The organism is Streptomyces sp. NBC_00237 (assembly GCF_026342435.1).
Lineage (GTDB): Bacteria > Actinomycetota > Actinomycetes > Streptomycetales > Streptomycetaceae > Streptomyces.
Genome location: NZ_JAPEMT010000001.1, coordinates 3107097 through 3164767, shown reverse-complemented (window position 1 = coordinate 3164767; position 57671 = coordinate 3107097). Strand labels below are relative to the sequence as shown.

Genomic DNA, 57671 nt, shown 5'->3' with positions numbered 1-57671 from the left:
GGACGTGATGGACTTCGGCACGCAGGGCTCGCACGCCCCGGCCGACCTCGCCTGGCTGCGCGGCGTGGACGCCTACACCATGGGGGCGTACCCGCAGGCGGAGGAGGAATTCCGGGCGGCGGTACGACTGGATCCCGGCATGGCGGACGGCTGGCTCGGCCTGCACGCCCTGCGCATCGACACGACGACGGCGCTCTTACGCATGTACCGCCACCGGGAGCGGTTCGGCGAGCAGCGCAGCAGGCACCGGCGGAGGCTCAACTCCTGGTACTGGCTGGGCTGGTGGGTGCAGCCGGTGCTGGAGAGCCCGCGCGACCTGCTCCTCGCGCACGCCTCGCACTGGCTCGACGGGCGTCATGTGCCCGAGCTGGACCGGGCGCTGGCGGGGCTGCCGCCGGTGGACACCGACCATCAGGTGCGGTTCCTGCACGCCTGCCGGGCGTATCTGGTCAAGGACTGGGAGCAGTTGGTCCGGCACACGGATTCGCTGGTCGACGACGCGCTGCTGGGGATCGAAGCCGGGCTGTTCGGCGGGATGGCGCGGGTGCGGCTGGAGATGTTCGGGCAGGCGGAACCGCTGCTGGCCGCCTCCCTGATGCGCTGCCGCAGCGAGCAGCCGCAGCGCAAGGAGCTGCGGTACTGGCTGGCGCGGGCGCACGAGGGCACCGGGCGTTCGGCCGCCGCGCTCCCGCTGTACCGGGCGGTGCACCGGGTGGACCCGGCGTTCATGGACACCGCCGCTCGACTGGCGGCGATCTCCGAGGGCGACGGCCTTGACGGGTACGACGAAACGGCGGCGGGGCTGGCGACGGTGTCGCTGGCCAGTCAGGACTCCGTGGAGTCGCAGGGCGAGCTGGACGCCCTGGAGGGCGGCGGTGAGCTGCGGCTGGGTGGCGACGGGCAGTTGCCGTTCGGGGGTGCGGTGCCGCCCGGTCCGCGCGGTGGCGTACGGGAGAAGGCCGGACCGCCCCGGCCCGCCGGGCTGCCGCCGTTCCCGGCCGGGCCCTCCGATCCGGCGCTCCTGGAACAGGCGCTCGGGGAGCTGGACCGGATGGTGGGGATGGAACCGGTCAAGCGTCAGGTGCGGGCGCTGTCGGCCCAGCTGAACATGGCGCGGCTGCGGGCCGGGCAGGGGCTGCCCGTCCAGCCGCCGAAACGTCACTTTGTCTTCTCCGGCCCCTCGGGTACCGGGAAGACCACCGTGGCACGGATCCTGGGGCGGGTCTTCTACGCGCTCGGGCTGTTGGGCGGGGACCACCTGGTCGAGGCTCAGCGGGCCGATCTGGTCGGGGAGTTCCTCGGGCAGACGGCCGTCAAGGCGAACGAGCTGATCGACTCGGCGATGGGGGGCGTGCTGTTCGTGGACGAGGCGTACAGCCTCGCCAACTCCGGTTACAGCAAGGGCGATGCGTACGGGGACGAGGCGCTTCAGGTGCTGCTGAAGCGGGCGGAGGACAACCGGGACCATCTGGTGGTGATCCTGGCGGGGTATCCGGAGGGGATGGACCGGCTCCTCGCGGCGAACCCGGGACTGTCCTCGCGGTTCACGACGCGGGTCGACTTTCCGAGCTACCGGCCCCTGGAGCTGACGAGCATCGGGGAGGTGCTGGCCGGGGACAACGGGGACCTGTGGGACGAGGAGGCGCTGGAGGAGCTGCGGAGCATCAGCGGACACGTGGTCGACCAGGGGTGGATCGACGAGCTGGGCAACGGGCGGTTCCTGCGGACGCTGTACGAGAAGAGCTGCGCGTATCGGGACCTTCGGCTGTCGGGGTACGCGTCGACGCCGACGCGGGACGATTTGTCGACGTTGAGGTTGCCGGATCTGATGCAGGCGTACGGAGAGGTGCTTTCGGGGCGGGGGCCGAGGCCGGTCGATCCGCCGACCGGCCTCTAGCTCCCGGGCCTCCGGCGGGCGGGGGCCCTGACGGGGCTGGGGTCAAGGAGGGGGCTGCGCCCCTCGCCCCCTGCACGGCTGCGCCGCGCGTCCTCACACGCCGGACGGGCTGAAGAGCCTCGGGCGTGGGACCTGCTGGGTCAGGGGAGCGGTGCGGTGCGCGGGGTCGCGTACCTCTCCGACCAGCTTCTCCAGTACGTCCTCCAGGGCGACCAGCCCGAGCACCCGCCCCGAAGCGTCCGCCACCTGCGCCAGGTGTGTCGCGGCCCGGCGCATCACCGAGAGGGCGTCGTCGAGCGGGAGTTCGGACCGGAGCGTGGGCAGGGGCCGCCACACCTGCTGCGGCACCGCCCGCTCCGTCTCGTCCAGGTCGAGGACGTCCTTGACGTGGACGTACCCCATGAAGGCCCCCTGGGGCCCAGGGGCGCAGACCGGGAAGCGCGAGTAACCCGTCCGGACCGTCAGCTCCTCGATCTCGCGCGGGGTGACGGACGGATCGACCGTCACCAGCGAGGGCCGTCGCAGCAGGACGTCCGTGATCGGGCGGCTGCCCAGCTCCAGCGCGTCCTCCAGGCGCTCCTGCGCGCCGGGGTCCAGCAGACCGGCCTGGCCCGAGTCCTCCACCAGGCGGTTGAGCTGTTCACTGGTGAAGACGGACTCGACCTCCTCCTTGGGCTCGACCCTGAAGAGGCGGAGAATCCCCCGCGCGCACCAGCCCAGCGCCGCCGTCACCGGCCGGCAGAGGCGGGCGAAGGCAACGAGTCCCGGGCTGAACCACAGCGCGGTCTTCTCCGGGGCCGCCATCGCCAGGTTCTTCGGCACCATCTCGCCGATGACGAGGTGGAGCGCGACGACGACCGCGAGGGCGATCGCGTAGCCGAGAGGGTGGATCAGACCGTGCGGCACGTGCACCGCCTGGAAGACCGGCTCCAGCAGGTGCGCCACCGTGGGCTCCGCGACCGCGCCCAGCGTCAACGAGCAGACGGTGATGCCGAACTGGGCGGCCGCCATCATCTGCGGGAGATGCTCCAGGCCGTACATGACCTGCTTGGCGCGGGCCGAACCCTCCGCCGCGAGCGGTTCGATCTGGCTGCGGCGCACCGAGACGAGCGCGAACTCCGCGCCGACGAAGAAGCCGTTGGCGAGGACCAGGAGAAGGGCGAAGAGGAGTTGCAGGGCGCTCATCGGACCGCCTCCGTGAGCTGCTGGGAACCTGGAACGGAGACCGTGCGGACCAGCCGGACCCGTTCCGCGCGGTAGCGGTCCACCTGGCGGACCGAGAGCTTCCAGCCGGGCAGTTCGGCCCGGTCGCCCGGGGCGGGGATGCGGCCGAGCAGATCGGCGACCAGGCCCGCGACCGTCTCGTACGGGCCGTCGGGGACGTCGAGTCCTATCCGGCGGAGGGTGAGGACGCGGCAGCTGCCGTCGGCCTCCCAGGACGGGCTGCCGTCCTCCGCGGGGGCCGTCGCGGCGAGTTCCGGCCGGTCGGCGCCCTCGGCGTCGTGCTCGTCGCGGACCTCGCCGACGAGCTCCTCGACGATGTCTTCGAGAGTGACGACGCCCGCCGTGCCGCCGTACTCGTCGACGACGACCGCTATCGGCTGCTCGCTGCGCAGCCGCTCCAGGAGCCGCTGTACGGGGAGGGTTTCGGGGACGAGGAGCGGCGGGACCGCGATCCGGCCGACCGGGACGCGGATGCGCTCGTGGGCCGGGACGGCGAGCGCGTCCTTGAGGTGCACCATGCCGATGATCTCGTCGATGCGCTCCCGGTAGACGGGGAAGCGCGAAAGCCCGGTGGCCCGGGTGAGGTTGAGGACGTCGGCCGCCGTCGCGGACGACTGGAGGGAGGCGACCTTCACGCGCGGCGTCATCACGTGCTGCGCGGTGAGGTGGCCCAGGGAGAGGGTGCGGACGAACAGGTCGGCCGTGTCCTGCTCCAGCATCCCGGCCCGCGCCGAGTGCCGGGCCAGGGAGACCAGTTCGCCGGGGGTGCGGGCGGAGGCCAGCTCGTCCGTCGGCTCGACGCCCAGCATCCGTACGAGACGGTTGGCGGTGGCGTTGAGGAGGGTGATGACCGGACGGAAGAGCGTGGAGAAGCGGTGCTGGGGGCCCGCGACGAAGCGGGCGACCTGGAGCGGCTTGGACACCGCCCAGTTCTTCGGCACGAGTTCGCCGATCACCATCTGCACGGCGGAGGCCAGCAGCATGCCGATGACGACGCTCACTCCGGAGACGGCGCCCGCCGGCAGGCCGGTGGCGGTCAGCGGGCCGTGCAGCAGCTGGGCGAGGGCGGGCTCGGCGAGCATGCCCACGACGAGCGAGGTGAGGGTGATGCCGAGTTGGGTGCCGGAGAGCTGGAAGGACAGCTCGCGCAGGGAGTTCACTACCGTGCGGGCGCGTTTGTCGCCCTCGGCGGCTGCCCGCTCGGCGTCGGGCCGCTCCACCGTGACGAGGCCGAACTCGGCAGCCACGAAGAAGCCGTTGGCGAGGATCAGGAGGAACGCTGCTGCGAGCAGCAGGAGCGGGATGGTCATGCCGCCGCCTCACAGGAAGAAGAGGGGGCGGCGCAGGTACTACCGGACGATCCGTCCATTGCTGGAGGGAGTCACTCCTCGGGTCGAAGGTGCGACCCCGCAGGCCCCGGAGGACCGTGAGAGGCGGGGTGGCACGCACTTGGCGCACCACCCCACAGGGTAGTCAACAAGGCCCCCGCATGGGCAGGTGCCCAGGCCGTACGCGCGGGACCGGCCGCGCGCGGGGAGGCTCAGTTCTCGTGCGTGCCGTGCGCCTCGACGAGGTCGCGCAGCGCGCGGGCGTCACGGATGGCCTTCTCCTTGGCGACGCCCGGCTGGATGCCGAGCGCGGGCAGGCTGGTGCCGTCGCTCAGGTCGAGGAAGACCCAGGCGTCACCGGGGCGCAGATTGACCTTGAGGATCTCCGCCCAGGCGAGCCGCCGCTTGGTGGTGAGGTTCACGACGGTGACGCCGCCCTCGTCCGCGACCACCTTGGGGCGGCTGAGCAGCAGCAGTACGCCGAAGAACAGCGCACCGGTGAACACGAAGGTGATCCGCTCGCCGGGGCCGAGCCCCTCCAGCAGGAAGCCGACCGCCGAGACCACGACGAACATCGCGGTGCCCACGGTCAGCAGCACCGCCCTGGTCCGGTTCGGCCGGAAGGTGACCGGGAGGGCGGGAAGCTGGGGCTGCGACACGGCGGACGGCATCCTTCGTACGGGAGGAAAAGGGCAGACGGGTCAGAGGCGGCAGGCGTGGATGGCCGTGGTGAGGATGGCGCGCGCACCCAGCTCGTAGAGGTCGTCCATGATCCGCTGGGCCTCCTTGGCGGCGACCATGGAGCGGACCGCGACCCAGCCCTCGTGGTGGAGGGGGGAGATCGTCGGGGACTCCAGACCGGGGGTCAGCGCGACGGCCTTCTCCAGGTGCTCGACCCGGCAGTCGTAGTCCATCATCACGTACGAACGGGCCACCAGGACGCCCTGGAGGCGGCGCAGGAACTGCTGGACCTTGGGGTCGTCCGCGTCGGCCCCGGTGCGCCGGATGACGACGGCCTCGGAGGTCATGATCGGCTCGCCGAAGACCTCAAGCCCTGCGTTGCGCAGCGAGGTGCCGGTCTCCACGACGTCCGCGATGACCTGGGCGACGCCCAGCTCGATGGCGGTCTCGACGGCGCCGTCCAGGTGGACCACGGCCGCCTCGATGCCGCGCTCGGCGAGGAACTTCGCGACGATGCCCTCGTACGAGGTGGCGATCGTCTTGCCCGCCAGGTCCTCCAGGGAGGTGGCGGTACCCGGCTTGGCGGCGAAGCGGAAGGTGGAGCGGGCGAAGCCGAGCGGGAGGATCGGCTCGGCGCCGGCCCCGGAGTCGATCAGCAGGTCCTCGCCGGTGATGCCGATGTCGAGGCGGCCGGCCGAGACGTAGATCGCGATGTCCTTGGGGCGGAGGTAGAAGAACTCCACCTCGTTGGCCGGGTCGACGAGGACGAGTTCCTTGGACTCCTTGCGCTGCTGGTAGCCGGCCTCATGGAGCATCGCCGACGCAGGTCCGGAGAGGGAGCCCTTGTTCGGGATGGCGATGCGCAGCATGAGGTCAGCTTCCTTTGATGCGAAGGGGACAGCAGAGGGGGAGAGAGGTGTGCTCAGAGGTGGGCGTAGACGTCGTCGAGCGAGATCCCGCGCGCGACCATCATCACCTGGACGTGATAGAGCAGCTGCGAGATCTCCTCGGCGGCGGCTTCCTTGCCCTCGTACTCGGCGGCCATCCAGACTTCGGCGGCCTCCTCGACGACCTTCTTGCCGATGGCATGGACGCCCTTGTCCACCAGCTCGGCGGTGCGGGAGGTGGTGGGGTCGCCGTTGGCGGCCTTCTGCTGGAGCTCGGTGAAGAGCTCTTCGAAAGTCTTGTTGGCCATGATGGTCCTTAGAGTACGGGGTCCGTCTGAGGCACTCAGCGCCAGGGTTCGGCGACCGTGCGCAGCGTGGTGGCGGTGGCGACGGCGGCGGTGACGGCCTCGTGGCCCTTGTCCTCGGTGGAGCCGAGGAGCCCGGCGCGGTCGAGGGCCTGCTCCTCGGTGTCGCAGGTCAGCACGCCGAAGCCGATCGGGACGCCGGTGTCGACGGAGACCTGGGTGAGGCCGTGGGTGACGCCCTGGCACACGTACTCGAAGTGGGGAGTGCCGCCTCGGATGACGACGCCGAGGGCGACGATCGCGTCGTAGCCCCGGCCTGCGAGGACCTTGGCGACGACGGGGAGTTCGAAGCTGCCGGGGACCCGGAGCAGGGTGGGCTCGTCGATGCCCAGCTCGTGCAGGGCGCGCAGGGCGCCGTCGACGAGGCCGTCCATGATCTTCTCGTGCCACTGGGCCGCGATCACCGCCACCCGCAGGTCGTTGCAGTTCTTGACGCTCAGTTCGGGTGCACCCTTGCCGCTCACGCTGTTTCTCTCTTCTTGAGTGCTTCTTGAGTGGGGTTACTGGTTGCCGCAGGTGGGGGCGGCCGCGCCGTCCAGCCAGGGCAGGTCGTGGCCCATGCGGTCCCGCTTGGTGCGCAGGTAGCGCAGGTTGTGCTCGCCCGCCGTGACGGGCATCGCTTCGCGCGCGCTCACGGTGAGTCCGTTGCGTACCAGCGCGGTGATCTTGTCCGGGTTGTTCGTCATCAGACGCAGGCTGCGCACGCCGAGGTCGGCGAGGATCTGCGCGCCCGCCGCGTAGTCGCGGGCGTCGGCGGGCAGGCCGAGTTCGAGGTTGGCGTCGAGGGTGTCGACGCCGCGCTCCTGGAGTTCGTACGCACGGAGCTTGGACAGCAGTCCGATGCCTCGGCCCTCGTGGCCGCGGAGGTAGACGACGACGCCCCGCCCGGCCTCGGTGACCTTGCGCAGCGAGGCGTCGAGCTGGGGGCCGCAGTCGCAGCGCAGCGAGTGGAAGATGTCGCCGGTCAGACACTCGGAGTGGAGCCGGACCAGGACGTCCTCGCCGTCGCCGATCTCGCCGTGGACGAGGGCGACGTGCTCGACGCCGTCGGGGGCGCGGTAGCCGTACGCGGTGAACTCGCCGGCGGAGGTCGGGAGGTGGACCTCGGCCTCGCGCAGGACGACGGGGGCGGGGGCCTCGGCGGGGGCGGGGGCCTCGGTGGCGCGGCGGTATGCGATCAGGTCCTCGATGGAGATGATCGTCAGGCCGTGCTTGCGGGCGAAGGGGATCAGCTCGGGGAGGCGGAGCATCACGCCGTTCTCGTCGGCGATCTCCACGATGGCTCCGGCGGGGCGCAGTCCGGCGAGACGGGCCAGGTCCACGGCGGCCTCGGTGTGGCCGTCGCGGACCAGGACGCCGCCGGGCCGGGCGCGCAGCGGGAAGATATGTCCCGGGCGGACGAAGTCGCCGGGGATGCTGTCGCCCGAGGCCAGCAGGCGGAGGGTCGCGGCGCGGTCGGAGGCGGAGATTCCGGTGGTCACGCCGTGCTCGGCACAGGCGTCGACGGAGACGGTGAAGGCCGTCCGCATCGACTCGGTGTTGTGCTCGACCATCTGGGGAAGGGCGAGGCGCTCCAGCTCCGGGCCCTCCATGGGGGCGCAGATCAGGCCGCGGCACTCGCTCATCATGAACGCGACGATCTCGGGCGTGATCAGCTCGGCGGCGACGATCAGGTCGCCCTCGTTCTCGCGGTCCTCGTCGTCGACCACGACGATCGGGCGGCCGGCTCCGATGTCACGGATCGCCTGCTCGACGGGGTCGAGGGCGAATTCCTCGTGGAGGTCCATGAGTGCCTCCCGGCTGTCGTACGGGGCGGGCGTCAGAGCGGGCTTCAGGGCGGTGGTCATGCCGTGGCTCCTTCCAGTGCGGGCGCGGCGGCGGCGCGGGAGCGCAGCCACCAGTCCCGCATCCCCCACAGGACGAGGGCGAGGTAGATGACGTAGACGAAACCGGAGAAGGCGAGTCCGCTGGTGAAGGCGAGCGGGACGCCGACGAGGTCGACGAGCAGCCAGGCGAACCAGAACTCGACCAGGCCACGGGCTTGGGCCACCATCGCGACGAGGGTGCCGACGAAGATGTACGCGTCGGCCCACGGGCTCCAGGACAGCGTCGGGAAGAGCGTGAAGAGGCCGCCGACGGCGAGGGTGCCCAGCGCCGCGCCGCCGAACAGCAGGCCGCGCTCGCGCCAGGTGGCGAAGCGGACGGCGATCGTCCCGTCCTGCGCCTGCTGCTTGCCGCGCTGCCACTGCCGCCAGCCCCACAGGGCGACGCCGATGACCAGGAGCTGCTTGCCGACACCGCCGCTGAGGTGCACGGACGCGTAGGCGGCGACGAGGATGACGCCGGAGGCGAGCTGGGCGGGCCAGGTCCATATGGAGCGCCGCCAGCCCAGCGCGAGGGCGAGCAGGCCGACACTGTTGCCGATCATGTCGGACCACAGGATGTGCTGGCCGAAGGCCGTGAAGGCTTCGGAGTTGAGCCAGGACAGGGCGCTCACTTCACGGTCTCCTTGGAGGTGGTTCGGGTGCCGAGCAGCCGCTCGACGTACTTGGCGAGGACGTCCACTTCGAGGTTGACCGGGTCTCCGGCCTGCTTGATGCCGAGCGTGGTCAGCGCGAGGGTGGTGGGGATGAGGCTGATGGTGAAGTAGTCGTCGCCCGCGTCGACCACGGTGAGGCTGACGCCGTCGACCGTGATGGAGCCCTTCTCCACGACGTACCGGGCGAGCCCGTCCGGGAGGGCGACCTTGACGATCTCCCAGTGCTCGGAGGGCTCGCGGTCGACGATGGTGCCGGTGCCGTCGACGTGGCCCTGGACGAGGTGGCCGCCGAGGCGTCCGCCGAGCGCCATGGGGCGCTCCAGGTTGACGCGGGAGCCGACGGTGAGGGCGCCGAGGCTGGAGCGGTTGAGGGTCTCGGCCATGACGTCGGCGGTGAACTCGCCGTCGGCGGTGTCGACGACGGTGAGGCAGACGCCGTTGACGGCGATGGAGTCGCCGTGTTTCGCGTCCTCGGTGACCAGGGGGCCGCGCAGGCGGAAGCGGGAGGAGTCGCCGAGGTTCTCGACGGCGGTGATCTCACCCAGTTCTTCGACGATTCCGGTGAACACGCTCAGCGCTCCTTAGAAGCAGTGGGGACGGCGGTGATGCGGAGGTCGGGGCCGATGCGGACCGTGTCGGTCACCTGGAGGCGCAACGCGTCCGCGATCGTGGTGATTCCTGCGTCGGCGAGGGCGGCGGGGCCCGCGCCGAGGAGTACGGGGGCGAGGTAGCCGACGACCTTGTCTACGGCTCCGGCGGCGACGAACGCGCCCGCGAGGGTGGGTCCGCCTTCGAGGAGCACGGACCGCGCTCCTCGCTCGTACAACTCGCTGAGCAGGGCCTTCACGTCGAGTCCTGTCCCCGTGCGGGGCAGCCGTACGACGTCGGGGAGGTCGGTCTTCGCGTCCTCGGCGACCGCGATCAGGGTGGGCGCGGCGTCGTCGAGGACGCGGGCGCCCGGGGTGATCGTGGCGTTCGTGTCGAGGACGACGCGCAGCGGCTGGACCGCGCCGTCGATGCCCCGGACGGCGAGGTGCGGGTCGTCGGCGTGCAGCGTTCCGGAGCCGACGACGACCGCGTCGGCCTCGGCGCGCAGGCGGTGCACGTCGGCGCGGGACTCGGCACCGGAGATCCAGCGGCTGGTGCCGTCGGCGGCGGCGATGCGCCCGTCGAGGGTGGCGGCGTACTTCCACAGGACGTACGGACGACGCAGGCGTACGGAGGTGAGCCAGGCGGTGTTCCCGGCGGCGGCCTCCGCTTCGAGGAGGCCCTGCTCGACCTGGAGACCGGCGGCGCGCAGGGTGTCAGCTCCACCGGTGGCCTGCGGGTTCGGGTCGCCGACCGCGTAGACGACGCGGGCGATCCCGGCGTCGATGAGGGCCTGCGCGCAGGGACCGGTGCGGCCGGTGTGGTTGCAGGGCTCCAGGGTGACGTAGGCGGTGCCGCCACGGGCCGCCCGGCCCGCGTCGCGGAGGGCGTGCACCTCGGCGTGCGGGCCTCCCGCACGCTGGTGGTAGCCCTCGCCGACGGGGGTGCCCGAGGCGTCGGTGATGACGCATCCGACGACGGGATTGGGGCTGGTGGCGCCGAGGGCGCGGGCGGCGAGCGCGATCGCTCGGCGCATGGCCTTCTCGCCGGTCCGGTCGCTGTGACCGGGCTGCTCGGCTGCGGCGGTTGCCACCGGGTCCTCCTGCCTCTTCGGGCACGGACTCCGGGGCCTGTCGATGTCGACAGAGAAAACGGGTGCGTCACGGGGTACGACAACGGCCACGCCGAGCCGGAAGAGAGGGCTCCGCCCGGGAGAAAACCGGGTCCGAACCCGCCGACGGCGGCGTACCGAAAAGACCTGTGACGGCCCGCCGCGCACTGCCTCCCATCCGGACTTTCACCGTCGGTCCAGGAATTACACCTGGTCAACCGGTCACTGGAGGTGACCGGGTCGCGGACTATAACCGCCGGTTCGGAATTACACCGACCCCGGAGTGCGCTGCTGCTGGTACAGGGCCAGTGTGCCACGACTGATCGGCGGCCATACCAGGAGTTGCCTGTGGGCTGACTCACAGCGGTGTGGGCGGGGTCACATTCGGCGCACGTGGGGACGGGTCGGCCTTTAACTGGTCCAGACCTATTGACGCCTTGGTCTAGTCCTTTTAACGTCTGCGTCACCTCCCAGGAGACAGCCCGCCGGTGTGCGCACACCCCGGGCACGCATCACGGACCATCCCCGTACCGTCGCCGTGTGACGCCGAGCCTCCCCAGGAGGACCTGACGTGCTGTCCCCCACAAGACCCACGCGTACCCGTTCATCGGGCACCCGGGCTTCCCTCCTCGCCGCCGGAACCGCGGCCACCGCTCTCGCCGCGCTCCTCGTCGGCACCCTCTCCGCCACCGCCGCCCCGGCGGACGCCCCCGCCGCCGTGGACAACGAGTCCTGTCGACCGGACGGGCTCTACAAGACACCGGGCGTGGACGTCCCGTACTGCTCGGTCTACGACACCGAGGGCCGCGAGAAGATGGGCGCCGACCACCAGCGCCGGATCATCGGCTACTTCACCGGCTGGCGGACCGGCAAGGACGGTCTGCCCTCCTACCTGGCGTCCGACATCCCCTGGGACAAGGTCACCCACCTCAACTACGCCTTCGCGCACATCGGCGGCGACAACAAGATCTCGGTCGGCACGGACGGCGAGAAGAACGCCGCCACCGGCATGACCTGGCCGGGCGTGGCGGGCGCGGAGATGGACCCCGCGCTCCCGTACAAGGGCCACTTCAACCAGCTGACGAAGTTCAAGAAGCAGCACCCGAACGTCAAGACCCTGGTCTCGGTGGGCGGCTGGGCCGAGACCGGCGGCTACTTCGGCGACGACGGCAAGCGCGTGAACTCCGGTGGCTTCTACTCCATGGCCACCAACGCCGACGGCTCGGTCAACCAGGCGGGCATCGACACCTTCGCCGCCTCGACCGTCGACTTCATCAAGAAGTACGGGTTCAACGGCGTCGACATCGACTACGAGTACCCGACCACGATGAAGGACGCGGGCAACCCGCTCGACTGGTCCCTCTCCAACGCCCGCCGCGCCGGTCTCGTCAAGGGCTACGCGGTCCTGATGAAGACCCTGCGCGAGAAGCTGGACCGTGCGGGCGCCGCCGACGGCAAGCACTACCTGCTCACCGTCGCCGCCCCCTCCTCCGGCTACCTGCTGCGCGGCATGGAGACCTTCCAGGTCCAGAAGTACCTGGACTACGTCAACATCATGTCGTACGACCTGCACGGCGCCTGGAACGAGCACGTCGGCCCGAACGCCGCGCTCTTCGACAACGGCAAGGACGGCGAGCTGGCCGCCGCCAACGTCTACGGCAGCGCGCAGTACGGCGGCATCGGCTACCTGAACACGGACTGGGCGTACCACTACTTCCGCGGCTCGATGCCGTCGGGACGCATCAACGTGGGCCTGCCTTACTACACGCGCGGCCACAAGAACGTGCAGGGCGGCACCGACGGACTGTGGGGCAAGGCCGCGGCCACCACCTGCCCGGCCGGGTCCGGTCTGACCAAGTGCGGCGACGGCGCGGTCGGCATCGACAACCTGTGGCACGACAAGGACGACAACGGCAAGGAGTCCCCGGCGGGCTCCAACCCGATGTGGCACGCGAAGAACCTGGAGAAGGGGATCGTCGGCGACTACGTCGGGAAGTACGGCTTCCCCACCGGCACCAAGCTGACCGGCACCTACGTCCGCAAGTACGACGCCTCGCTGGTCGCGCCGTGGCTGTGGAACGCCGAGAAGAAGGTCTTCCTGTCGACCGAGGACGACCAGTCCATCGGCGCCAAGGCCGACTACGTGGTGGACCGGGGCATCGGCGGCACGATGATCTGGGAGCTGGCGGGCGACTACGGCTGGAACGCGGCCAAGGGCCAGTACGAGACGGGCTCCACGCTGACCTCGCTGATGTACGACAAGTTCAAGGCGGCGAAGCCGTACGGCGCGGCCGTGTCGAACAAGGCGCTGCCGAAGAAGGCCGTGAACATCGGCGTGGAGTTCGGCGACTTCAAGCTGGGCGACTCCAACTACCCGATCACGCCGAAGCTGAAGATCACCAACAACACGAAGACGGCACTGCCCGGCGGTACGGAGTTCCAGTTCGACTACGCGACGGCGGCTCCGAACAACGCGTCCGACCAGTCGGGCTTCGGCACCAAGGTGATCAGCAGCGACCACACCGGCAGCAACGTCGGCGGTCTGAAGGGCGACTTCCACCGGGCTTCGCTGAAGCTCCCGGCGTGGCAGTCGCTGGCCCCCGGCGCCTCGGTGGACCTCTCCTTCAACTACTACCTGCCGGTCTCCACCCCGTGGAACTGGACGGTGAACATCGGCGGCACCTCGTACGCGCTCGCCGGGGACCTGGCACGCGGCACGGAGACCGTCGAGCCGGGTACGGGCGGCCCCGGGCCGACGCCGACACCGACCCCCACCCCGGGCGCGTGCACCGCGCCCGCGTACGTCGCGGACACCCCGTACAGCGGCGGGGCGACCGTGTCGCACAAGGGCCGCCAGTGGAAGGCCAAGTGGTGGACGCAGGGCGCGGAGCCCGGCACCACCGGCGAATGGGGCGTGTGGCAGGACCTGGGCGCCTGCTGAGGCAGCCGCCGAGGGCCCGCTGACCCGGACCACGCCCCACACTTCGCCCCGGCTCCCTCCCTGTACTGGGGGGCCGGGGCGAAGTGCTGTCGTTCACGGAGCCGGGCGAAGTACCGTCGTTTGCGGAGCCGGGGTGACGTACCGCCGTTTACGGAGCCGGGGCGAAGAGGTCGTCCTGCGCGGCCTCGCGGGCGATGAGCAGCGCGCCGCTCAGCACCGCACCGCCGCCGAGCTCCCCGGCCCGCACCTCCGTGCGCAGCGGCGAGAGTCCGGCGAGCCGGGCCTCGACGCGGGCGGCCAGGGCCTTGCCGCCCGCGAGGCCCATGTCGCCGCCGAGGACGACGCAGCCCGGGTCGAGGACGGCCACGACGGCCGCGGCCCCGAGGGCGAGGCGTTCGGCGAGGGCGTCGAGGAAGGGTTCGGCGCGCTCCCCCGCCTCCAGTGCCGCCGCGATGACCGCCGGCCCTTCGGGGCCGCCGGGCAGGCCGTGCGCCTCGGCCAGTTCGCAGACCGCGGCACCGCCCACCAGGGAGTGGAAGCCGCCGTCGCAGTCGGTGGCGGAGGGCAGCCCTGCCGTACCGGGAACGGGCAGGAAGCCCACCTCGCCCGCACCGCCCGAGGCGCCCCTGCGCACCTTCCCGTCCAGCACGACGGCCGCGCCCACGCCCTCCCCCAGCCACAGGAAGACGAAGGTGTCGTGCCCGCGCGCGGCGCCGAGGCGCTGCTCGGCGACGGCGGCGAGGTTGGTCTCGTTCTCCACGAGGACGGTGGCGGGCAGCCGCTTCTGGAGGGCGGCGACCAGTCTTCGGTGCCAGGCGGGCAGTCCTGAGGTGTCGCGCAGTTCGCCGGAGGCCGGGTCGATGAGGCCGGGGGCGCCGACGGCGACGGTGTGCAGGCCGTCGGCGCCCGCCTCGCGGGCGGTGCGCTCCAGGAGGGCGACGGCCGCCTCCACCGCCTGTTCGGTGGGGGTGTCCCCGGCGACGGCGAGGGTGGCTTCGGCGAGCGGGTTGCCGAGGAGGTCCGCGACCCCGACGCCGACGCTGTCGGTCCGTACGTCGAGGGCGGCCAGGTGGGCGCGGTCGGCGACGATCCCGTACACCCGGGCGTTGGGGCCGCGCCGCTCGGCGCCGCTCTCGCCGACGACGGCGATGAGGCCCGCACTCTGGAGCCGCTCGACGAGGTCGGCGACGGAGGGCCGGGAGAGTCCGGTGAGCTCCTTCAGCCGTCCCGCCGTGAGCGGGCCCTCCTCCTGGAGCAGGTGCAGGGCGCGCCGGTCGTTGATGGCGCGGGCGGTGCTCGGAGAGGCGGGCATGGCGCTGATCCTTTCAGATCGCGAGCGTCTTTCCGCCCTATTTATCAGGCAGGCTTCCTGATAGTTTACGGCGCGATACGGAGACAGCGGCTGTCCGGGGCCGCACGACGACCGCCCCGGGGCGAAGGGGAGTCATGGAATTCGGTACGGAACGGGTGAAGCGGGCGAGGTACGCCATCGCCGCCGTCTTCTGTGTGCACGGGGCGGTGACCGGCAGCTTCGCCACCCGCATCCCGTGGATCCAGGACCACGCCTCGATCAGCGCGGGCCAGCTCGGTCTCGCCCTGGCCTTCCCGGCGATCGGCGCTTCGGTGGCGATGCCGGTGGCGGGGGCGATCACGCACCGGCTCGGCGCGCGCAACGCGCTGCGCGGGCTACTGGCCCTCTGGACGCTGGCGCTGACCCTGCCCTCGCTCGCACCGAACGTCTGGACGTTGTGCGCGGTGCTCTTCGTGTACGGAGCCACGGCGGGCATGTCGGACGTGGCCATGAACGCGCTGGGCGTGGAGGTGGAGAACCGGCTCGGGAAGTCGATCATGTCGGGGCTGCACGGGATGTGGAGCCTGGGCGCGCTGATCGGCTCGGCGGGCGGCACGCTGGCCGCGCACCTGGGCAGTGACGCGCGGGTGCACCACCTGATCGCCGCCGTGGTCCTCACCGCCCTCGGGCTCGCCGCCTGCCAGGGCGTACTGGACCTGCGCAGTGCGCCGGAGGAGGAGGCGCCGCCGCACTTCACGCTGCCGCCGAGGTCGGCGCTGATCATCGGTGCGGTGGGTTTCTGCGCGGTGTTCGCGGAAGGGGCGAGCCTGGACTGGTCGGCGGTGTACCTGCGGGACGTCCTGTCGACGGACCCGGGCATCGCGGCGGCTTCGACGACGGCGTTCGCCCTGACGATGGCGATCGCGCGGCTGGCGGGCGACAAGGTGGTGGACCGGTTCGGCCCGGTGCCGACGGTGCGGGTCGGCGGAGTGGCGGCCACGGTCGGCGGGCTGCTGGTCGTCTTCGCCCCCAACGTCCCGCTGGCACTGACCGGGTTCGCCCTGATCGGGCTCGGGGTGGCGGTCGTCGTACCGCTGGCGTTCGCGGCGGCGGGCCGCAGCGGACCCAACCCCAGCCAGGCCATCGCGGGCGTCGCCACGATCACGTACACCTCGGGCCTGATCGCCCCGTCGGCGATCGGGGCGGTCGCGGACGCGACGTCGCTGGTGGTGTCGTTCGGGCTGGTGACGGTGCTGGCGTTCGGGCTGGTGGTGGGTGCTCAGGTGCTGCGCGGGGCGGGACGGGAGGCGGCTCCGCTGGAACCCGCCGGAAAGTAGGGACTTCCCTCCCGGAGACGCGGGCCCCTCTCCGGGGAGTGAGTGCCCCTTTTCAGCCATAGCATTTGATCCTGCTCGATCGATCTTGACCGGGCGGGATCACTTGCAGAGCAGTACAGAGCTGAACGGGAGCACATCCATGGGCCTCGGCGTCCGCTGGACCTTGCACGGCGACGGGCGCAATCCCGCGCCCGGAGCCGTCGTCCGACCCGACGAACGGCTGTCGTGGCCGAGGACGGCGGGGTTGGGTGCGCAGCATGTGGTCGCCATGTTCGGGGCGAGTTTCGTAGCCCCGGTGCTCATGGGCCTCGACCCGAACCTCGCCATCATGATGTCGGGTGTCGCGACGGCCATCTTCCTGCTCGCGACGAAGGGGAAGGTCCCCTCCTACCTGGGCTGTTCGCTGTCCTTCGTGGGTGTGGCGGCGGCGATCCGGGCGACGGGCGGCGACAGCGCCACGGTGACCGGTGCGGTGTTCGTGGTCGGCGCGGCGCTCTTCCTGGCGGGCCTGGCGGTGCAGCGGTTCGGGGCGCGGATCATCCATGCGGCGATGCCGCCGGTGGTGACGGGCGCGGTCGTGATGCTGATCGGCTTCAATCTCGCGCCGGTGACCGCTTCGACGTACTGGCCGCAGGACCAGTGGACGGCGCTGCTGGTGATGCTGTTCACCGGTTTGGCGGTGGTGGCGCTGCGAGGTTTCCTGTCGCGGATCGCGATCTTTCTCGGGTTGATTTTCGGCTACGGAATCTCGTGGGTCTTCGACCAGGTCTTCGGGAAGATCAATTCGCCGGTGGGCGGGGGTGCCGCCACCGACCACTGGCGGCTGGACCTTTCGGGGGTGGGCACGGCTGACTGGATCGGCTTGCCGTCCTTCCACGGGCCGAGTTTCGAGTGGTCGGCGATCCTGGTCGCCCTGCCGGTCGTGATCGCGTTGATCGCGGAGAACGCGGGACACGTGAAGGCCGTCGGGGAGATGACCGGCGACAACCTCGACGACAAGCTGGGCACGGCGATCGCGGCGGACGGTGCGGCGTCGATGCTGTCGACGGCGGTGGGCGGACCGCCGAACACGACGTACTCCGAGAACATCGGGGTGATGGCGGCCACCCGGGTGTACTCGACGGCGGCCTACTGGGCCGCGGCCTTCTTCGCGCTGCTGTTCGGGCTGTGTCCGAAGTTCGGGGCGATCGTGGCGGCGATTCCCGGGGGCGTGCTGGGGGGAATCACGGTGATCCTGTACGGGATGATCGGGCTGTTGGGCGCTCAGATCTGGATCAACGCGAAGGTGGACCTGCGGAATCCGCTGAATCTGGTGCCGGCGGCGGCGGGGATCATCATCGGGGTCGGCGGGGTGAGCCTGAAGTTCTCGGACAGCTTCGAGCTGAGCGGGATCGCGCTGGGGACGATTGTGGTGATCACGGGGTACCACGTGCTGAGGGCCTTGGCGCCGGCGCACATGAAGGAGTCCGCCGGGGAGCGGGAGCCGCTGCTGGACGCGGGGACGTCGTCGTACGACGAGGGGTCTTCGGGCAAGGGGTGATCCGGGGGCAAAACCAGCCCGTCCGGCGTTTGAGGACGCGCGGCGAAGCCGTGCAGGGGGCGAGGGGCGCAGCCCCCCTCCGAAACCCCAGCCCCGTCAGGGTTCAGGTGAAGGGGCGGGGTTGGGGTGGCCCGCCGCAGGCGCAGACCGCTACCGCCCGCCGGAGCGGTGGAGCGGGGCTCCGGACCAGAAGGCTCCGGGCCCCGCTCGGGGCGGGTCAGCCCCGCGCCAGTTCCACGGCGTAGTCGGGGGTGAAGCTGCCCGCCGCCCCCTTGCAACCGTCCGACTCCCCCGGAAGTTTGACCCAGAGGTACGCGTCGATCCGCGACTCCCCCGTCTTCGTCGTCGGCGGACGCCCCAACGCGCGCCCCGAGGGGTCGCACCACTGGCCCGCCGCCGGGGCCCCGTTGCCGTTGCGGCTGGTGTCGATCACCGCGCCCAGGGAGGACGGGCCGCCGAGGGCCGAGAGGACCCGGCGGGCGTAGGAGACCTCGTCGGCGGTGCGGTGGAAGTTGGAGACGTTGGTGAAGATGCCGTCGCTGCTGGTCGCGGCGTCGGCCTGGCGCAGGAAGCCCGCCATCTTGGAGGCCGCGTGCCAGCCGGAGTGGCCCGCGTCGAAGTAGACGCGGGCGTTCGGGTTGGCGGCGTGGATGGCCTTGCCCGCCCGGGAGAGCGCCCCGAAGCGGTTGGCGCGCTGCCCCGCGTCCAGGCAGTCGGTCTGGGCGATGGAGTCGGGTTCGAGGATGACGATCACGTCGCCCTTGCCGAGCCCGGCGGCGAACTTGCCGATCCAGGAGTCGTACGCGTCGAAGCTCGGCGCACCGCCCTGCGAGGCGCCGCCGCAGTCCCGCTCGGGGATCGCGTACGGGACGACCACGGGAACGCGCCCGGCCTGCGCCGCGCCGGACGTGACCGCGCGGACCCTGCTCGTGATGGTGCTCGGGTTGTACTCGGCGAACCAGACGGCGGCCGGCTGCGCGGCGATCTTCGACTGGATGAGGGAGTGCCGCGGGTCGCCCCGGTTGGCCCGTACCCAGTCCAGTACCTGGGACTCCTGGTGCAGGTAGAGGCTGCCGGAGACGGGCGCGCTCTGGTTCTGCGGCGGCTTCGCCTTCTTCGGCGGCTTCTTCTTCTCCGCCTTCTTCGTCGCGGTGGCGCTGGGCGACGGAGAGGGGGAGGTGGCCGAAGGGCTGGGGACCGCGGGCAGGGGCGGCACCACGGGCGTCTTCGTCACCTCGGGTATCGCGGTGGAGCGCTCCGTGTCGCCCGAGGTCGCGGAGACGACTCCGGTGACGCCGCCGACGGCGACCACGGCGGAGGCGACCACGGCCATCGCGCCGCGCAGCGCGGCAGCGTTCACCCGCGTTCCGGCCCGCGCACCCGCCCGCGAATTCACACGCTGTTCCTTGCCGCCGGTCCCTCGGGCACCGCTCCTGGCGCCCCTGCGGCCGGTTCTGTCCGCCCGTCGGCCCCCTTCGGGGGAGCCCGTACGGTCGGCGGCGGCCCCTTGGTCCTTGCCCCCGGCCTCGTCTGCGGGCGCTTCGCCCGCCGGGCTGCTCGTACCGCTTCCGGTACCGCTGCCGCTCACTCTGCCGTGGCCCCCGCGCCGTCCTTCGGCACGGTCCTTCCGGCGTTGGCCCGGTATGCCTGACACCGTGACCCTCCCCCCTTTCCCCCGGCACCGGGGGCGTTCCGTTCCCTCGTTCTGGGGAAGCCCCGGCCGGGCTGCATCGTGCCGAGCCCGGGACTGGGACGCTGCCCCCATGTCACCGATCGAGCACTACTCGCGCTTCACAGTTGAGAGGGACCGTACACGTCTCGCGCACCCGCGCGAGACGCGGTCCGCCGTGAAATCCCCGGGATTTCCGCACTCCCTGCACTCCGTGATGGGGCGAATGCGGACGGTCCGTGAAGACTGGCCCGAGAGGGACGGGGTCGCGGTGTTCAACCGGGTGTACCTCACCGTGACCGAGGAGATCGACCGGCAGATCCACGGCGGACGCTTCCTCGATCCGGGTACGGCGACCACCCTGGACGTGTTGTTCGCGGAACGTTATCTGGCAGCGGTCGACGCGGCTGCCGAAGGGCGCCGTCCGGCGGCCTGCTGGCGGCCGCTGTTCCAGTACCGCAGACATCCGGGAGTACGTCCCTTGCAGTTCGCGCTCGCGGGCATCAACGCGCACATCGGGCACGATCTCGCGCTCGCGGTCGTCGACACGTGCGAGGCGCTGGGGTGCGCGCCCACCGAGGTGGAGGCGGACTTCGACCGGGTCGGCGAGACGCTGGTGGCGCTGGAGGAGCGCATCCGGGAGGAGCTGATGCCGGGCCCTGACCTGCTGCAGATCGCGGACCCGCTCACGCACCTGGTCGGCACGTGGAGCCTGGAGCGGGCCAGGGACGCGGCGTGGGCGGCGGCCCGGGTGCTCTGGGGACTGCGTGAACTCCCGGATCTGGCACGGGAGTTCACGCAGCGCATGGACGCGGGGGTCGGGCTGGTGGGCAGGTGCCTGCTCACCCCGCTGCGCTAGCCGCCCAGGACGGCCGTACGGAGCTCAGTCCTCCGGCAGTTCCACCGGGGCGATCTCGTCGTAGACGTCGCCCGGGCCCGGGTTGGTCGTGTCCGTCGTGCCGCCGAAGTGGTGCATGACGCCCCAGACCGCGTTCAGCGCGGTCTGCACGGCGCCCTCGGCCCAGCCCGCCGTCCAGGAGATGTCGTCGCCCGCGAGGAAGATGCCGCGCTTGTCCTCGGGGAGGCGGTCCTGCATGAAGTGGGTGAACAGGCGGCGCTGGTAGCGGTAGTGGCCCGGCAGGTTGGCCTTGAACGCACCCATGAACCAGGGCTCGTTCTCCCAGGACACGGTCACCGGGTTGCCGATGATGTGCTTGCGGATGTCGACCTTCGGGTAGATCTCGCCGAGCGACTTGAGCATGACCTCCATCCGCTCCTGCGCGGTCAGCGGCAGCCACTTGAGGCTGTCGTCGCACCAGGTGTAGGAGAGGCAGATGGTGGCGGGCTTGTCCGGGCCGTCGTCCAGGAGGTACGTGCCGCGCGTCATGCGGTCCGTCAGCGTCATGGACATCACGTCCCGGCCGGTCTCGTTGCCCTCGTCGTCGACGGCCTTGTCCAGCCAGAACGGCCGGTCGACCGGCACGAAGAGCTTCGAGGACTCCATGTAGTGGGTCCGCTCCATCGCCGTCCAGTGGTCGATGGGGAAGAGCGAGTCGTCGCAGTCGATCTTCGAGAGCAGCAGCCAGGACTGGGCGGTGAAGATCGCCGCCCGGTACGTACGGATGTCGCCGGAGGAGTCGGTGACCGTGATGCCGTTGCCCGCGGTGCGGTTGAGGCGGGTCACGGCGGGCTTCGGGTCGCCGCCGTGCAGCGACTTCAGCGAGGTGCCGAGCGGCCAGTGCACGAGCTTCTGCGGCTCGCGCTCCCACAGGCGCACCGGGAGCTGCTGGCTGCCGCCCTCGATGCCTCGGTGGTGGTCGTCGGCCTCGGTGTAGACGACGCGCAGGATCTCCAGGATGGAGTTCGGGAAGTCGGTGTCCCAGCCGCCCGTGCCGAAGCCGACCTGGCCGAAGATCTCGCGGTGCCGGAAGGACTTGAAGGAGTCCGATGCGCAGAGGAAGCCGTAGAAGGTCTGGTTGTCGAGCTTCTCGACGAGCCTGGCCCAGATCTCGCGGATGCGCGGGACGTCGCGCTCGCGCATGGCCTGGTTCATGTCGGAGAAGTCGGCGCCCTCTTCGAGACAGGCGTTCCAGGCGGCGGCGACGTCGCGGTAGACCTGCGGCAGGTCGGCGACGGTCTCCGCGTAGTGCGACTCGCCCTTGAGGTCGACGACCGTGGAGGGGGTCTCCGGCGCGAGCGGGTTCGGGAACGGCTTGGTGGTGAGCCCCACCAGGTCGATGTAGTGCTGGAGCGCGGTCGAGGACGGCGGGAAGCGCATCGCGCCCATCTCGGCCGTCAGGCCCTCGGTGCTCGGTCCGTCGAAGCCGACCGTGCGCAGTCGGCCGCCGATCTGGTCGGCCTCGTACACGACGGGCTTCAGGCCCATCTTCATCAGTTCGTACGCGGCGATGATGCCGGAGAGGCCGCCGCCGATGACCGCGACCTCACTGCCGTGCTCGGCCGCGGGTATCTGTCCCAGGCCCGCCGGGTGGGCGAGGAAGTCGTCGTACGCGTACGGGAAGTCCGGACCGAACATGGTGATCGGCGGCTGCGCGTCGGTGTGCTGGACGGCGGTGGGCACCGTGGACGTCATGGGGTACGGACTCCTTGCGGGGGCGGAACAGGAAGTGAAGACAGGCGTACGGGAACGGTCGGCTCGGCGAGCCGTACGGCTCCGGGCGGGGGCGGTCGGCTCGGCGAGCCGTGCAGCCCCGGGCGGGGCGGTCAGCTCAGCGAGCCGTACAGCCCCGGGCGGCGGTCGCGCAGATACGGGTTGGTCGCCCGGGAGGCGTGCAGCAGGGTCGCGTCCACCTCGCCCAGGACGAGTTCCTCGCCGCGCCCGGCGCGGACCCGCGTCGCCCCGTCGGGGCTCGCCAGGCAGCTCAGGCCGACGAACTCGAAGGCATCGTCGCCCTCGCCCTCGGGGCCGGTCCTGTTGACGTACGCGATGTACATCTGGCTCTCGAAGGCGCGGACCGGGACGAGGGACTCGGCGACGAACTCGAAGGGGTGCATCTGGGCGGTCGGCACGAGGAGGAGGTCGGTGCCCGCGAGGGCGTGCGCCCGGACGTTCTCCGGGAACTCCACGTCGTAGCAGATCATCAGGCCGAGCTTCAGGCCGTTCAGGTCCGTCTGGACGACGGGCTGCTCGCCGGGGACGAAGACGTCCTGCTCGAAGCCGCCGAAGAGATGGGTCTTGCGGTAGTTGGCGCGGCGGGTGCCGGTGGCGTCGATGAGCTGGGCGGAATTGAAGACCTGCTCGCCGTCGCGCTCGGGGTAGCCGTAGTGGATCGCCACGCCGTGCCGTGCCGCGATGTCGGCGACGGCGTCCGCGCCCTCCCCGTCGGCGGCCTCCGCCAGCCGGTGGACCGCGTCCTTGCCGATGGCGTACCCGGTCAGGAACATCTCCGGGCAGACCAGCAGCTCCGCGCCCGCCGAGACGGCCCGCCCGGCGGCCTCGTCGAGGACCTTCAGGTTCGTGGCCACGGAGCCGGGACGCCCGGAGCTCTGGAGCAGGGCGATGCGCAGGGGCTGCGCGGGCGGGGACGACGGCATGGGGGACCTCGGACGGGTGGGGAGGGAGGAGACCTACTGACGGTACGGTCCGGCCTTCGCCCCCGACAAGGCGCGAGCGTTGCGGACCGACCGTTGATCCATTGCGCGGGAGGGGGGTACGGCGGCGATTCGTTGCGTACGGGGCGAGGGGTGCCCGTCCGGGGCGGCCCGCCCCGCTCCGACGTGGGGCGGAGGGCGGCTCCGCCGGGCGGCGGAGGAGCGTGGGCCCGGCGGGCGATGTGGGGCGGGCGGGGGCGGCGGAAGAGTGGGGGACGCCGGGAGGCACCGCCCCCGGCCGCCTCGTCACCGTACGAAAGGGCCCGCCATGACCAGCATCGCCACCCGCCGCACCCGTTTCGCCGCCCTGTCCGCGGCCCTCCTGATCACGGCGGGAGCGGCGGGCACCGCGACCGCGTCGGGGCCGGAGGCGCAGGCCCCCGCGCAGGCGGGGCAGACCGCGTCGAAGGCGGGGCAGACCGCGCCGCGCGAGGCCGCCGCCCTCACCGGCAGGGCCCAGCTGGACCGGCCCGGCCACGAGATCACCTTCGCCTTCGACGCGCACCTGGCGAGCGGGGGCATGCCGGACCAGGCGAAGGGCGGCCTCTCGATCCGGCACCGCTGGCCGAACGGGACCGTGCAGTGGGCCGAGGTGACGGTGGACTGCCTGGTCACCGGCGGGAAGGTGGCCGTGGTCAGCGGAACGGTGCGGAAGAGCAACATCGAGGGCCAGCGGAACAAGCGGGTCGGCATCACGGTGGACGACCGTCCCGAAGGCGACCGGCTGGGCTACAGCTGGCTGCTGAACGGCACCGTCAAGGAGCAGCCGAGGGGGTTGCCCAAGTGCCTCGGTTCGGCGCCGATCGAGAAGGTGGACGCGCGGACCGGGGACTTCGACGTACTCCCGCTGGAACTCGGCTGAGCACCTGCTGAGCGGGGTGTGCGGCTGGACGCCTACTGTTGGGCCGTTCGGGTGATCACCTGCTGCGGGGGCGTGCGGCGCGAGGCCCGTTCCGCTACGCCGGTGACCCCGACGAGTACCGCCGCAGCAGCGGCGACAGCACCAGCACCGACTTCGTCCGCTCCACGAACGGCTCCCCCGCGATCCGCTCCAGTACGCGCTCGAAGTGGCGCATGTCGGAGGCGAAGACCTGGACGATCGCGTCCGCCTCACCGGTGACGGTGGAGGCGGACGCGACCTCGGGGTACCGCTCAAGCCCTCGGTTGATCGCCTCGGGCGAGGTGTTGCGACGGCAGTAGATCTCGATGAAGCCCTCGGTCTCCCAGCCCAGCGCCGCCGGGTCCACCCGGACGGTGAAGCCGGTGATGGCGCCTTCCGCGCGCAGCCGGTCGACCCTCCGCTTCACCGCGGGGGCGGAGAGGCCGACCAGGGAGCCGATGTCGGCGTACGAGCGGCGGGCGTCCGCCGCCAGGGCGTGGACGATTCGCTCGTCGAGATCGTTGAGTCGCACTGCGGGTCGTTCACATTTCTACGCGTCTGCGGAAACCTTCTCCGGCGCGCCCTTCGCCAGCTGCGAGTGACGAATGCCGTACCCGAAGTAGAACACGAGACCGACGGCCATCCAGATTCCGAAATACACCCAGGTCGCGGTTCCGAGTCCGAACATGTTGTACACGCAGAAGCCGAAGCCGAGGATCGGGAAGACCGGGCCGAGCGGCACGCGGAAGGTGCGCTTCATGTCCGGGCGGGTCCGGCGCAGGATGATCACCGCGATGTTGACCAGGCCGAACGCGAAGAGCGTGCCGATGCTGGTGGCGTCCACGAGGTTGCCGAGCGGGATCGCCGCGGCCAGGATGCCGCAGAAGAGCGACACGATGATCGTGTTGACGCGCGGCGTGCCGGTCTTCGGGCTGACCTTCGCGAAGACCTTGGGGACCAGACCGTCGCGGGACATCGCGAAGAGCACGCGGGTCTGGCCGTACAGCACGGTCAGGACGACGCTCGCGATGGCGATGACCGCACCGGCCGCGAGGAGGGTGCCCCAGAACGCCTGGCCCGTGACGTCCTTCATGATCCCGGCGAGTGCGGCCTCCGAGCCCTCGAAGTCCTTCCAGTTGCGCGCACCGACGGCGACGGCCGCGACCAGGACGTACAGCACGGTGACGATGAGCAGCGAAAGCATGATCGCGCGCGGCAGGTCGCGCTGCGGGTCCTTCGCCTCCTCACCGGCGGTGGAGGCGGCGTCGAAGCCGATGTAGGAGAAGAAGAGCGAGGCGCCGGCGGCGCTGACGCCCGCCATGCCCAGCGGCATGAAGTCCGCGTAGTTGCCGGACTTGAAGCCGAGGAAGCCGATCACGCAGAAGAGCAGCAGTGCGCCGATCTTCACCGCCACCATGATCGTGTTGGCGCGGGCCGACTCCTTGGCCCCACCGAGCAGGAAGACCATCGCGAGGAGCACGACGATCAGCGCGGGAAGGTTGAAGACGCCGCCGTCGCCGGGCGGCGCGGACAGGGCGTCGGGGATGGTGACGCCGATCGTCCCGTCGAGGAACTCATTGAGGTACTCGCCCCAGCCGACGGCCACCGCCGCCACCGAGACGCCGTACTCCAGGACCAGGCACCAGCCGCAGATCCAGGCGATGAATTCGCCCATCGTTGCGTACGCATACGAGTAGGAGGACCCGGAAACCGGGATGCTGCCCGCGAGTTCGGCGTACGAGAGGGCCGAGAAGAGCGCGGTGAGACCGGCGATCACGAACGAGATCGTGACGGCGGGACCGGCCTTGGGGACGGCCGTGCCGAGCACCACGAAGATGCCGGTGCCGAGCGTGGCACCGATGCTGATCATCGTCAGCTGCCACATGGAGAGCGTGCGCCGAAGCGTGCCGCCCTCACCCTGACCACCCTCGCTGACCAGCCGCTCGACCGGCTTGCGCCGCCACAGCGGGGAGCCGTTCGAGGCTCCTGAGGACGTCGGGGGGACGACGGGTGGCGCTGCGCCTTGGTCCAACACGGGGGTGGCTCCTTCTGCTGCCTCATCGGGCGGCGGGTGACCGCGACGATTCCCCCGAAGGCACGGCGAAGCAGCCGAAAGCCCGGGAAACCGCCGAGCAGGCGGTCCCCGCCACTCCACGTACAGCGGTGAAGCCTATGAGGTGTCAGTTCCCGGTCGTAATGCAGCAACCTTGCGCATACGTGGATGATCATTGCGTGCAAAGGCCGGTGACGGCGGTTCGTTGCGCTCCAGTTTTCGATTTCCCTTTTGTCCGGTACGTGAACCGGCGGCCGGAGGCCCTCCCAGCACGATGCGATCCGCACTCATGTACGGGCATTCACCTGGGCAGGGTGTCCGGGACGGACCGGGGACGGACCCGGGGACAAACCGAGGGGAGGCACCGATGACCTGGCTGGACGCCGGACCCTTCCTGCGCGGAGTCGCGTGGCGCGAAGAGGACGGGCAGCCGTTGCGGGCCGATCCCGCCGATCTGGACCGGCTGCCGTGGGACGTGCTGGAGCGTGCGCGGGTGCCGGTCGGCGTCACACTGGAATTCCTCGCGTACGGGACGAAGGCCGTGGAGGTCCGCTACCAGGCCGAACCGGGCGAAGTGCCGCATGCGTTCGGGCTCTGGGCGGACGGCGTGCGGCACGCCGAGGTACTGGCCGACCCGACGCCGGACGAAGCGGTCGTACGCATCGAACTCCCGCCCCTCCAGGGACCGTTCACCGTCCACCCGCCCGAGAACCAGTCGCCCCGGCTGCTGGCGGTACGGGCGCTCGGCGGCCGGATCGAGCCCGCACCGCCGCGTCCCCGCTGGGTCGTGCACGGCGACTCCATCACCGAGGGCTGGTGGTCGACGCGGCCCGCGCACGCCTGGCCCGCCCGCACGGGCCGACTCCTCGGCCTGGAGCCGGTCAACCTGGGCCACGCGGGCGCGGGGCGCGCCGAGCTGGCCGTGGCGCAGCAGCTCGCCGGGCTCCCGGCCGACGCCCTCACGCTGGCGTTCGGCACCAACTGCTGGGGGCGCGCGCCGTTCGACGTACCGCTGCTGCGCGAGACCGTGCGCGCCTTCCTCGCTCTCGTGCGCCGGGGCCATCCGGACACCCCCCTCCTCGTGGTCTCCCCGGTGCTGCGGCCCGCCGCGGAGGACGCCCCGAACGCCCGGGGCGCCACCCTCGGCGCGTTGCGCGGGGCCCTGGAGGACGCCGTACGGGAGGAGACGGCGGCCGGTGACGGGCGGCTCGCCCTGCTGCCGGGGCTCGGGCTGCTCGGGCCCGAGCAGCTCGCCGACGGGCTTCACCCGGACGACGCGGGGCACGCGCTGATCGCGGATGCGGTGGCGGAGGCGCTCACCGAACTGCTCGGGAACGCGGGGCGGCCCGCGGGGTGACTCCCGCCCCGAGGGCGCTCGGGAGTCCGGCGCATGGTTTGCGACGGGCGGGGTAACCGGGGCCCGTGGGCTGCGTGGTCCGGGCCGTTCGGCGGAGACGACGAGCGGAGGCGACGAGGATCGTCCGGCCGGAAGCCCCGGAGGCCCGGAAGTCCGGGCGACCGGCGGCCCCGGCAGACTGCCGCCCGGCAAGCGATGCCAATGGCGAGAGGTGAGGGTTGAGTACCAGCGAGACCACCGTGCGGGACCGTCTTCTGGACGCCCTGCGGACACGTGAGCAGGAAATCGCGGATCGCTGGGTCCGGCTCCAACGGGAGCAGTCGGCCCTGGGCGCCGACCTGGGCGAGCACCAACTGCGCGAGGAGGCGGAGCTGCTGATCTCCGCCCTCGGCGCGGGGCTCGCAGGCGACGTCCCGGTGGAACGGCTCGTGACGTCCCAGCACGATCTGCGCAGGACGGTGATAGAGCTGTCGCTGCGCCGGGCCCGCGCGGGTGCGACGCCGACGGCGACGTCGCTCGCGGTGCTCTCCCTCAAGGAGGCGCTCCTGGAGGCGGTGCAGCACACCACCCGTGACGCGAGCGAGCTGTTCGCCGCGGCGGTGCTGGTCAACCGGCTGCTCGACGCGGCGGGGGCGCTGTCCTTCGAGACGTACGTGGAGGGCCGCGAGGAGATCATCCAGCGCCAGTCGAACCAGCTGATGGAACTGTCCACGCCGGTCGTACGGCTGTGGCACCACGTCCTCGCGGTGCCCCTGATCGGCACCCTGGACACGGCCCGCACCCAGGTGGTGATGGAGAACCTCCTCCAGGCGATCCAGGACCACGAGGCGAAGGTCGCCATCATCGACATCACGGGCGTCCCGGCCGTGGACACCGCCGTCGCCCAGCACCTGATGCACACGGTGAACGCGGTACGGCTGATGGGCGCGGACTGCGTCATCTCCGGCATCCGGCCGCCGATCGCGCAGACCATCGCCCAGCTCGGCATCGACTTGTCGACCATCCTGACCCGCGCGACGCTGGCCGACGCGCTGGCCACCGCGGTCCGCCTCACCGACCAGCCGTCGATCTCCTCGTCGTACGCACCGGCGGGTCCGTGATGACGCCCCTCCCCCGGCCCGGCGGGGTGCCGATCCTGCGGCTCGGCGACGTCCTGGTGACCGGGCTGCTGAACGAACTGGACGACAAGTCGGCGGTGGCCTTCACCGACGAGCTGACCGAGCGGATCGTGAGCGACGCGGCGCGCGGCGTCCTGATCGACATCTCCCGGCTGGAGCTGGTCGACTCCTTCGTGGCGCGCACCCTGATGGAACTCACCACCATGGCAAGGCTGTTGGGGGCCCGGGTGATCGTGGCGGGCATGCGGCCCGCCGTGGCGATCACCCTGGTCGAGCTCGGACTCCAGCTGACCGGTGTGGAGACGGCCCTCAACGCGGAACAGGGCCTCGTCGCGCTGGGCTGGCAGCGCATGCCCCAGCCCTCCGGGGAGGCCCCTCGTGACTCTCTACGATGAACAGCTCGCCGGCGGAACGCGGTTCGCCCTCGGGGACTCCCGGACGGCCGACGACCCCGACGCCCCAGCGACCTACCCCGTCGTCACCGAGGAAGACCTCCTGACGGCCCGTCATGCGGTACGGGCGGCCACCGTCGCGGCGGGCTTCGGCCTGGTCGACCAGACCCGGATCGTCACCGCCGCCAGCGAACTGGCCCGCAACGCCTACATCCACGGCGGCGGCGGCAGCCTCGTCGTGGAACGGGTCCGGCAGGGCGGCCGGAGCGGGTTGCGCCTGACCGTACGCGACCAGGGTCCCGGCATCCCCGACCTGGAGGCGGCACTGACCGACGGCTACACCACCGGGGCGGGCCTGGGCCACGGCCTGGGCGGGGCCCGCCGCCTGATGCACGAGTTCTCGGTGCACAGCCACCCGGGCGAGGGCACCACGGTCGTCGCGACCCGCTGGAACGGGCGCTGATGCGGGACGAGGGGCAGGCACGGGGCAGCGCGGCCCCGGGGGCCCCGGCGACCCCGAAGGTTCCGGAGCTGAGCTCCCGGGGCCCCTCCCCCGTCTCCGTACGCATCCGGATCGACCACTACAGCGCGGTCCACCTGGCCGCCGCCACCGCCCGCCGGATCGCCCTCGACAGCGGTCTGCCGGGTGCGCTGCCGGACCGGGCGGCGGTCCTCGCCAGCGAGCTGGCCAGCAACATCGCCAAGCACGCGCAGGACGGCTCGGTGTTCGTGCAGCCGCTGCCGCTGCGCCCGGGCGTGGAGATCCTCGCCACCGACCGGGGCCCCGGCATCCCCGACCTGGAGGCCGCCCTCACCGACGGCTGGACCACCACCGACACCCTGGGCTCGGGCCTCGGCGCGGTCCGCCGCATCGCCTCCGAGTTCACCCTGCGTACGAGGCCGGGCGCGGGCACCCTGATCTGCGCCCGTGTCGCGGTGCCCGGGGCTCCGCCGCCGCCGGGCCCGGACCTCGCGGCGCTCTGCCTGCCGCTGGAGAGCGAACGCAGCTGCGGCGACGGCTGGGCGGTCGCCGACTCGGACTCCGGGGCCTGGTCCGGCTCCGGGTCCGGGTCCGGCACCGAGTCCGGCTCAGACCCCGGGCGGCGCACCGTCGTCGTCGTGGACGGCCTGGGGCACGGCGAGCCCGCCGCCGAGGCCACCGACGCGGCCCTGCGCGCTTTCCGCCGCGACCCTGACCTGCCGCTGCCCGCCCTCCTCGCCGTACTGCACCGGGCGCTGCGCCACACCCGGGGTGCCGCGGTGGGGCTGGCGAGGCTCGGGCCCGGCGAGGAGGCGGAGTACTGCTCGGTGGGCAATGTGCGCGCCCAGGCGGTCGGCTTCGACGGGGTGCGCTCGCGCGTCTCGGGCCAGCCGGGTGTGGTCGGCTGGAACCTGCCGCAGCCCCGTGTGCAGCGGATTCCCGTGGCGCCCGGCTCGACGCTCGTCCTGCACAGTGACGGCATCGACCCGCGCTGGACGCACGATCCGCCCCCGTTCCTGCTGCGGCTGCCGCCGCCGCTCCTGGTGGCATCGCTCGCGCACGACTTCCGGCGCAGCCGCGACGACGCCACCGTGCTCGCGACCGGCGCCCCGACCCCGCAGCGTGGCGGTCCTGCGGCCGCCCCGAAGAGAGACGCATGATTCCCCACAGCACCACCCACCACTCCCTGCCCGGCCTGCGCACCGCGCTCCGCCGTCTCGCCCACCGGCTGAACCTGCCGGTGGAGCAGCGGGCCCGGCTCGCGCTGGCGGTGACCCAGGTGGCCGCCGGGGAGCTGGGCGCGGGCCGCTCCGTCACGCTGCACGCCAGCGCGGAGACCGACCCGAAGGACGGCGAGCCGGTCCTCGCCGTACGGCTGCGCACCCCGCTGGCCCCTCGGCCTCCGTCGCCCAAGGAGCTCAAAGCCCTGCCGCTGCCCGCCGAACGGATGCCGGGAGCGGCGGCGGTGTGGCGGCTCCCGCAGCCCCAGCCGTCCCCGGCGGCCCACGGCGCACCTCCGGTGACGGAGCTCCTGGAGGAGGAGCTGAAAGCCGCCGTCGCCCGTGCCGACGCGCTCGCCGAGGACCACAAGCGCCTCAAGCACGAACTCGCCGAGACCAACAGCGGGGTGCTCGCCCTGTACGTACAACTGGAGGAGCGGGACGAGCAGTTGCGGCGCGCCCACGGGCAGATGCTGCGCGAGCTGGAGGACGCGCTGCGGCCCTCGCCCGTACGCGTACCGGGTGTGGAGATGGCGGTGCACTACGAGCCCGCGGGCACGGACGCGCCGACCGGCGGCGACCTCTACGACTGGTTCGTGCTGCCCGACGGGCGGGTGCACATCACGCTGGTCGACGCGCTCGGCCACGGCGTGACCAGCACGCGCAGCGCCCTCGACGTCACCCATGCCGTGCGCACCCTGGCGCTGGAGGGGCACCCGCCGGAGTCGATCGTGGCGCGCACGGACGAGATCCTGCTGCCCTTCGACCGCGAGCTGATGGCGACCGTACTGCTGGCCAGGATCGACCCGGCGGACGGACGGCTGTCGCTCGCCAACGGCAGCCATCCGCCCGCCCTGGTGGTACGCGAGGACGGCACCGCCACGTTCCTGGAGGTGCGCGGACGGGGCATCGGCTACCCGCTGCCGGGCAGCGAGCACCTCCTGCACGACAAACTGGCCCCCGGCGACCTCCTGGTCCTGTATACCGACGGTCTGACCGAGAGCCGCCGGGACCCCCGCGAGGGCGAGCAGCGCCTCCTGGAGGTGGCGCGCGCCCACCGTCATCTGCCGATAGAGAAGATCCCCGGCGCGATCGCCGCCGACATGCACACCGTGATCCTGCACCCCGACGACACCGTGGCCCTGACCGTACGCAGAACACACGAGGACGCGCATGCATCGTGACCGTGACCCCTCTCCCGCCCGTGAACTGACCTTCTCCGTCACGACCGTGCCGGTCCCGGGCAGCGCCCCCGGCACGGTGCTGGCCGTCGTCGGCGACCTGGACTTCGACAACTCGCCCCGGCTGCGCTCCGCGCTCAACCGGCTCGACCTGACCCCCGGGGCCCTGCTGGTGATGGACCTGTCCGGGGTGACGTTCTTCGACTCCAGCGGGGTGACGATGCTGGTCATCGCCCGGAAGGTGGCGCAGGCCGCCGAGGCGGAGATCGTGGTCACCGGGATCACGCCGATGGTGGCGAAGATATTCCGGATCACCGGCCTGGACGAGGTCTTCCGGGCCTACTCCGACCCCATAGAGGCGTTCGCCGAGAGCGCGCACAACTGAGCGAGCGGAGGGGAAATGAGTGCGTGAAGTCGGGGTAAGCGAGCGGTTGATGACTGAGGAGCCGCCCGTGGTTGTCCTGGACTCGCCGCAAGGAGCGCAGGGGGACAGCGCCACCGCCCGAGAGGCAGCGGCCGCGTATCTCGCCCAGCACTGCCCCTGGGCCGATCTGGACGCGGTGCTGCTGGTGGTGAGCGAGCTGGTCACCAATGCCGTACGGCACACGTCCGGGTGGTGGCGGCTGCGGCTGCGCGCCGGGCAGGAGCAGTTGGTCGTCGAGATGGACGACTCCAGCTGCGACCCGCCGGTGCCCAGGGAACCGGACTTCTCGGGCGGAGGCGGCTTCGGCTGGCACATGGTGCAGCGGCTGGCGGGCCATGTGGAGGTACGACCGCTGCCGGACGGCAAGCGGGTACGGGCTACGTGGCCGCGCCCGGCGGACGGGGCGTGCTGAGGGCGACGGGGCCACGCAGGGACACGGAGGCGTACGGACAGGGGTAAGGGCCCGGCCCCTCGGGGGAGGAATCCGGGCCCTCGCGACGTTCTCCCTATCGGCCACTCACTCCTGGGTGAGCAGCCCTTCCCGCAGCCGCTTGGTGATGCGCGTCAGCAGCCGGGACACCTGCATCTGGGACACGCCCAGTTCGGCACCGATCTGCGACTGCGTCATCTCCGCGCCGTACCTCATGCTCAGGATGCGCTTGTCGCGCTCGTCCAGTTCGTCGATGAGGGGCTTGAGCGCCTGGACGTTCTCGACGATCTCCAGGTCGGCGTCGGTGTCGCCGAGCCGGTCGGCGAGGGTCTGCGCACCGGAGTCGGCGCCGTCGTCGAGCGGGATGTCGATGGAGCCGGCGGTGTACCCGTTGGAGGCGACGAGACCCTCGACGATCTCGTCCTCCTCCATGTCGAGGTAGGAGGCGAGCTCGGACGTCGTCGGGGCCCGGTCCAGCTGCTGGAACAGCACGTCGGACGCCTTCGCGAGGTCTATCCGCAGCTCCTGGAGGCGGCGCGGCACGTGCACCGACCAGCTGGTGTCCCGGAAGAACCGCTTGATCTCACCGACGATGCACGGCATGGCGAAGGTGGCGAACTCGACCTCGCGGGTCAGCTCGAACCGGTCGATCGCCTTGATCAGGCCGATGGTGCCGACCTGGACGATGTCCTCCATCTGGTCGGAGCGGTTCCTGAAGCGGGTGGCCGCGTACTTGACCAGTGCCAGGTTGAGCTCGATCAGGGTGTTGCGGGCGTACTGGTATTCGTGCGTGCCCTCTTCGAGGACGGCGAGCCGGGCGAAGAAGAGCCTCGACAGCTCGCGGGCGTCCCTCGGGGCTACCTCCGACGGGTGTGCCACATACGGAAGTTCCTGCTCCGCAGGAGCGGTCTCGGTCACTCCCTGCGTGGTTCCCGTCGGGACTGCGGTCGCCATGGACACGGTGTACTCCCCTTCATCGGTCTATCAGCGCAAGGGCGCGTGTACCCGGAAGGCGGCCCGCCATTCGTGGTCACGCACCGCTAATTTATTCAACACCACCTTCACATCGCGGATTTACCGCCCCCCGCCCGCATCAAGGCACCCGAACCGCCCGTACCGGCCTTCGATCCCAGCGTGCCACCGCGCGGCCGTCGCCGATAGGGGCGCGCCCTTGGAACCCCGCTCCCCCGCCCCCCTGCCGTGCTCCTCCCTGACTCACTCCTCGGGGACGAGCCCCGCCTCGTACGCGAGGATCGCCGCCTGTACGCGGTTCTTGAAGTCGAGCCGGGCCAGGATCTGGCTGACGTACGCCTTCACCGTGCCTTCGACGACGTGCAGCCGCCCGGCGATCTCGGCGTTGGAGAGCCCGGCCCCGACGAGGGCGAGCACCTCCCTTTCCCGGCCGGTGAGTTCGGTGATCCGGGCGCGGGCGGCGGTCCGCTTGCCGAGCTGTCCGGCGCCGAGGTGGGTGAGGACCCGGCGGGCGACGGCCGGCGAGAGGTACGCGCCGCCTTCGGCGACGGCCCGTACGCCGGAGACGAGTTCGCGCGGATCGCCGGACTTGAGGACGAACCCGGCGGCGCCGGACCCGAGGGCGCTCGCGATGTACTCGTCCTCGGAGAACGTCGTCAGCATCATGACGGCGGTCTCCGGGAGCAACCGGCCCAGCTCCGAGGCGGCCGTGAGCCCGTCGACGCGGGGCATCCGGATGTCCAGGAGACAGACGTCGGGCCGGTGCCTCAGCCCCAGCTCGACGGCCTCGTGCCCGTCCTCGGCCTCGGCGACGATCTCGATGTCGTCGGCCGAGGAGAGGATGGCCCGCACCCCGGCCCTGATCATCACTTCGTCGTCGGCCAGCAGCACCCGGATCAATTCCGCTCCCCCTTGGTCGAGCTCCCGCCGCAGGCTAACGCAATGGGCGCCACCCCCTCCCGAGGAGGGGGTGGCGCCCAGGCGCGCACAGTGCTTAGCTCCAGCTGGCGTGCAGGGGCTTGCCCTCCGCGTAACCGGCGGCGCTCTGCACGCCGACGATGGCCTTCTCCGCGAACTCCTCCAGCGAGGCGGCACCGGCGTACGTGCAGGACGAACGCACACCCGCCACGATCGAGTCGATCAGGTCCTCGACTCCCGGACGGGCCGGGTCCAGGAACATCCGCGAGGTGGAGATCCCCTCCTCGAAGATCGCCTTGCGGGCGCGGTCGTAGGCCGACTCCTCGCTCGTGCGGTTCTTGACCGCGCGGGCGGAGGCCATGCCGAAGGACTCCTTGTACCAGCGGCCGTCGGCGCTCTGCTGGAGGTCGCCGGGGCTCTCGTACGTACCCGCGAACCAGGAGCCGACCATCACGTTCGACGCACCGGCGGCGAGCGCCATCGCGACGTCACGCGGGTGACGGACACCGCCGTCGGCCCAGACGTGCTTGCCGTGCTTCTTGGCCTCGGCGGCGCACTCCATGACGGCGGAGAACTGGGGACGACCCACGCCGGTCATCATCCGCGTGGTGCACATGGCACCGGGACCCACACCGACCTTGATGATGTCGGCACCGGCCTCGATGAGATCCCGGACGCCCTCCGCCGCGACGATGTTGCCCGCCACGATCGGAACCTGCGGGTCGAGGGCGCGCACGGCCTTGACCGCGGCGATCATCGACTCCTGGTGGCCGTGCGCGGTGTCGACGACGAGCGTGTCGACTCCGGCGTCGAGCAGCTGCTTGGCCTTGCCCGCGACGTCGCCGTTGATGCCGACGGCGGCGGCGATGCGCAGCTTGCCGTCGGCGTCGGTGGCGGGGGTGTACAGGGTGGCGCGGAGCGCGCCCTTGCGCGTCAGGATGCCCGCGAGGCGGCCCTCGGCGTCGACGGCCGGGGCATACCGGCGGTTGGCGGCGTCGAGCTTGTTGAACGCCTCACGCGGGTCGATGTCGGCGTCCAGCAGCACCAGGTCCTTGGACATGACCTCGGACAGCTGGGTGAAACGGTCCACCCCGGCGAGGTCCTGGTCCGTCACGACACCGATCGGCCGCTGGTCCGCGTCGACGACGACACCGGCGTTGTGGGCCCGCTTGGGCAGCAGGGACAGCGCGTCGGCGACGGTCTGGGTGGGGGCCAGCACGATGGGCGTGTCGAGGACGAGGTGCCGGGTCTTGACCCAGGCCACGACCTCGGTGACGACCTCGATCGGAATGTCCTGCGGGATGACGACGAGTCCGCCCCTGCGGGCCAGCGTCTCCGCCATGCGGCGGCCCGCGATGGCGGTCATGTTGGCGACGACCAGCGGGATCGTGGTCCCGGTGCCGTCCGGGGCGGAGAGGTCCACACCCTGGCGGGATCCGACCGCGGAGCGGCTCGGCACCATGAAGACGTCGTCGTACGTGAGGTCGTACGGCGGCTTGAGATCGTTGAGGAAACGCACGCGCGGAACATCCAGTCGTTCGGTGTTGGCCCCGGGGCATTTCAGCCCGGGGGAAAACGCACGTACTCCATTCTCCCACGACTGTCCGGATATGCCCCCTGGGCCGATCCTCCAGCCCCGAGCCTCCCAGGCTGGGCGATACTCCAAGAGCGCCCCTTGGGGGGCGCGGAGGGGCGTCGCGCTCATCCCCTCAGCGTGTTCTTGAACCTCGGGCCGGCACCCCGTCAGTGGCCTGCTCGCGGGCCAGTGGCAGAGTGAGCCGAATGATCGGACACCTGTACACCGTTGTCATCGACTGTCCCGACCCGGATGAGCTGGCCGGTTTCTACGAGAAGCTGCTGTCGCTCTCGCGGCAGGCGAACACCGGCGACTTTGTCGTCCTTGAGAACGCGGCGGGGGTCCCGGTGGTCGTCCTTCAGGGGGTGGACGACTTTCGTCCGCCTCAGTGGACGGATTCCGCGCGTCCTCAGCAAATGCACCTCGACGTGATGGTCACGGACCTCGATACGGCTGAGGCCCAAGTGCTCACCCTCGGTGCGACGCTGCTGGAGGGTTCGGACAAGCCGATCGGTTACCGCGTCTACGAGGACCCCGTCGGCCATCCCTTCTGCCTGATCACTCCCGAAGGGGCCTGAACTCGCCCTGAGCGTCCAGTGTCGGAATGGTCCTCGGCCTTGGTCGCTCACCCTGGCGTTCGCCGAACTCGTCAGGGTTCTTCGTCCCGTTCGGCCTCGCCGACTCGTTGCGGTGTCCGACTCGTTGCTGTGTACGCACGGACGGTGAAGGCGCCGGGTCGCCGCGCTGGGCCGGGTGGTGCCAGTGGGGCTCGCCCCTCCCGGTCGACCGTTGCCGCCACGGCGAAAACGGGTACACCATCTTCAGTCCGGTTGACGTGAAAAGCGCCCCACCCCACCGGAATCCGGTAGGACGGGGCGCGATCACCACAGGGCACGAACGCCCGGCAGGACTACTTCATGTAGCCGACGCTCTTCCAGTCGACCGAAGCGAGGCCCGGCGAACCGTAGTTGGCGAGCTTCTTCGGCGTGGCGATGATCGACGGGGTCTGGAAGATCTCCAGCGAGTGACCGGCGTCCCAGATCAGCTTGTCGGCCTCGTTCTGGAGCTTCTGCGACTCCTCGGGGGTCTTCGCGGCCAGCGCCTCACGGTACTTGGCCTCGCCGCCCGGGGTGACGACCTTGCCGTAGTTCTGGAAGATCTGACCGCCCTTCGGGTCGCGGTAGATGCCGAACCCGTCGGAGGTGAGACCGGTGGCGCTGGTGAAGCGGAATCCGGTGATGTCGAAGGCGCCCTTGTTGACGTACTTGTTGAAGTAGTCATTGGCGGAGACTTCGTTGATCTTCATGTCGATGCCGACCTTCTTCAGCATCGACTGGGTGGCGGCGTCGCGCGCCTTCACCGACGCGGAGGCACCGGCGCCCGTCACGTAGTTGAGCTCCAGCTTCTTGCCGTCCTTGGTGCGGACCTGGCCCTCACCCGGGGACTTCCAGCCGGCCTCGTCCAGGAGCTTCCCGGCGGCGGCGACGTCACCCTTGCCGTACTTGCCGGAGTTGTCCTGGTAGCCCTTCTGGTTCGGCATGTAGAAGTGGCTGCCGAGGGTCTTGAACTCAACCGGCAGGCCCTTGCCCGCGATGTCGGCCATGACCTTGTTGTCGACCGCCATCTGCACCGCCTGGCGCACCTTGACGTCCGCGACGACGCCGCCGGAGCCGAAGGTCATGTGGGTCTCGTCCCACGGGGAACCGATGCGGAAGTCGGTGTCCTTGGCGGCCTTGAGGCGCTTGTAGTAGTCGGCGTTGGACGCCGTCGTGATGTCGAGCTCCTTGTTCAGGAACGCGTCGATCTGCGCGTCCGGCTGGAGCACCCGGAAGACGATCTTGTCGAGCTTGGGCTTCTCGCCCCACCAGTTGGCGTCCGGCACGAGGGTGACCGTCTGCGCGGTCTTGTCCATCTTGCCGACCTTGAACGGGCCTGCCGTCGCCGGGATCTTCTCGACCCAGCCCTTGTTGAACTTCTCGGGCGTGTCGATGAACTTGGCCGGCATGAGCTGCCAGAACATGCCCTGCCACTGCGAGGTGAACTTCTTCATGGTGATGACGACCTCTTGGTCGTTCGCACCGGCCTTCACCGACTCGATGTCCTCGTAGCCGGTGGACTCGCTGATCAGGAACTCCGCGTTCCCCTGACCCTGCGCCTTCCACATGGCCTCGAAGTCGCGGTAGCTCAGCGGCGTACCGTCGGACCACTTGGCCTTGGGGTTGATCTTGTACGTCAGGACCTGCTTGCCGCCCTTGTCGGCCGACTCGGCGGACTCGACGTAGTCCTTGTCCGGGGTGATGACGCCCTTGGCGTCGACCTCCCAGATGTTCGGCATCATCGGGTCGGATATGGTGCGCCGGTCTCCCTGCGTGCCTTCCACGTGGCTTGCGTTGTACTGCGTGATCCACTCACGAACCGGAACCCGGAGCTCGCCACCCTGCTTGAGCGCCGACACCGGCTGCGGGTTGACCTCGGAGGCATGGTCCGCGACGGCCTGCTTCTTCGGCTCGCTCTCGGACTTGTCCGAGCCGCACGCCGTCAGAACCATCGAGGCGGTGACAGCTGCCACGACGAAGGCGGCCGTTTTGGTGGAAGTACGCATGGGAAAGCTCCTGTACCTAAATCCCACAATGTGAGACACGTCGGCCGTTGCCATCTGAGGGGGTCCGACTGCTGTTGATCTGGACAGTAAGCGTCAGAACTCGGCAAATTAAACCTGCATCGTGAACCTTTACCCGATCGAGACCAGCTGACTGTCCTTTAATCGGATATCGCACTCCACAATGTGGACATCGCGACGCGTGCCTCACCACGTTTCCGTCGCCTCCGCAGCAGTGCCGCCGCGGAGTGGTTCGTCCCCCTCAGGTCAGTTGGAGGTTCCGTGCTCGGCTTTCTGACGAAGCGGCTCGGCTATTACGTCGTGTTGCTCGTGGTCGCTGTCGGGCTGTCGTACGCACTCGCCTCGACATCCCTCACGCCACGGTCGTACTTCGAGAACCGGAACCCGCGCCCCGCGGCCACCGTGGTCGACAGCCAGCTCAACCAGCTCGGCATCAACGACAAGACGCCGCTGCCGGAGCGCTTCGGCGACTGGGCCTCCAACGTCGTCCAGGGCGACCTCGGCAAGACGATCAAGGACACCTCCGTCAATGACGAATTCGGGTCCCGCATCGGCGTCTCGCTCCGCCTGCTGTTGATCGGCACCATCCTCGGCACCGCCCTCGGCATCCTCTTCGGAGCCTGGGGTGCGATACGCCAGTACAAGTTCTCCGACCGGGCAATGATGATTTTCTCGTTCCTGATCATGTCGATGCCCATGCTGCTGGTAGCCGCGTTCATCAAGCAGGGCGCCATGTGGTTCAACAACACCATGGGCACCAACATCAAGTTCATTGGTGAAGGCGACACCACACTCGCCGACGGCCTCTTCACCATGCTCCAGGAGCGGGCCATCCACCTCCTGCTGCCCACCCTGGCGATCGTGGCGGTGACCATCGCGTCGTACAGCCGCTACCAGCGCAGCACCATGCTCGACGTGCTCGGCTCGGACTATTTGCGAACGGCCCGCGCCAAGGGGCTCTCCCGTAACAAGGCGCTGATGAAGCACGGTCTGCGTACAGCGATGATTCCGATGTCCACATTCTTCGCGTACGGATTCCTCGGCCTGTTCACGGGTGCCACCTTCACCGAGAAGATCTTCGGTTGGCACGGCATGGGTGAGTGGCTCATCGACTCCATCACCAGTAACGACGTCAATTCCGTTGTCGCATACAGCCTTTTTGCCGCCGTCATGGTGCTGCTCGCCGGCTTCGTCGCCGACATCCTGCACGCCGCGCTGGACCCTCGGGTCCGCAATGGCTAGCCGGTACGCCGTGTCCGCACGGCCCGCCGACCGAGTCCAGACGAAGCCCGTTCCGCAGGGAGCAGCACACCGATGACCACCGAAACCGCAACCGTCGCCGAGATCGCCACCGCGGCACCATCCTCAGCGCCCAGCCGCAGCAAGGTTGTCTGGGGCCGTTTCCTGTCCAACAAGGGCGCGCTCGTGGGCGCCGTCATCGTGGTGCTGCTGTTCCTCCTGGCCTTCCTCGGCCCGGTGATCAGCCCGTACAAGTACACCGACGTCGACTACCTCGCGCTCCAGGAGCCGCCGTCCGGCGCCCACTTGTTCGGCACGGACCAGATCGGCCGGGACATGTTCACCCTGACCGTGCGCGGTCTCCAGAAGTCACTGCTGATCGGTCTGCTGGTCGCACTCTTCTCCACGGTGCTCGCCTCGATCGTCGGCGCCTGCGCCGGTTACTTCGGCGGCTGGGTGGACCGGATCGCCATGTTCGTGGTCGACCTGATGCTGGTCTTCCCCGCGTTCCTGATCATTTCGATCATGTCCCCGATGTTCAAGGAAACCGGCTGGATCGCCTTCGTCGGCCTGCTGGCCGTCTTCGGCTGGATGATCACCGCCCGCGTGGTGCGGTCCATGACGCTCTCACTGAAGGACCAGGAGTTCGTCCGGGCCGCCCGCTTCATGGGCGTGCATCCGTTCCGGATCATCCTGCGGCACATCCTCCCGAACATGGCCTCCTTCCTGATCATCGACGCGACCATCGCGGTCGGCGGCGCGGTCATGGCCGAGACTGGCCTCTCGTACTTCGGCTTCGGCGTGCAGTCCCCCGACGTGTCACTGGGCACGCTGATCTCCACCGGTGAGGGTTCCGCCCTCACCCAGCCGTGGATGTTCTACTTCGCCGCCGGACTCCTGGTGATCTTCGTTCTCTCCGTCAACCTCATGGGCGACGGACTGCGAGACGCGCTCGACCCCACGTCCGACCGCGTCTCGCGCAAGCAGCGTCGCGCCGTCGCCCGCGAGGCAAAGGCCGTACGCGAGAAGGCCGCTGCCGCCCTCGCCGCGAATACTTCCCCCACTTCCGCCCACGAGACCCCCGGGAGCCGTGCGTGACCACCACCGCCAGCCCCTCCACCGCAAGCGCCCCCGTCACGACGGGCGAGCCGCTGCTCCAGGTCCGCGACCTGCACGTCCGCTTCCAGACTCCGCACGGCATCGTCCCGGCGGTCCGGGGCGTCAACCTCGACCTGCACCGAGGTGAAGTCCTCGGCATCGTCGGCGAGTCGGGCTCCGGCAAGTCCGTGACCTCGCTCGCCTCGATGGGCCTGCTGCCGGACACCGCGATCATCACCGGTTCCGTGAAGCTCGACGGGCAGCAGCTCCTCGGTGCCTCCGACCGCGAGATGAGCGCGATCCGGGGCAACAAGGTCGCGATGGTCTTCCAGGACCCGCTGTCCGCCTTCACCCCCGTGTACCGCATCGGCGACCAGATCGCCGAAGCCCTGCGTACGCACACGAACCTGAGCAAGGACAAGGCCGCCGCCCGCGCCGTCGAGCTCCTCGACCTGGTCGGCATCCCCAACCCGAAGGCCCGTGCGCAGTCCTTCCCGCACGAGTTCTCCGGCGGCATGCGCCAGCGCGCGATGATCGCCATGGCCATCGCCAACGATCCGGCCGTGATCCTCGCCGACGAGCCGACCACCGCTCTCGACGTGACGATCCAGGCCCAGGTGCTGGAGGTCCTGAAGACCGCCCAGCGCGAGACCGGCGCCGCGCTCGTCCTGGTCAGCCACGACCTGGGCGTCATCGCGGGCACCGCCGACCGCATCGCCGTCATGTACGCGGGCCGCATCGTGGAGACCGGCACCGTCGACGACGTCTTCGAGCGTCCGCGCATGCCGTACACCCTCGGTCTGATCGGCGCGGTCCCCCGCGTCGACGAGCCCGCCGAGGACGGCTCGAAGGCGCAGGCCAAGCCGCTCGTCCCGATCCCCGGTTCGCCGAGCCCGCTCCAGGAGCTCAAGGGCGGCTGCGCGTTCGCCAACCGCTGCCCGATGGTGCTGGACGTCTGCCGCACCGACGACCCGGTCCTGTCCGGCGACGACCACCGCGTCGCCTGCCACCGCACCGACGAGATCGTGGCGAAGAACCTCGGCCCCACCGACGTCTACCCGCTCCCCGAGATCCCGCCGCTCGCCGCGGCCGCCGTGCCGCGCGACGAGCGCAGGAGCGTCCTGCGCGTCACCGAACTCGTCAAGACCTTCCCGCAGTTCAAGGGCACGGCCTTCAAGCGCCGGGTCGGCAGCGTGTACGCGGTGGACGGCGTCGAGCTCGACATCCGCCAGGGCGAGACGCTGGGCCTGGTCGGCGAGTCCGGCTCGGGCAAGTCGACGACGCTCTTCGAGATCCTCAACATGGCCAAGCCCGAGTCGGGTTCGATCGAACTCCTCGGCCAGGACACCGGCTCGCTGGGCCGCTCCGAGCTGAACAAGCTGCGCTCGGCCATGCAGATCGTGTTCCAGGACCCGATGGCGAGCCTCGACCCGCGCATGCCGATCGCCGACGTCATCGCGGAGCCCATGCGGGCGCTGAAGATGCCGAAGGAGAAGATCGCCGAGGTGGTCCCCGACCTCCTCGCGAAGGTCGGCCTCAACCCGGAGTACGCGCAGCGCTTCCCGCACCAGTTCTCCGGCGGCCAGCGCCAGCGCATCGGCATCGCCCGCGCGCTGTCGGTGAACCCCCAGCTCCTGGTCCTCGACGAGCCGGTGTCCGCGCTCGACGTGTCCATCCAGGCGGGCGTGCTGAACCTCCTCCAGCAGCTCAAGGCGGAGATGGGGCTCTCGTACCTCTTCGTCTCGCACGACCTGTCCGTCATCCGCCACATCGCGGACCGCGTCAGCGTCATGTACCTGGGCCGCACGGTCGAGGCGGGCGACGTCGACACCGTCTTCGACAACCCGCAGCACCCGTACACCAAGGCCCTGCTGTCGGCCGTCCCGGTCCCGGACCCCAAGCGCGAGCGCGAACGTCAGCGCATCCTGCTCCCCGGTGACCCGCCGAGCCCGACCGACAAGCAGACCGGCTGCCGCTTCCGCGGTCGCTGCCCGGTGTTCCTGGCCCTCGGCAAGGAGCAGCAGGAGCGCTGCACCACCGAGACCCCGGCGATGACCTCGCACGCCGACGACCACGTCGCGGCCTGCCACTTCCCGTCGGCGAAGCCCGCGGCGGAGACCGTGGTCAACTGACCTGCGGCGATACGAGGAAGGGGGCGACCGGCGTGATGCCGGTCGCCCCCTTCCTCGTGGACCCGAAGCCCTGGAGACCCGAGGCCCGAAAAACCGAGGCCCTACCCGGCCCGGTCGTCCGGGTCCGCCCGGTCGAGCGCCGGACGCGGCGGCGGGCCGCCCGCGTTCAGCAGGTAGTCCGCAGCGGCGGTGTCCGTGACGAGGCTCGTCACGAGCCCGGAGCGCAGCACCGCGTCGATGGCCGCCGCCTTGCGCAGCCCGCCCGCGATGGCGACGACTTCGGGAATGCGGCGCAGCCGGTCGGCCTCGACGGTGATGCAGCGCTCGCCGAGGTCACGGCCGACCCGGCGGCCCTGGGCGTCGAAGAGGTGCGCGGACGTCTCGGCGGCGACACCGAGCGAGGCGTAGTGCGCGCGCTCCTCGTCGGTGAGCATGTCGTGCACCGTGGAGATGCCCGGCTCCCAGGAGCCGATGGAAACGCAGGCGACCGTCACCTTGTCGAAGTACTCGAAGGCGCGGGCGATGCCCGTCTGGTTGCGCAGGGCCGCAGCCGTCGCAGGGTCGGGCAGCAGCATCGGCGCGTAGATGGGGTGGGCCTCGCCGCCGGAGACCTGGGCGGCCCTGCGGACCGCCTCCACCGAGCCGCGCTCGGCCGTGCCCGCGTCGTACACACCGGTGAGCTGGACGACCGTGCACGGCGGCAGGTGGTGCAGGGCGGCAGCCATGTGAATCGTCGACCGGCCCCACGCCAGACCCAGTACGTCCCCCTCGTTCACCAGCTCGCCGAGCAGGTCGGCGGCGACCTCGCCCAGGTTCTCCGGGTCGGGGGCGTCGTCGGCCGCGTCCGCCGGGGACTCGACGACGACCGCGTGCCGGAGCCCGTACCGGGCGCGCAGGGCGTCGGAGCGCTCCGCGTCCAGTTCGGCGGGGACGCGGATCTCGATCCGTACCAGATCGCGTTCGAGGGCGGTCTCCAGGACCCGGGCCACCTTGAAGCGGCTGACCCCGAACTCCTCGGCGATCTGGATCTTGGACTTGCCCTCCAGGTAGAAACGGCGGGCCATCGCCGCCGCCTGAACCAGCTCAGCGGGTCCCATCCGCATGGCCGACCGGCCCGCTGACATCGCAGACACCGCGATCTCCTTACCTTGGTTCACTTTCACACAATGGTTCGTCGTTCATCCTGTCAGATGCGACGGACCTTGATCAGCCCTGTGGGCTCACGTTCATTTTGCCGTCTTATTACCGTGGCCGCGCCGATGCTGCGGTGCCATGCGGTGGGCGCATCAGTGGGCGCAGGCCCAGGACGCCTTCGCGGTCGTCTCGTCGGCCTGGTGACGGAGCATGCGCACGGCGGCGGCCGGGTCGTCGGTGTTGTAGACGGCGGAGCCCGCCACGAAGACGTCGGCACCGGCGTCGGCGCAGCGCTCGATGGTGGAGGCGGAGACGCCGCCGTCGACCTGGAGCCACAGTTCGAGGCCGTGCTTGGCGATCAGCGACCGGGTGCGGCGGATCTTCGGCAGCATGATGTCGAGGAAGGACTGGCCGCCGAAGCCGGGCTCGACCGTCATGATCAGCAGCATGTCCAGCTCGGGGAGCAGGTCTTCGTACGGCTCGATGGGCGTCGCGGGCTTGAGCGCCATGGAGGCGCGGGCACCCTTGGCGCGGATCTCGCGGGCCGTGCGGACGGGGGCGGCGGCCGCCTCGGCGTGGAAGGTGACGGAACCCGCGCCGGCCTCCACGTACTGCGGGGCCCAGCGGTCCGGGTCCTCGATCATGAGGTGGCAGTCCAGCGGAATGTCCGTGGCCCTGCTCAGGGACTCGACGATCGGGACGCCGAGGGTGAGGTTCGGCACGAAGTGGTTGTCCATGACGTCTACATGGAGCCAGTCGGCGCCTTCGACGGCTTTGGCCTCTTCGGCGAGCCTGGCGAAGTCCGCGGACAGGATGCTGGGGTTGATCTGCGCTGCCATGCCCCAAGCGTGCCATGTGTTGGGGCAGTTCCCCGACCGGGTTGCGGACCGGTTCCCCGACTGGCCACGGGCACTCCGGTCATTCCGGTCGGCCGGGTCATTCCGGTCGGTCACGTCGTGGGCGCGGACGGCCCGAACACCGTCCGCACCCCCGCCGCCCCGCCCGCTCCAGGGAGTCGCCGCCGGGCGGCTGACGCCCCAACTCCTCAGGCGGTGCGCCTCAGTACCGCCAGGTACATCGCGTCCGTCCCGTGCACATGCGGCCAGAGCTGTACGTCCGGTCCTTCGCCCAGCGCCGACACCCCCGGCATCAGCGGGCGGGCGTCGACCCACTCGACCTCGAAGGACTGGTTGCCCGCGCCCTTGCCCTTGATGACGTCGTCGACGACGGTCCGCGTCTCCGCCAGGTGCGGCGAGCACGTCGCGTACCCGACCACGCCTCCGATCCGTACGGCCTTCAACGCCTCGCGCAGCAGCCCGCGCTGAAGCGGAGCGAAACCTTCCAGGTCCTCCGGCCGGCGCCGCCACCGTGCCTCCGGGCGACGCCGCAGCGCGCCGAGACCCGAGCACGGCACGTCCATCAGGACCCGGTCGAAGGTCCCCGGCAGCCACGGCGGCCGCGTACCGTCGGCGGCGATGACCTGGTAAGGGCCCGGATTCCCGGCGAGCGCCTGCTCGACGAGCCGCGCCCGGTGCGGCTGCTTCTCGGAGGCCAGCAGCACCGCGCCCCGCTGCGAAGCCAGCGCCGCGAGGAGCGCCGCCTTGCCGCCGGGCCCCGCACAGCCGTCGAGCCACCGCTCGTCGCGGCCCTCGACGGGGGCGTTCGCGAGCGCGGCGGCGACGAGCTGACTGCCCTCGTCCTGCACGCCAGCGCGCCCGTCCCGTACGGCCTCCAACGCACCCGGTTCGCCACCCTCGGCCATCCTGACGGCGTACGGGGACCAGCGGCCGGGCAGCCCGGACTCCTCGCCCAGCACGTCCAGCAGCTCGTCGGTGGTGGACCTGCCGGGACGCGCGACGAGCGTCACCTCGGGCCGCTCGTTGTCGGCCTCCAGGAGGTCCTCGATGCCCGCCCGGCCGCCGCCCAGCGAGTCCCAGAGCGCCGAGACGATCCAGCGCGGGTGCGAGTGCACGACGGCGAGGTGCTGCTCGGCGTCCTCGTCGTACGGCGGAGCGACCTGCTCCACCCACGCGTCCAGATCCTGCTTGGAGATCTTCCGCAGCACCGCGTTGACGAACTTCGCCCGCCCCTCGCCGAGCACCAGCCGTGCCAGGTCCACGCTCGCCGAGACGGCGGCGTGGGTGGGGATGCGGGTGCCGAGGAGCTGGTGCGCGCCGAGCGCGAGCACGTCGAGGACGGGCGGGTCGACCTCGCGCAGCGGCCGGTCGATGCAGGCCGCGATGATCGCGTCGTACGAGCCCTGGCGGCGCAGGGTGCCGTAGACGAGCTCGGTGGCGAGGGCCGCGTCGCGCCCGTCGAAGCCCTCGTACTTCTCGCGGGCCTTCTTCAGCAGCGGCGGCAGCACCAGGTTCGCGTAGGCGTCCCGCTCGTCGACGGCGCGCAACGCCTCGAAGGCGAGGAAGCGCACGGGGTCCTTGTCGGGCTTGCGGTGCGGCTTGTACGGCTGCTTGCCCTGCCCGCCCTGGTGGCCTTGCTTGCCCTGCCCGCCCTGCTGGGACTGGGTGCGGGGACGGTTCTGCCGGGGCTTGTGGTCGCTCAAAAGGTGCTCCGCTTAAGTGAAGGGTGGTTCCCCCTCAGCGTACGTGTGTCTCGGTGTGCGGCCCTGCTCAGGCCGCCGCGGCCGCGCAGGCCCCGGTGAGGGCCCGGCCGTCCGGCCGCTCAGGCCCTGGTGAGGGCCTCGCCCGCGGTGATGCGCACGCCGCGCGCCCAGTCGGCGGCCTTCATCGGCTTCTTGCCCTGCGGCTGCACCCAGAGCAGCTCGACGGCGTGCGAGCCGGTACCGACGTGGACGTTGTTCTTGCCCGCCGACAGCTCGCCGGGAGCCAGCTCCGTGCGGTCCTTCACCAGCCCGGTCTGCACCAGCTTCAGCCGCTCCCCCCGGAAGACGGTCCACGCGCCGGGCGCGGGCGTGCAGCCGCGCACGACCCGGTCGACGCGCAGCGCGGGGGCCGCCCAGTCGATCTGCGCGTCCTCGACGGTGATCTTCGGGGCGAGCGTGATGCCGTCGGCGGGCTGCGGCACCGGCTTCAGCGTCCCGTCCTCGATGCCGTCCATGGTCGCCACGAGAAGCCCCGACCCGGCGAAGGCGAGCCGGGTCAGCAGGTCACCACTGGTGTCCGTGGCACGCACTTCCTCGGTGATCACCCCGTACACGGGCCCCGAGTCGAGCCCCTGCTCGATCTGGAACGTCGACGCACCGGTCACCTCGTCGCCCGCCATCACGGAGTGCTGCACCGGGGCGGCCCCCCGCCACGCGGGAAGCAGCGAGAAGTGAAGGTTCACCCACCCGTGCGCCGGGATCTCCAGCGCCGACTTCGGCAGCAGCGCACCGTACGCGACGACCGGGCAGCAGTCCGGGCCGATCTCGCGCAGCCGCGCCTGGAACTCCTCGTCGCGCGGCTTCACCGGCTTGAGCACCTCGATCCCGGCCTCCTCCGCGCGCTCGGCTACCGGGCTGGCGACGAGACGGCGGCCGCGTCCGGCGGGCGCGTCGGGCCGGGTGACGACGGCGACGACCTCGTGCCGGGAGGCGATCAGGGCGTCCAGGGCGGGGACGGCGACCTCGGGGGTGCCTGCGAAGACGAGCTTCATGGGGGTACGAGCCTCTCGTTCGGGCGAATGAACGGCCCGGCGGCACTGCGGACGCGGGCAGCGCACCAGTCTATGGGCGGGGCCCGGGACCCGCCCCAGGGGCCTGGCGACGCCCCGCGCTCCGGCGCTCTCGAACGCCCGGCGCCCGGGGGCGTACGCACGTCCGTGCGCCCCGCGCATATGCGGACACGCCCCTGGAGCGTGACCACAACACCGGGTGGCGCGTTGGTCAAAAGAGATTGACCGAAACGGGTCGTCGACCTGACGGCCCCGTCCTTCTTCGTCCTTCTTCACTCAACGCCGGTTCGAGAGGCTTTTTCATGGCCGACCACGCAACCCATGACGCCCAAGCGCGGGCCAGCCTGCATCTGTTGGTACGGGACATCGAGCGGGTCCGCCGGCAGGTGGACGCACTGCGTACCCTCACCGCCCAGTTGGGCAACGTCTACCGTCCGCGCCGATCTGGCCCGTCCACGGGCTTCGTCGTGTACGGGCGGGCTCCTGCCCCGACCGTCCGCCTCGCGCAGGAACTGCGGGACAGCGTCGAGACCCTGGTGACCGCCGCCGTGGACTTCGACCGCTCGCTCGGATTCTCGTGGGACGCGGTGGGTTCGGCGCTCGGAGTCACCAAGCAGGCGGTGCACCGCCGTTACGGCGCACGACGGGCGGTCACCCAGTCCACCGCCTCCGCGGCCCAGGACCCGAACGGCCCGGACTCCACGCCCACTTCCTCCCCGTCCCCGCTGTCCTCGACCTCCCCGGCGGCATCCCCCCTGGCTCCGGCGGCATCGTCGGTGGCTGCGAACGGCTCACTCGCTGCCGCACCGGCGGCGACCGCGACGCGGACGATGCCCGGAATCCAGGGGATGCCGGGGATGCCGGGGGTGCTGCCATCCGTGCCCGCCGCTCGCTCGATGCCGCCCCAGCCGACGGCCTCCAGCCAGTCCCTCCGCGAAGAATCCCGCCCCACTCCACCCCCTTTCCCCAACCCCCGCAACGGCTGACCCCACACCCCTCTCCCCCAAACACCCCTCTCCCCCAAGGCCCCCACCTCCCCGGCGGGGGCCTTCCCCTTGCCCCCCTCCTGACCTCCATCACCTGCCCCTCTCCACTTCCACCCAACCCCCTCGCGTTCCACCCAGCCCCCTCGCGCGACGGCCCCCCTCCGCTCCCGCCTCGCCCCCTCGGGCACCGGGGCCCCTCCGCTTCCACTTAGCCCCCCACTGGGCGGCGGGCCCTTGCCCCTCCGCTCCCGCCTAGCCCCCTTGGGCGGCGGGCCCTTCCCCCCACTCCCGCCTAGCCTCCTTGGGCGGCGGGGCCGCCCCCCGGGGGCGGAACGGGCGGGCAAGGGGGCGGCCCCCCTCGCTCCGGGCCCACCCCGGAGCACCCCCGCCCAGCCCCACTACCGGCCGCACCTGCGAAAGGGCCCCACCCCGGTGGCGCCCGCCCTTACCTCGCCCCATGGGTGCGCCGCACCCCGATGCGCCTGCGGCGGGCCGCCCCTCCCCACCCCTTCACCTCAAGCGCTCGCCGCGCGGCAGTCCCGCACACGTGCAGGCGCGTCGTGGCTGGCCGCGCAGTTCCCCGCGCCCCTAACGGGGCGCGCCCCGCCCCCTCACCCAATATCCGGCGGATCAACCCGAATCCGCACAACCTCCCCCCCACCCCCCCTCGCCATCCTCGCCGCCTGCGCCACCTTCAACGCCCCCGCCAACGCCGCCCCCCGCCCCGGCGGCACCCGCACCAACGCCCTCTCCCACCGCTCCCCGACCGGCGGGTCCTGCGCCCGCCTCGGCCTCCCCGCCTCCGTCACCGGCAGCGGGATCGGCCCCAACACCTCCGCCTCCACGGGCAGTTCCGCGACCCGCAGGAACTCCTCCACGTCCTCCCCCTTCCCACTCACCGCCGCCATCCGCGACACCGGCGGAAACCCCAGCTCCGCCCGCTCCGCCAGCTCCCGCTGGGCGTTCCCCACCGGATCCCACCGCACCAACGCCTGCACGGGCCGCAGCGTGGGCTCCGCGACCACCACCACGGTCCCCCCCGCCTCCTGCCCCCGTACCAGCGAAGCCGCCGCGATCCACCGCCGCAGCGCGTCCTCCCCAGCCCGCAGGTCGGGCCGCCCGAGCATGGCCCAGCCATCCAGCAACAACGCCGCCGCATATCCGCCCTCGGCCACCGGCTCAGCCCCTGGCGTGCTCACCACCAGCGCGGGTGTCCCCGGCACCACGTCCAGCACGTGGTCCCGCCCGGACGTCCGCACCGGCACCGCCGGAAACGCCCGCCCCAACTCCTCCGCGGTCCGCCGCGCCCCGACGATCTGCGCCCGCAGCCTGGTGAACCCGCACTCGGCACACCGCCACTCCCCCTCGGTCCGCCCGCACCACCCGCACTGCAAGTCCCGCGCGTCCGGGGCCTCCAGCGGCCCGGCACAGTGCCGACACCGCGCCGGCGTCCGGCACCGCTCGCACGCCAGCCTCGGGACATACCCGCGGCGCGGCACCTGCACCAGCACGGGTCCGGTCTTCAGTCCCTCCCGTACGGTCTGCCACGCCAGGCTCGGCAACCGCGCGGCCCGCGCCGCCTCGTCCCGCGCCAACTCCTGGTCGCCCACGGTCCGTACGAGCGGAGCCGCCCGCCGCACCTGCTCCCGCGAAGCCGCCAGAGGCCGCGCCCACCCGGTCGCCACCAGCTGCGCGGCTTCCACCGTGCAACTCGTACTCCCCAGCAAGAAGGCGCACTTGTCCAACGTCGCGCGCAACTCCAGCACTTCCCGCGCATGCGGCAACGGAGCGTGCAGCTCGCTCAGATTCGGATCCCCGTCGTCCCACACCACCACCAGCCCCAAATCCCGGACCGGCGCGAACATCGCCGACCTCGTCCCCACCACCGCCCGCACCGCGCCCCTCCGTACGGCCAGCCACTCCCGATACCGCTTCTCGGGCCCGGCGTCCGCCGTCAGGACCGCATGCCGCCCCTCCCCCAGCACCCCCACCAACGCGGCATCCACCCGCTCCACGCTCCGCCCGTCGGGCACCACCACGACAACCCCCCGCCCCGAAGCCAGCGTCGCCGCGACCGCCCGCGCGATCTCCTCCGCCCACAACGGCCCCGGCAAAGCGGTCCACACGGCCCGAGGCGCCCCGCCCCCGGCCAACGCCTCCAGGAAGGCCGCCCCCTGCTCGTACCGCCCCCAACTCTCCGCATCAGGCACCCCGGGGGCAGGCAACGCAGCCGGAAACTCCTTCTTCTCCGCCCGCGCGTTCCTCGGCGGGACCGCCAGCTGGAGCACGTCCGCCAGGCTCCCCGCGTACCGATCGGCGACCGCCCGCGCCAGCCCCAGCAACTCGGCGCTCAGCACCGGCTCCGGCGACACCACCTGCGCCAACGCGGCCAACGGCCCGTTGTAGTCCGACTCCGCGACCCGCTCGACGATGAACCCGTCGATGAGCCCACCCCCTTCGCGCCTCCCGTCCCGCACCCGATGCGCCCCGGCCCCGAACCGCACCCGCACCCGCACCCCCGGCTGCGCCTCGGCATCCAGTTCCTCGGTCACGGCATAGTCGAAATACCGGTCGAGATGCAGCACGCCCTTGTTCACCATGACCCGCGCGACGGGCAGCTCCTCGGCCAGCGGCGCCCCCCGCCACGTACGCGGCTTCGCCTTCGGCACCTGCTTCTCGTGCCGAAGGAACTCCCGCATCAGCGCTAGCTGCTCGGGCGGCCCCTCTACCGGACCCTGCTGCTGCTCGTCGTCACTGCTCACAGCCCCATACCTACCAGAACCCACTGACAACCGACGGCCCCCGGCCGACCGGCAGCCGTGGCGGCAGGCGGCCACCGCGGAGAGCCACGCGGAGACGGCCACAGCCCAAGAAGTCGCCCGAGATCGAAGCGGCAAGCGGCTGACGCCCCGCAGGGCGCCTCGTGCCACGGACCCCTCGGCCACACCGGCCCCCGAGGGGACCGGCGGCGGGATCCGAACCCGCGAGGGCGCGTTCGCCCAAGAAGTATCCGCTCGCCTGCGCACCGGGCTGCCCCCAGCCCAGGCCGCAGGTGCCGCTCCGGTCGCGGCGATTGCGTACGGGCAGGAATTGCGTACGGGCAAGACTTGCGTACGGGCGGGAACAGCGCGACGGCCCCGGGCCGCGTCCAAGCGGTCCGGGGCCGTCGCAGGGCAACTGCCGACAGGCGTACGGGTTACAGGCCCGCGGCCCTCTTCAGTGCGTCCACGCGGTCGGTGCGCTCCCACGTGAAGTCGGGCAGCTCGCGGCCGAAGTGGCCGTACGCGGCCGTCTGCGCGTAGATCGGGCGCAGCAGGTCGAGGTCGCGGATGATCGCGGCCGGGCGGAGGTCGAAGACCTCGGCGATGGCGTGCTCGATGCGGTCGGTGTCGATGGTGGCGGTGCCGAAGGTCTCGACGAAGAGACCGACCGGCTCGGCCTTGCCGATCGCGTACGCGACCTGGACCTCGCAGCGGGCCGCGAGACCGGCGGCGACCACGTTCTTGGCGACCCAGCGCATCGCGTACGCGGCGGAGCGGTCGACCTTGGACGGGTCCTTGCCGGAGAAGGCGCCGCCGCCGTGCCGGGCCATGCCGCCGTACGTGTCGATGATGATCTTGCGGCCGGTGAGACCGGCGTCGCCCATCGGGCCGCCGATCTCGAAGCGGCCGGTCGGGTTCACCAGGAGGCGGTAGCCCTCGGTGTCGAGCTTGATGCCGTCCTCGACGAGCTGCTTGAGGACGTGCTCGACCACGAACTCGCGGATGTCGGGGGCCAGGAGCGAGTCCAGGTCGATGTCGGAGGCGTGCTGCGAGGACACGACGACCGTGTCGAGGCGGACGGCCTTGTCGCCGTCGTACTCGATGGTGACCTGGGTCTTGCCGTCGGGACGCAGGTACGGGATCGTCCCGTTCTTGCGGACCTCGGACAGGCGGCGCGACAGACGGTGCGCGACGTGGATCGGGAGCGGCATCAGCTCCGGGGTCTCGTCGCACGCGTAACCGAACATCAGGCCCTGGTCGCCCGCGCCCTGCTTGTCGAGCTCGTCCTCGTCGCCCTCGACACGCTTCTCGTAGGCGGTGTCGACGCCCTGCGCGATGTCCGGGGACTGCGCACCGATGGACACCGACACGCCGCACGAAGCGCCGTCGAAGCCCTTCTTGGACGAGTCGTAGCCGATGTCGAGGATCTTCTCGCGCACGAGCTGCGCGATCGGTGCGTACGCCTTCGTGGTGACCTCACCGGCGACGTGCACGAGGCCCGTCGTGATCAGGGTCTCCACGGCGACCCGGGAGGTCGGGTCCTCCCGCAGGAGCGCGTCGAGGATCGTGTCGCTGATCTGGTCAGCGATCTTGTCGGGGTGGCCCTCGGTCACAGACTCCGAGGTGAAGAGACGACGGGACACAACGCTCCCTGGGGTTGCAGCGGCTGCTGGCTGATCATTGGCGGACCGGCCGGGAGCTGCGCCCGACGTCGGTCCGGCGACCACTTTATCGGTCACTCCCGCCTGGCGGACCACGTGTCTCACCGAATGACGTGTGTGTGATCCGAGGCACTGCGTCGCACAGGACGACAAAAGGGTGCCAGTAGGGGACAAAAATGCCGTTTTGACGGGATTTTCGGTCCCCAAAAGGGTGGAGAAGGTGTGAGAACGATCTAGCGGGAGCCGGTCCCCGGCAGCGGCCGAAACCAGCCCCCTGACCGGAAACCGGCCCGGAACGCGGGGCCGGGCCCCGCGTTCCCGGCCGACCTCCGGCAAGGTCAGGCGGGCCCCGCCCCCAGACGCGGTACGACCAGGTCCCACACCACGTCCGCCAGCGCTTCCTTCGGCCCGTACGGAACCGGGGTCTCGGCCCCGTCCGCGGCGAGCACGACCGCCTCGTTCTCCTCCGAGCCGAAGGTCTTGCGCTCCCCCACCTCGTTGACGACGAGAAGGTCGCAGCCCTTGCGCAGCAGCTTCTTGCGCCCGTTGGCGAGTACGTCGTCGGTCTCGGCGGCGAATCCCACGACGACCTGACCGGGGCGCAGCCGCTCGCCCGAGCCGCCGCCCGCGACCTCGGCGAGGATGTCCGGGTTGCGGACGAGCGCGACGGGCGCGGGCTCCTGGCCGTCCTGCTTCTTGATCTTCCCTGTGGCGTACGTCTCGGGGCGGAAGTCCGCCACCGCCGCGGCCATCACCACGGCGTCGGCGTCGGCCGCCGCCTTCAGGACCGCCTCCCGGAGCTGCACGGCGGTGCCGACGCGGACGATGTCGGCGCCCGCCGGGTCCGGCAGGCCCGTGTTCGCCTCGATGAGCGTGACCCGCGCACCGCGCGCCAGGGCCGTGCGCGCGAGTGCGTACCCCTGCTTGCCGGAGGAACGGTTGCCCAGGTAGCGGACCGGGTCCAGGGGCTCGCGGGTGCCGCCCGCGCTGATGACGACGTGGCGGCCGGTGAGGTCGGGTCCCCAAGCGACACCGCGCGCCAAGACGCGACGGCACGTCTCGAAGATCTCCACCGGGTCCGGGAAGCGCCCCTTGCCCGTGTCGACGCCGGTCAGGCGGCCCACGGCGGGCTCCAGGACGACCGCGCCACGGCGGCGCAGCGTCGCCACGTTCTCCTGGGTGGCCGGGTGCTCCCACATCTCCGTGTGCATCGCCGGAGCGAAGAGCACCGGACAGCGGGCCGTGAGGAGGGTGTTGGTGAGGAGGTCGTCGGCGAGGCCGTGCGCCGCCTTGGCGAGCAGGTCGGCGGTGGCGGGGGCGACGACGACCAGGTCGGCGTGCTGGCCGATGCGGACGTGCGGGACCTCGTGGACGGAGTCCCAGACCTCGGTGGAGACCGGGTTACCGGACAGCGCCGACCAGGTGGCCGCGCCCACGAAGTGCAGCGACGCCTCCGTCGGTACGACCCGTACGTCGTGGCCGGACTCGGTCAGCCTGCGCAGCAGCTCGCACGCCTTGTAGGCGGCGATGCCCCCGCTGACCCCCAGAACGACCTTCGGCTTCTCCACTGCGACTCCCCGGATTCGGCACACACGCGTGCAGGTACTGGTACAGGACCCATCACACACCACAGGCCCGACGGACGTGCCGTCGGGCCTGTGGTGAAGGTGCTGGTGCTGACTACTGGGCCGGGCCCTCGATGGCCTCGGACGTCAGCAGACCCGCGTTGATCTCACGCAGGGCGATCGAGAGGGGCTTCTCGTGGACGTGGGTGTCCACCAGCGGACCGACGTACTCCAGCAGGCCCTCGCCGAGCTGGGAGTAGTACGCGTTGATCTGACGCGCGCGCTTGGCCGCGTAGATCACGAGGCTGTACTTGGAGTCCGTAGCCTCAAGCAGCTCATCGATCGGCGGGTTGATGATGCCCTCGGGCGTGGTGATGGAAGAGGACACGCTCTACCTTCCGAAAACTTCCGGGACACCCGGCTTCCCGGAGAACCGGTCTTCTGGGACGCCCGAAAAAATGGACAAAGATCAAACAACTTCCATCAACGTTAGCAGCTCACGTGCTACGTCTTCGACGGAGGTGTTGACGAGGGTGGTGTCGAACTCGGCCTCGGCGGCCAGTTCGATCTTGGCGGCGGCCAGTCGGCGCTCGATGACCTCGGCCGACTCGGTGCCGCGCCCGGTGAGGCGACGGACCAGTTCGTCCCAGTTCGGCGGGGCCAGGAAGACCAGCAGGGAGTCGGACATCGACTCCTTGACCTGGCGTGCGCCTTCGAGCTCGATCTCCAGGAGGACGGGCTCGCCCGCCTCCAGGCGCTCGGTGACCGCGTTGCGCGGGGTGCCGTAGCGGTTGCCCGCGAACTCGGCCCACTCCAGCAGCTCGCCGTTGGCGATCAGCTTGTCCATTTCCTCGTCGGTGACGAAGAAGTAGTGCACGCCGTGCTTCTCACCGGGCCGCGGCTTGCGGGTGGTGGCCGACACGGAGAGCCAGACGTCGGGGTGGACCTTGCGCATATGCGACACGACCGTGCTCTTGCCGACCCCTGAGGGGCCGGAGAGCACGGTCAGCCGCGGACGTGCGTCCGGGGGTGCGGGGGACGTCCCCCGGGATGTTGCAGCCATGGAGCGATTATTCCAGCTTCCCGGGCGTGCCCGGACCGCGAGTCGATCGCCGTGCGCATGGACGGGGAGTACGGACCGGTCGTCCCAGAGGGACGATCAGGCCGGGCTGCCGCCGAACTCACGCTCCAGGGATGCGATCTGGTTGGAGCCGAGACCGCGCACCCGGCGGCTCTCGGAGATGCCGAGACGCTCCATGATCTGCTTGGCACGGACCTTGCCCACGCCGGGCAGGGACTCAAGGAGGGCGGAGACCTTCATCTTCCCGATGACGTCGTTCTCCTGGCCCTGCTTGATGACCTCGTGGAGGGAAGCGCCGGAGTGCTTGAGTCGATTCTTGACCTCGGCCCGCTCCCGGCGAGCCGCGGCGGCCTTTTCGAGCGCGGCTGCGCGCTGTTCAGGGGTAAGGGGCGGAAGAGCCACGCCTACGTCACCTCGGATGTCGAACTGTCGGATACGGACCGGTGCGGAAACCAGTCCCTTCCGCACGCGGTGAGCAACACACGGTGGAGCTGTGCGTTTGCTCTCGTCGGAGACTAGCGGGCATGGCCGCTCCCGTCAGTGAGAACGGACTAAAAGTCCTGGTCAGCCTCAGACGACCAGGACATTTGCCCCATAACACCCTGGTTTCGGGTAAGGAATTCGTCAACATCGCGCCCCGACCTGACGCACATCGCACCTCTACGCGACGCACGGAGGGCGCGAACCCGTGCCCGGTCCGCGCCCTCAAGGCTTCCGCACGGCTCGTGACCGGCCGCTCAGGCTCCGGAGACGGCCTCGCGCACCTCGTCCGCGAAGCGCTGTGCGGAATCCCTCAGTCCGGTCTTGTCGGGGCCGTGGCGCAGGACACCCCGGCTCACGCTCGGCACGACGTTGCCGACGGCCTGGCCGAAGACTCCGGGAAGGTCGGCCGGGGTCGCGCCCTGGGCGCCGATGCCGGGGGCGAGCAACGGCCCGTTGATGGCGAGGTCCGCGCCCGCGTCGCCCAGGGTCGCGCCGACGACCGCGCCGACGGAGCCCATCGGGTCCCCGCCCGCGTTCTCGGCGGCCATGTGGTCCAGCATCAGCTGGGCCAGCGAACGCCCGTCGGCGGCGGTGGCGCGCTGCACCTCCGCGCCCTCCGGGTTGGAGGTGAGGGCGAGGACGAAGACGCCCGCGCCGTTCGCGGCGGCCAGGTCGAGCGCGGGGCGCAGCGAGCCGAAGCCGAGGTACGGGGAGACGGTGACCGCGTCGGAGAAGAGCGGGGAGGCCGGGTCCAGGTAGGTGGCCGCGTACGCGCCCATCGTCGAGCCGATGTCTCCGCGCTTGGCGTCCATCAGGACCAGGGCCCCGGCGGCGCGGGCCTCCTCGACGGCCTTCTCCAGTACGGCGATGCCGCGCGAGCCGAAGCGCTCGAAGAACGCGGACTGCGGCTTGAGGAGGGCGACCCGGTCCGCGAGCGCCTCCACGACGGTGCGGGTGAAGGTCTCCAGGCCCTTGATGTCGTCGTCCAGGCCCCAGGCGTTGAGGAGGGAGGCGTGCGGGTCGATGCCGACGCAGAGGGGGCCGCGGGTGTCCATGGCGGTGCGGAGCCGGGTACCGAAGGGGATCACGCTGGTCATGCGGCGGCCTGCTTCCTGGCGTCTGCGCCGACGGCCTCGGCGAGGGTCTTGTACGGGCTGTCGGCGAGGCGCGCGGCCAGGCCCCGGTGGATCGCGCGGGCGTAGAACGGGCCCTCGTAGATGAAGGCGCTGTAGCCCTGGACGAGGGTCGCGCCCGCGAGGATGCGCTGC

Annotated in this window: 51 protein-coding genes and 1 riboswitch (1 of these 52 only partly in view); of the genes, 19 read left to right on the top strand and 32 right to left on the bottom strand. The window is 71.0% G+C overall.

Going from position 1 to position 57671, the window contains the following annotated elements; all coding sequences use genetic code 11:
* The first annotated feature begins 7 nt into the window (after positions 1-7).
* Positions 8-1897: an AAA family ATPase gene (locus tag OG897_RS14350; protein WP_266656359.1), complete on the top strand. Its 1890-nt coding sequence runs from the start codon at positions 8-10 to the stop codon at positions 1895-1897.
* A gap of 93 nt (positions 1898-1990) precedes the next feature.
* Here OG897_RS14350 and OG897_RS14345 read toward each other — a convergent pair whose 3' ends face one another.
* The 10 genes from OG897_RS14345 to ribD all read right to left on the bottom strand — a co-directional run bounded on the left by OG897_RS14345 (position 1991) and on the right by ribD (position 10545).
* A complete protein-coding gene (locus OG897_RS14345; protein ID WP_266656357.1) occupies positions 1991-3082 on the bottom strand; it encodes a hemolysin family protein in 1092 nt (363 codons plus the stop codon).
* Positions 3079-4431, bottom strand: a complete 1353-nt coding sequence (locus tag OG897_RS14340) for a hemolysin family protein (protein WP_266656355.1) — start codon at positions 4429-4431, stop codon at positions 3079-3081. Before OG897_RS14340 ends, OG897_RS14345 begins: the two co-directional genes overlap by 4 nt.
* 230 nt (positions 4432-4661) lie before the next feature.
* Positions 4662-5120: a PH domain-containing protein gene (locus OG897_RS14335; RefSeq protein ID WP_266656353.1), complete on the bottom strand. Its 459-nt coding sequence runs from the start codon at positions 5118-5120 to the stop codon at positions 4662-4664.
* 30 nt (positions 5121-5150) lie between these two features.
* Positions 5151-5999, bottom strand: coding sequence for an ATP phosphoribosyltransferase (hisG, locus tag OG897_RS14330; protein ID WP_266656351.1), 849 nt, complete (start codon positions 5997-5999; stop codon positions 5151-5153).
* Positions 6000-6052: 53 nt separating this feature from the next.
* Positions 6053-6325, bottom strand: a complete 273-nt coding sequence (locus OG897_RS14325) for a phosphoribosyl-ATP diphosphatase (RefSeq protein WP_189827830.1) — start codon at positions 6323-6325, stop codon at positions 6053-6055.
* A 35-nt stretch (positions 6326-6360) separates the two neighbouring features.
* Positions 6361-6846: a 6,7-dimethyl-8-ribityllumazine synthase gene (gene ribH / locus OG897_RS14320; protein ID WP_266656350.1), complete on the bottom strand. Its 486-nt coding sequence runs from the start codon at positions 6844-6846 to the stop codon at positions 6361-6363.
* A 36-nt stretch (positions 6847-6882) separates the two neighbouring features.
* Entirely contained in the window at positions 6883-8169 is a 1287-nt protein-coding gene (locus OG897_RS14315) for a bifunctional 3,4-dihydroxy-2-butanone-4-phosphate synthase/GTP cyclohydrolase II (RefSeq protein WP_266656823.1), read from the bottom strand.
* A gap of 56 nt (positions 8170-8225) precedes the next feature.
* Complete coding sequence (locus tag OG897_RS14310; RefSeq protein ID WP_266656349.1) at positions 8226-8879, bottom strand: nicotinamide mononucleotide transporter family protein; 654 nt, start codon at positions 8877-8879, stop codon at positions 8226-8228.
* A complete protein-coding gene (locus tag OG897_RS14305) occupies positions 8876-9490 on the bottom strand; it encodes a riboflavin synthase (RefSeq protein ID WP_266656348.1) in 615 nt (204 codons plus the stop codon). The genes OG897_RS14310 and OG897_RS14305 overlap by 4 nt, the downstream gene beginning before the upstream one ends.
* Before the next feature lie 2 nt (positions 9491-9492).
* Positions 9493-10545 (bottom strand): bifunctional diaminohydroxyphosphoribosylaminopyrimidine deaminase/5-amino-6-(5-phosphoribosylamino)uracil reductase RibD, encoded by a 1053-nt coding sequence (gene ribD / locus OG897_RS14300; protein WP_266656821.1) that lies wholly within the window; start codon positions 10543-10545, stop codon positions 9493-9495.
* A gap of 235 nt (positions 10546-10780) precedes the next feature.
* Positions 10781-10911, bottom strand: a riboswitch (FMN riboswitch).
* 280 nt (positions 10912-11191) lie between these two features.
* On the opposite strand from ribD, the gene OG897_RS14295 reads away from it, so the two are divergent.
* Complete coding sequence (locus OG897_RS14295) at positions 11192-13561, top strand: chitinase C-terminal domain-containing protein (protein WP_266656347.1); 2370 nt, start codon at positions 11192-11194, stop codon at positions 13559-13561.
* Between the two features lie 148 nt (positions 13562-13709).
* On the opposite strand, the gene OG897_RS14290 is transcribed toward OG897_RS14295, so the two are convergent.
* Positions 13710-14873: an ROK family transcriptional regulator gene (locus OG897_RS14290; RefSeq protein WP_266656346.1), complete on the bottom strand. Its 1164-nt coding sequence runs from the start codon at positions 14871-14873 to the stop codon at positions 13710-13712.
* A 134-nt stretch (positions 14874-15007) separates the two neighbouring features.
* Here OG897_RS14290 and OG897_RS14285 point away from each other — a divergent pair, with 134 nt between their 5' ends.
* The gene (locus OG897_RS14285; RefSeq protein ID WP_266656345.1) at positions 15008-16189 is read left to right on the top strand and encodes an MFS transporter; all 1182 of its coding nucleotides are present in this window, start codon (positions 15008-15010) and stop codon (positions 16187-16189) included.
* 139 nt (positions 16190-16328) lie between these two features.
* Positions 16329-17729 (top strand): uracil-xanthine permease family protein, encoded by a 1401-nt coding sequence (locus tag OG897_RS14280; protein WP_266656344.1) that lies wholly within the window; start codon positions 16329-16331, stop codon positions 17727-17729.
* Positions 17730-17946: 217 nt separating this feature from the next.
* Here the strand turns inward: OG897_RS14280 and OG897_RS14275 are convergent, their stop codons facing one another.
* Positions 17947-19062: a glycoside hydrolase family 6 protein gene (locus tag OG897_RS14275; RefSeq protein WP_266656819.1), complete on the bottom strand. Its 1116-nt coding sequence runs from the start codon at positions 19060-19062 to the stop codon at positions 17947-17949.
* Positions 19063-19615: 553 nt separating this feature from the next.
* On the opposite strand from OG897_RS14275, the gene OG897_RS14270 reads away from it, so the two are divergent.
* Entirely contained in the window at positions 19616-20257 is a 642-nt protein-coding gene (locus tag OG897_RS14270) for a DUF5995 family protein (protein WP_266656817.1), read from the top strand.
* A 24-nt stretch (positions 20258-20281) separates the two neighbouring features.
* On the opposite strand, the gene OG897_RS14265 is transcribed toward OG897_RS14270, so the two are convergent.
* Both OG897_RS14265 and OG897_RS14260 read right to left on the bottom strand, forming a co-directional pair.
* Entirely contained in the window at positions 20282-21991 is a 1710-nt protein-coding gene (locus OG897_RS14265; protein WP_266656343.1) for an NAD(P)/FAD-dependent oxidoreductase, read from the bottom strand.
* A gap of 131 nt (positions 21992-22122) precedes the next feature.
* On the bottom strand, positions 22123-22953 hold the full coding sequence (locus OG897_RS14260) for a carbon-nitrogen hydrolase family protein (RefSeq protein WP_266656342.1): 831 nt from the start codon (positions 22951-22953) through the stop codon (positions 22123-22125).
* A 325-nt stretch (positions 22954-23278) separates the two neighbouring features.
* Here OG897_RS14260 and OG897_RS14255 point away from each other — a divergent pair, with 325 nt between their 5' ends.
* Complete coding sequence (locus OG897_RS14255; protein ID WP_266656340.1) at positions 23279-23872, top strand: Repetin; 594 nt, start codon at positions 23279-23281, stop codon at positions 23870-23872.
* A 94-nt stretch (positions 23873-23966) separates the two neighbouring features.
* Here OG897_RS14255 and OG897_RS14250 read toward each other — a convergent pair whose 3' ends face one another.
* Entirely contained in the window at positions 23967-24422 is a 456-nt protein-coding gene (locus OG897_RS14250; RefSeq protein WP_266656338.1) for an Lrp/AsnC family transcriptional regulator, read from the bottom strand.
* Between the two features lie 18 nt (positions 24423-24440).
* On the bottom strand, positions 24441-25925 hold the full coding sequence (locus OG897_RS14245) for an amino acid permease (RefSeq protein ID WP_266656336.1): 1485 nt from the start codon (positions 25923-25925) through the stop codon (positions 24441-24443).
* A gap of 385 nt (positions 25926-26310) precedes the next feature.
* Between OG897_RS14245 and OG897_RS14240 the strand changes: the two genes are divergently transcribed.
* From OG897_RS14240 to OG897_RS14205, 8 genes are all read left to right on the top strand, one after another.
* Entirely contained in the window at positions 26311-27300 is a 990-nt protein-coding gene (locus tag OG897_RS14240) for a GDSL-type esterase/lipase family protein (protein ID WP_266656334.1), read from the top strand.
* 218 nt (positions 27301-27518) lie between these two features.
* Positions 27519-28400 (top strand): STAS domain-containing protein, encoded by an 882-nt coding sequence (locus OG897_RS14235; RefSeq protein WP_266656332.1) that lies wholly within the window; start codon positions 27519-27521, stop codon positions 28398-28400.
* A complete protein-coding gene (locus tag OG897_RS14230) occupies positions 28400-28813 on the top strand; it encodes an STAS domain-containing protein (RefSeq protein ID WP_266656816.1) in 414 nt (137 codons plus the stop codon). Before OG897_RS14235 ends, OG897_RS14230 begins: the two co-directional genes overlap by 1 nt.
* Positions 28814-28913: 100 nt before the next feature.
* A complete protein-coding gene (locus OG897_RS14225; RefSeq protein ID WP_323188062.1) occupies positions 28914-29273 on the top strand; it encodes an anti-sigma regulatory factor in 360 nt (119 codons plus the stop codon).
* On the top strand, positions 29273-30451 hold the full coding sequence (locus OG897_RS14220) for a SpoIIE family protein phosphatase (protein ID WP_266656328.1): 1179 nt from the start codon (positions 29273-29275) through the stop codon (positions 30449-30451). Before OG897_RS14225 ends, OG897_RS14220 begins: the two co-directional genes overlap by 1 nt.
* Complete coding sequence (locus OG897_RS14215) at positions 30448-31695, top strand: PP2C family protein-serine/threonine phosphatase (protein ID WP_266656326.1); 1248 nt, start codon at positions 30448-30450, stop codon at positions 31693-31695. Before OG897_RS14220 ends, OG897_RS14215 begins: the two co-directional genes overlap by 4 nt.
* Positions 31685-32077, top strand: a complete 393-nt coding sequence (locus OG897_RS14210; protein ID WP_266656324.1) for an STAS domain-containing protein — start codon at positions 31685-31687, stop codon at positions 32075-32077. Before OG897_RS14215 ends, OG897_RS14210 begins: the two co-directional genes overlap by 11 nt.
* Positions 32078-32144: 67 nt before the next feature.
* Complete coding sequence (locus OG897_RS14205; RefSeq protein WP_266656322.1) at positions 32145-32528, top strand: ATP-binding protein; 384 nt, start codon at positions 32145-32147, stop codon at positions 32526-32528.
* A 105-nt stretch (positions 32529-32633) separates the two neighbouring features.
* Here OG897_RS14205 and OG897_RS14200 read toward each other — a convergent pair whose 3' ends face one another.
* From OG897_RS14200 to OG897_RS14190, 3 genes are all read right to left on the bottom strand, one after another.
* Complete coding sequence (locus OG897_RS14200) at positions 32634-33500, bottom strand: RNA polymerase sigma factor SigF (protein ID WP_266656320.1); 867 nt, start codon at positions 33498-33500, stop codon at positions 32634-32636.
* Between the two features lie 261 nt (positions 33501-33761).
* Complete coding sequence (locus tag OG897_RS14195; protein ID WP_266656318.1) at positions 33762-34418, bottom strand: response regulator transcription factor; 657 nt, start codon at positions 34416-34418, stop codon at positions 33762-33764.
* Positions 34419-34512: 94 nt separating this feature from the next.
* Positions 34513-35955, bottom strand: coding sequence for a GuaB1 family IMP dehydrogenase-related protein (locus OG897_RS14190; RefSeq protein WP_266656316.1), 1443 nt, complete (start codon positions 35953-35955; stop codon positions 34513-34515).
* Between the two features lie 263 nt (positions 35956-36218).
* Here OG897_RS14190 and OG897_RS14185 point away from each other — a divergent pair, with 263 nt between their 5' ends.
* Positions 36219-36590 (top strand): VOC family protein, encoded by a 372-nt coding sequence (locus tag OG897_RS14185; protein WP_266656314.1) that lies wholly within the window; start codon positions 36219-36221, stop codon positions 36588-36590.
* Between the two features lie 332 nt (positions 36591-36922).
* Here OG897_RS14185 and OG897_RS14180 read toward each other — a convergent pair whose 3' ends face one another.
* Complete coding sequence (locus tag OG897_RS14180; RefSeq protein WP_266656312.1) at positions 36923-38614, bottom strand: ABC transporter family substrate-binding protein; 1692 nt, start codon at positions 38612-38614, stop codon at positions 36923-36925.
* Between the two features lie 279 nt (positions 38615-38893).
* On the opposite strand from OG897_RS14180, the gene OG897_RS14175 reads away from it, so the two are divergent.
* From OG897_RS14175 to OG897_RS14165, 3 genes are all read left to right on the top strand, one after another.
* Positions 38894-39874 (top strand): ABC transporter permease, encoded by a 981-nt coding sequence (locus OG897_RS14175; protein WP_266656310.1) that lies wholly within the window; start codon positions 38894-38896, stop codon positions 39872-39874.
* Between the two features lie 72 nt (positions 39875-39946).
* Positions 39947-40969, top strand: coding sequence for an ABC transporter permease (locus OG897_RS14170; protein WP_266656308.1), 1023 nt, complete (start codon positions 39947-39949; stop codon positions 40967-40969).
* Positions 40966-43101, top strand: a complete 2136-nt coding sequence (locus tag OG897_RS14165) for an ABC transporter ATP-binding protein (RefSeq protein ID WP_266656306.1) — start codon at positions 40966-40968, stop codon at positions 43099-43101. The genes OG897_RS14170 and OG897_RS14165 overlap by 4 nt, the downstream gene beginning before the upstream one ends.
* A gap of 101 nt (positions 43102-43202) precedes the next feature.
* On the opposite strand, the gene OG897_RS14160 is transcribed toward OG897_RS14165, so the two are convergent.
* The 4 genes from OG897_RS14160 to fmt all read right to left on the bottom strand — a co-directional run bounded on the left by OG897_RS14160 (position 43203) and on the right by fmt (position 47847).
* Positions 43203-44258, bottom strand: a complete 1056-nt coding sequence (locus OG897_RS14160; protein ID WP_266656304.1) for a sugar-binding transcriptional regulator — start codon at positions 44256-44258, stop codon at positions 43203-43205.
* Positions 44259-44387: 129 nt separating this feature from the next.
* Entirely contained in the window at positions 44388-45074 is a 687-nt protein-coding gene (gene rpe, locus OG897_RS14155) for a ribulose-phosphate 3-epimerase (RefSeq protein WP_266656302.1), read from the bottom strand.
* Between the two features lie 206 nt (positions 45075-45280).
* Positions 45281-46663, bottom strand: coding sequence for an RsmB/NOP family class I SAM-dependent RNA methyltransferase (locus OG897_RS14150; RefSeq protein WP_266656815.1), 1383 nt, complete (start codon positions 46661-46663; stop codon positions 45281-45283).
* Positions 46664-46914: 251 nt separating this feature from the next.
* Positions 46915-47847, bottom strand: a complete 933-nt coding sequence (gene fmt / locus OG897_RS14145; RefSeq protein WP_266656300.1) for a methionyl-tRNA formyltransferase — start codon at positions 47845-47847, stop codon at positions 46915-46917.
* A 320-nt stretch (positions 47848-48167) separates the two neighbouring features.
* Here fmt and OG897_RS14140 point away from each other — a divergent pair, with 320 nt between their 5' ends.
* Positions 48168-48851, top strand: a complete 684-nt coding sequence (locus OG897_RS14140) for a hypothetical protein (protein WP_266656298.1) — start codon at positions 48168-48170, stop codon at positions 48849-48851.
* Positions 48852-49462: 611 nt separating this feature from the next.
* Here OG897_RS14140 and OG897_RS14135 read toward each other — a convergent pair.
* The 8 genes from OG897_RS14135 to OG897_RS14100 form a co-directional block, all read right to left on the bottom strand.
* A complete protein-coding gene (locus tag OG897_RS14135) occupies positions 49463-51613 on the bottom strand; it encodes a primosomal protein N' (RefSeq protein ID WP_266656296.1) in 2151 nt (716 codons plus the stop codon).
* Positions 51614-52047: 434 nt separating this feature from the next.
* A complete protein-coding gene (metK, locus tag OG897_RS14130) occupies positions 52048-53256 on the bottom strand; it encodes a methionine adenosyltransferase (protein WP_266656294.1) in 1209 nt (402 codons plus the stop codon).
* A gap of 356 nt (positions 53257-53612) precedes the next feature.
* Positions 53613-54842: a bifunctional phosphopantothenoylcysteine decarboxylase/phosphopantothenate--cysteine ligase CoaBC gene (gene coaBC / locus OG897_RS14125; RefSeq protein WP_266656292.1), complete on the bottom strand. Its 1230-nt coding sequence runs from the start codon at positions 54840-54842 to the stop codon at positions 53613-53615.
* A gap of 112 nt (positions 54843-54954) precedes the next feature.
* Entirely contained in the window at positions 54955-55227 is a 273-nt protein-coding gene (rpoZ, locus tag OG897_RS14120; protein ID WP_003970369.1) for a DNA-directed RNA polymerase subunit omega, read from the bottom strand.
* A gap of 81 nt (positions 55228-55308) precedes the next feature.
* Positions 55309-55902 carry a guanylate kinase gene (gene gmk / locus OG897_RS14115; RefSeq protein WP_266656290.1) on the bottom strand — a complete coding sequence of 198 codons (594 nt, stop codon included), beginning with the start codon at positions 55900-55902 and terminating at the stop codon, positions 55309-55311.
* Between the two features lie 96 nt (positions 55903-55998).
* Positions 55999-56322: an integration host factor gene (locus tag OG897_RS14110; protein WP_003970367.1), complete on the bottom strand. Its 324-nt coding sequence runs from the start codon at positions 56320-56322 to the stop codon at positions 55999-56001.
* A gap of 335 nt (positions 56323-56657) precedes the next feature.
* Positions 56658-57500, bottom strand: coding sequence for an orotidine-5'-phosphate decarboxylase (gene pyrF, locus OG897_RS14105; RefSeq protein WP_266656288.1), 843 nt, complete (start codon positions 57498-57500; stop codon positions 56658-56660).
* Positions 57497-57671, bottom strand: partial view of a quinone-dependent dihydroorotate dehydrogenase gene (locus tag OG897_RS14100; protein WP_266656286.1) — the 3' portion only. 938 nt of this gene lie beyond the right edge of the window; only the last 175 of its 1113 coding nucleotides appear in the window; its start codon lies beyond the right edge, outside the window; it ends in the stop codon at positions 57497-57499. The genes pyrF and OG897_RS14100 overlap by 4 nt, the downstream gene beginning before the upstream one ends.

Excerpts from the sequence above, each read along its gene's own strand:
- fmt (WP_266656300.1), bottom strand. The coding sequence starts at position 47,847 with ATGAAGCTCGTCTTCGCAGGCACCCCCGAGGTCGCCGTCCCCGCCCTG.
- OG897_RS14170 (WP_266656308.1), top strand. The coding sequence starts at position 39,947 with ATGACCACCGAAACCGCAACCGTCGCCGAGATCGCCACCGCGGCACCA.
- OG897_RS14260 (WP_266656342.1), bottom strand. The coding sequence starts at position 22,953 with ATGCCGTCGTCCCCGCCCGCGCAGCCCCTGCGCATCGCCCTGCTCCAG.
- OG897_RS14340 (WP_266656355.1), bottom strand. The coding sequence starts at position 4,431 with ATGACCATCCCGCTCCTGCTGCTCGCAGCAGCGTTCCTCCTGATCCTC.
- pyrF (WP_266656288.1), bottom strand. The coding sequence starts at position 57,500 with ATGACCAGCGTGATCCCCTTCGGTACCCGGCTCCGCACCGCCATGGAC.
- OG897_RS14200 (WP_266656320.1), bottom strand. The coding sequence starts at position 33,500 with ATGGCGACCGCAGTCCCGACGGGAACCACGCAGGGAGTGACCGAGACC.
- OG897_RS14140 (WP_266656298.1), top strand. The coding sequence starts at position 48,168 with ATGGCCGACCACGCAACCCATGACGCCCAAGCGCGGGCCAGCCTGCAT.
- OG897_RS14325 (WP_189827830.1), bottom strand. The coding sequence starts at position 6,325 with ATGGCCAACAAGACTTTCGAAGAGCTCTTCACCGAGCTCCAGCAGAAG.
- gmk (WP_266656290.1), bottom strand. The coding sequence starts at position 55,902 with ATGGCTGCAACATCCCGGGGGACGTCCCCCGCACCCCCGGACGCACGT.
- OG897_RS14270 (WP_266656817.1), top strand. The coding sequence starts at position 19,616 with ATGGGGCGAATGCGGACGGTCCGTGAAGACTGGCCCGAGAGGGACGGG.
- OG897_RS14255 (WP_266656340.1), top strand. The coding sequence starts at position 23,279 with ATGACCAGCATCGCCACCCGCCGCACCCGTTTCGCCGCCCTGTCCGCG.
- OG897_RS14285 (WP_266656345.1), top strand. The coding sequence starts at position 15,008 with ATGGAATTCGGTACGGAACGGGTGAAGCGGGCGAGGTACGCCATCGCC.
- OG897_RS14230 (WP_266656816.1), top strand. The coding sequence starts at position 28,400 with ATGACGCCCCTCCCCCGGCCCGGCGGGGTGCCGATCCTGCGGCTCGGC.
- OG897_RS14345 (WP_266656357.1), bottom strand. The coding sequence starts at position 3,082 with ATGAGCGCCCTGCAACTCCTCTTCGCCCTTCTCCTGGTCCTCGCCAAC.
- OG897_RS14210 (WP_266656324.1), top strand. The coding sequence starts at position 31,685 with ATGCATCGTGACCGTGACCCCTCTCCCGCCCGTGAACTGACCTTCTCC.
- OG897_RS14265 (WP_266656343.1), bottom strand. The coding sequence starts at position 21,991 with ATGACGTCCACGGTGCCCACCGCCGTCCAGCACACCGACGCGCAGCCG.
- OG897_RS14180 (WP_266656312.1), bottom strand. The coding sequence starts at position 38,614 with ATGCGTACTTCCACCAAAACGGCCGCCTTCGTCGTGGCAGCTGTCACC.
- OG897_RS14315 (WP_266656823.1), bottom strand. The coding sequence starts at position 8,169 with ATGGACCTCCACGAGGAATTCGCCCTCGACCCCGTCGAGCAGGCGATC.
- rpe (WP_266656302.1), bottom strand. The coding sequence starts at position 45,074 with ATGGCAGCGCAGATCAACCCCAGCATCCTGTCCGCGGACTTCGCCAGG.
- OG897_RS14185 (WP_266656314.1), top strand. The coding sequence starts at position 36,219 with ATGATCGGACACCTGTACACCGTTGTCATCGACTGTCCCGACCCGGAT.
- OG897_RS14335 (WP_266656353.1), bottom strand. The coding sequence starts at position 5,120 with ATGCCGTCCGCCGTGTCGCAGCCCCAGCTTCCCGCCCTCCCGGTCACC.
- OG897_RS14215 (WP_266656326.1), top strand. The coding sequence starts at position 30,448 with ATGATTCCCCACAGCACCACCCACCACTCCCTGCCCGGCCTGCGCACC.
- OG897_RS14290 (WP_266656346.1), bottom strand. The coding sequence starts at position 14,873 with ATGCCCGCCTCTCCGAGCACCGCCCGCGCCATCAACGACCGGCGCGCC.
- OG897_RS14240 (WP_266656334.1), top strand. The coding sequence starts at position 26,311 with ATGACCTGGCTGGACGCCGGACCCTTCCTGCGCGGAGTCGCGTGGCGC.
- OG897_RS14350 (WP_266656359.1), top strand. The coding sequence starts at position 8 with ATGGACTTCGGCACGCAGGGCTCGCACGCCCCGGCCGACCTCGCCTGG.
- hisG (WP_266656351.1), bottom strand. The coding sequence starts at position 5,999 with ATGCTGCGCATCGCCATCCCGAACAAGGGCTCCCTCTCCGGACCTGCG.
- OG897_RS14220 (WP_266656328.1), top strand. The coding sequence starts at position 29,273 with ATGCGGGACGAGGGGCAGGCACGGGGCAGCGCGGCCCCGGGGGCCCCG.
- ribD (WP_266656821.1), bottom strand. The coding sequence starts at position 10,545 with ATGCGCCGAGCGATCGCGCTCGCCGCCCGCGCCCTCGGCGCCACCAGC.
- OG897_RS14275 (WP_266656819.1), bottom strand. The coding sequence starts at position 19,062 with ATGGCCGTGGTCGCCTCCGCCGTGGTCGCCGTCGGCGGCGTCACCGGA.
- OG897_RS14280 (WP_266656344.1), top strand. The coding sequence starts at position 16,329 with ATGGGCCTCGGCGTCCGCTGGACCTTGCACGGCGACGGGCGCAATCCC.